This window comes from Clostridia bacterium (assembly GCA_017394805.1).
Classification (GTDB): domain Bacteria; phylum Bacillota; class Clostridia; order Christensenellales; family CAG-1252; genus RUG14300.
Genome location: JAFPXC010000027.1, coordinates 1 through 57,671, shown reverse-complemented (window position 1 = coordinate 57,671; position 57,671 = coordinate 1). Strand labels below are relative to the sequence as shown.

The 57,671-nt window shown below is 56.4% G+C and carries 53 protein-coding genes (1 of these 53 running past the window's edge); 45 read left to right on the top strand and 8 right to left on the bottom strand.

Going from position 1 to position 57,671, the window contains the following annotated elements; translation table 11 throughout:
- The 10 genes from II896_07105 to II896_07060 all read left to right on the top strand — a co-directional run.
- Positions 1-1,532 carry the final stretch of a hypothetical protein gene (locus tag II896_07105; GenBank protein ID MBQ4444404.1) on the top strand. It extends 2,020 nt beyond the left edge of the window, so 1,532 of the gene's 3,552 nt are visible here — the last part of the coding sequence; its start codon lies off the left edge, out of view; it ends in the stop codon at positions 1,530-1,532.
- 203 nt (positions 1,533-1,735) lie between these two features.
- Positions 1,736-3,049, top strand: coding sequence for a phosphoglycerate kinase (pgk, locus tag II896_07100; GenBank protein ID MBQ4444403.1), 1,314 nt, complete (start codon positions 1,736-1,738; stop codon positions 3,047-3,049).
- 361 nt (positions 3,050-3,410) lie between these two features.
- The gene (locus tag II896_07095; protein MBQ4444402.1) at positions 3,411-4,163 is read left to right on the top strand and encodes a triose-phosphate isomerase; all 753 of its coding nucleotides are present in this window, start codon (positions 3,411-3,413) and stop codon (positions 4,161-4,163) included.
- 70 nt (positions 4,164-4,233) lie between these two features.
- Positions 4,234-5,778, top strand: coding sequence for a 2,3-bisphosphoglycerate-independent phosphoglycerate mutase (locus II896_07090; GenBank protein MBQ4444401.1), 1,545 nt, complete (start codon positions 4,234-4,236; stop codon positions 5,776-5,778).
- A gap of 93 nt (positions 5,779-5,871) precedes the next feature.
- The gene (locus II896_07085; protein MBQ4444400.1) at positions 5,872-10,656 is read left to right on the top strand and encodes a metallophosphoesterase; all 4,785 of its coding nucleotides are present in this window, start codon (positions 5,872-5,874) and stop codon (positions 10,654-10,656) included.
- Positions 10,657-10,903: 247 nt separating this feature from the next.
- Entirely contained in the window at positions 10,904-13,597 is a 2,694-nt protein-coding gene (locus II896_07080) for a hypothetical protein (protein MBQ4444399.1), read from the top strand.
- A gap of 68 nt (positions 13,598-13,665) precedes the next feature.
- Positions 13,666-14,688, top strand: coding sequence for a hypothetical protein (locus tag II896_07075; protein MBQ4444398.1), 1,023 nt, complete (start codon positions 13,666-13,668; stop codon positions 14,686-14,688).
- 396 nt (positions 14,689-15,084) lie between these two features.
- Positions 15,085-16,824 (top strand): hypothetical protein, encoded by a 1,740-nt coding sequence (locus II896_07070; protein MBQ4444397.1) that lies wholly within the window; start codon positions 15,085-15,087, stop codon positions 16,822-16,824.
- A 90-nt stretch (positions 16,825-16,914) separates the two neighbouring features.
- Entirely contained in the window at positions 16,915-18,000 is a 1,086-nt protein-coding gene (locus tag II896_07065) for a mechanosensitive ion channel family protein (GenBank protein MBQ4444396.1), read from the top strand.
- A 69-nt stretch (positions 18,001-18,069) separates the two neighbouring features.
- On the top strand, positions 18,070-18,912 hold the full coding sequence (locus II896_07060; protein ID MBQ4444395.1) for an NAD(+)/NADH kinase: 843 nt from the start codon (positions 18,070-18,072) through the stop codon (positions 18,910-18,912).
- 127 nt (positions 18,913-19,039) lie between these two features.
- On the opposite strand, the gene II896_07055 is transcribed toward II896_07060, so the two are convergent.
- On the bottom strand, positions 19,040-20,887 hold the full coding sequence (locus tag II896_07055) for a hypothetical protein (protein ID MBQ4444394.1): 1,848 nt from the start codon (positions 20,885-20,887) through the stop codon (positions 19,040-19,042).
- Between the two features lie 102 nt (positions 20,888-20,989).
- Complete coding sequence (locus II896_07050) at positions 20,990-21,661, bottom strand: hypothetical protein (GenBank protein ID MBQ4444393.1); 672 nt, start codon at positions 21,659-21,661, stop codon at positions 20,990-20,992.
- A 193-nt stretch (positions 21,662-21,854) separates the two neighbouring features.
- Here II896_07050 and II896_07045 point away from each other — a divergent pair, with 193 nt between their 5' ends.
- The 9 genes from II896_07045 (at position 21,855) to II896_07005 (ending at position 29,394) form a co-directional block, all read left to right on the top strand.
- A complete protein-coding gene (locus II896_07045) occupies positions 21,855-22,100 on the top strand; it encodes a hypothetical protein (protein ID MBQ4444392.1) in 246 nt (81 codons plus the stop codon).
- Between the two features lie 85 nt (positions 22,101-22,185).
- Positions 22,186-22,833: an HAD family phosphatase gene (locus II896_07040; GenBank protein ID MBQ4444391.1), complete on the top strand. Its 648-nt coding sequence runs from the start codon at positions 22,186-22,188 to the stop codon at positions 22,831-22,833.
- Entirely contained in the window at positions 22,830-23,471 is a 642-nt protein-coding gene (locus tag II896_07035) for a hypothetical protein (protein ID MBQ4444390.1), read from the top strand. The genes II896_07040 and II896_07035 overlap by 4 nt, the downstream gene beginning before the upstream one ends.
- 12 nt (positions 23,472-23,483) lie before the next feature.
- A complete protein-coding gene (locus II896_07030) occupies positions 23,484-24,827 on the top strand; it encodes a nucleotide-binding protein (protein ID MBQ4444389.1) in 1,344 nt (447 codons plus the stop codon).
- A gap of 13 nt (positions 24,828-24,840) precedes the next feature.
- The gene (locus tag II896_07025) at positions 24,841-25,806 is read left to right on the top strand and encodes a hypothetical protein (GenBank protein MBQ4444388.1); all 966 of its coding nucleotides are present in this window, start codon (positions 24,841-24,843) and stop codon (positions 25,804-25,806) included.
- 188 nt (positions 25,807-25,994) lie between these two features.
- Entirely contained in the window at positions 25,995-27,167 is a 1,173-nt protein-coding gene (locus II896_07020) for a phosphopentomutase (GenBank protein ID MBQ4444387.1), read from the top strand.
- 5 nt (positions 27,168-27,172) lie between these two features.
- Positions 27,173-27,571, top strand: coding sequence for a cytidine deaminase (locus II896_07015; GenBank protein ID MBQ4444386.1), 399 nt, complete (start codon positions 27,173-27,175; stop codon positions 27,569-27,571).
- A gap of 2 nt (positions 27,572-27,573) precedes the next feature.
- Positions 27,574-28,875, top strand: a complete 1,302-nt coding sequence (locus II896_07010; GenBank protein MBQ4444385.1) for a thymidine phosphorylase — start codon at positions 27,574-27,576, stop codon at positions 28,873-28,875.
- Between the two features lie 63 nt (positions 28,876-28,938).
- The gene (locus tag II896_07005) at positions 28,939-29,394 is read left to right on the top strand and encodes a cytidine/deoxycytidylate deaminase family protein (GenBank protein MBQ4444384.1); all 456 of its coding nucleotides are present in this window, start codon (positions 28,939-28,941) and stop codon (positions 29,392-29,394) included.
- A 250-nt stretch (positions 29,395-29,644) separates the two neighbouring features.
- Here the strand turns inward: II896_07005 and II896_07000 are convergent, their stop codons facing one another.
- The 4 genes from II896_07000 to II896_06985 form a co-directional block, all read right to left on the bottom strand.
- Positions 29,645-29,797, bottom strand: coding sequence for a rubredoxin (locus II896_07000; protein ID MBQ4444383.1), 153 nt, complete (start codon positions 29,795-29,797; stop codon positions 29,645-29,647).
- 55 nt (positions 29,798-29,852) lie between these two features.
- Positions 29,853-31,646 (bottom strand): flavin reductase, encoded by a 1,794-nt coding sequence (locus II896_06995; GenBank protein ID MBQ4444382.1) that lies wholly within the window; start codon positions 31,644-31,646, stop codon positions 29,853-29,855.
- A gap of 187 nt (positions 31,647-31,833) precedes the next feature.
- Positions 31,834-32,793, bottom strand: a complete 960-nt coding sequence (locus II896_06990) for a mechanosensitive ion channel (protein ID MBQ4444381.1) — start codon at positions 32,791-32,793, stop codon at positions 31,834-31,836.
- Between the two features lie 19 nt (positions 32,794-32,812).
- Entirely contained in the window at positions 32,813-33,475 is a 663-nt protein-coding gene (locus II896_06985) for a nitroreductase (protein ID MBQ4444380.1), read from the bottom strand.
- A gap of 226 nt (positions 33,476-33,701) precedes the next feature.
- Between II896_06985 and II896_06980 the strand changes: the two genes are divergently transcribed.
- Together II896_06980 and II896_06975 are read left to right on the top strand one after the other, a co-directional pair.
- Complete coding sequence (locus tag II896_06980; protein ID MBQ4444379.1) at positions 33,702-34,481, top strand: hypothetical protein; 780 nt, start codon at positions 33,702-33,704, stop codon at positions 34,479-34,481.
- A 33-nt stretch (positions 34,482-34,514) separates the two neighbouring features.
- Positions 34,515-36,164: an acyl--CoA ligase gene (locus II896_06975; protein MBQ4444378.1), complete on the top strand. Its 1,650-nt coding sequence runs from the start codon at positions 34,515-34,517 to the stop codon at positions 36,162-36,164.
- 132 nt (positions 36,165-36,296) lie between these two features.
- On the opposite strand, the gene II896_06970 is transcribed toward II896_06975, so the two are convergent.
- On the bottom strand, positions 36,297-36,554 hold the full coding sequence (locus II896_06970) for a DUF3343 domain-containing protein (protein ID MBQ4444377.1): 258 nt from the start codon (positions 36,552-36,554) through the stop codon (positions 36,297-36,299).
- Between the two features lie 74 nt (positions 36,555-36,628).
- On the opposite strand from II896_06970, the gene II896_06965 reads away from it, so the two are divergent.
- The 24 genes from II896_06965 to scpB all read left to right on the top strand — a co-directional run bounded on the left by II896_06965 (position 36,629) and on the right by scpB (position 56,572).
- Positions 36,629-37,747, top strand: coding sequence for an aminotransferase class V-fold PLP-dependent enzyme (locus II896_06965; GenBank protein MBQ4444376.1), 1,119 nt, complete (start codon positions 36,629-36,631; stop codon positions 37,745-37,747).
- Between the two features lie 91 nt (positions 37,748-37,838).
- Positions 37,839-38,633 (top strand): hypothetical protein, encoded by a 795-nt coding sequence (locus tag II896_06960; protein ID MBQ4444375.1) that lies wholly within the window; start codon positions 37,839-37,841, stop codon positions 38,631-38,633.
- The gene (locus II896_06955) at positions 38,626-39,084 is read left to right on the top strand and encodes a stage III sporulation protein AB (protein MBQ4444374.1); all 459 of its coding nucleotides are present in this window, start codon (positions 38,626-38,628) and stop codon (positions 39,082-39,084) included. The genes II896_06960 and II896_06955 overlap by 8 nt, the downstream gene beginning before the upstream one ends.
- Before the next feature lies 1 nt (position 39,085).
- A complete protein-coding gene (locus II896_06950; GenBank protein MBQ4444373.1) occupies positions 39,086-39,283 on the top strand; it encodes a stage III sporulation protein AC in 198 nt (65 codons plus the stop codon).
- Position 39,284: 1 nt separating this feature from the next.
- Positions 39,285-39,668, top strand: a complete 384-nt coding sequence (locus II896_06945; GenBank protein ID MBQ4444372.1) for a hypothetical protein — start codon at positions 39,285-39,287, stop codon at positions 39,666-39,668.
- Positions 39,665-40,840: a stage III sporulation protein AE gene (locus tag II896_06940; GenBank protein ID MBQ4444371.1), complete on the top strand. Its 1,176-nt coding sequence runs from the start codon at positions 39,665-39,667 to the stop codon at positions 40,838-40,840. Before II896_06945 ends, II896_06940 begins: the two co-directional genes overlap by 4 nt.
- Position 40,841: 1 nt before the next feature.
- A complete protein-coding gene (locus II896_06935) occupies positions 40,842-41,267 on the top strand; it encodes a stage III sporulation protein AF (GenBank protein MBQ4444370.1) in 426 nt (141 codons plus the stop codon).
- Positions 41,251-41,688 (top strand): hypothetical protein, encoded by a 438-nt coding sequence (locus tag II896_06930; protein ID MBQ4444369.1) that lies wholly within the window; start codon positions 41,251-41,253, stop codon positions 41,686-41,688. The genes II896_06935 and II896_06930 overlap by 17 nt, the downstream gene beginning before the upstream one ends.
- Positions 41,689-41,893: 205 nt before the next feature.
- Positions 41,894-42,469, top strand: a complete 576-nt coding sequence (locus tag II896_06925) for a SpoIIIAH-like family protein (protein MBQ4444368.1) — start codon at positions 41,894-41,896, stop codon at positions 42,467-42,469.
- Between the two features lie 764 nt (positions 42,470-43,233).
- A complete protein-coding gene (locus II896_06920) occupies positions 43,234-43,563 on the top strand; it encodes an Asp23/Gls24 family envelope stress response protein (protein ID MBQ4444367.1) in 330 nt (109 codons plus the stop codon).
- Positions 43,564-43,574: 11 nt separating this feature from the next.
- The gene (gene nusB / locus II896_06915) at positions 43,575-43,988 is read left to right on the top strand and encodes a transcription antitermination factor NusB (protein MBQ4444366.1); all 414 of its coding nucleotides are present in this window, start codon (positions 43,575-43,577) and stop codon (positions 43,986-43,988) included.
- On the top strand, positions 43,988-45,190 hold the full coding sequence (gene xseA, locus II896_06910) for an exodeoxyribonuclease VII large subunit (GenBank protein MBQ4444365.1): 1,203 nt from the start codon (positions 43,988-43,990) through the stop codon (positions 45,188-45,190). Before nusB ends, xseA begins: the two co-directional genes overlap by 1 nt.
- A 58-nt stretch (positions 45,191-45,248) precedes the next feature.
- Complete coding sequence (gene xseB, locus II896_06905; protein MBQ4444364.1) at positions 45,249-45,473, top strand: exodeoxyribonuclease VII small subunit; 225 nt, start codon at positions 45,249-45,251, stop codon at positions 45,471-45,473.
- Between the two features lie 633 nt (positions 45,474-46,106).
- Positions 46,107-46,712, top strand: a complete 606-nt coding sequence (locus II896_06900) for a DUF21 domain-containing protein (GenBank protein ID MBQ4444363.1) — start codon at positions 46,107-46,109, stop codon at positions 46,710-46,712.
- Between the two features lie 56 nt (positions 46,713-46,768).
- Positions 46,769-47,491, top strand: coding sequence for a TlyA family RNA methyltransferase (locus II896_06895; protein MBQ4444362.1), 723 nt, complete (start codon positions 46,769-46,771; stop codon positions 47,489-47,491).
- Positions 47,492-47,585: 94 nt separating this feature from the next.
- Positions 47,586-48,356: an NAD(+)/NADH kinase gene (locus tag II896_06890; protein MBQ4444361.1), complete on the top strand. Its 771-nt coding sequence runs from the start codon at positions 47,586-47,588 to the stop codon at positions 48,354-48,356.
- Between the two features lie 33 nt (positions 48,357-48,389).
- Positions 48,390-48,842 (top strand): arginine repressor, encoded by a 453-nt coding sequence (gene argR, locus II896_06885; GenBank protein ID MBQ4444360.1) that lies wholly within the window; start codon positions 48,390-48,392, stop codon positions 48,840-48,842.
- Positions 48,843-48,848: 6 nt separating this feature from the next.
- A complete protein-coding gene (gene recN / locus II896_06880) occupies positions 48,849-50,534 on the top strand; it encodes a DNA repair protein RecN (protein MBQ4444359.1) in 1,686 nt (561 codons plus the stop codon).
- A gap of 138 nt (positions 50,535-50,672) precedes the next feature.
- Positions 50,673-51,683, top strand: a complete 1,011-nt coding sequence (locus II896_06875; protein ID MBQ4444358.1) for a PDZ domain-containing protein — start codon at positions 50,673-50,675, stop codon at positions 51,681-51,683.
- Between the two features lie 270 nt (positions 51,684-51,953).
- Positions 51,954-52,547: a hypothetical protein gene (locus tag II896_06870; GenBank protein ID MBQ4444357.1), complete on the top strand. Its 594-nt coding sequence runs from the start codon at positions 51,954-51,956 to the stop codon at positions 52,545-52,547.
- Between the two features lie 73 nt (positions 52,548-52,620).
- Positions 52,621-53,796: a D-alanyl-D-alanine carboxypeptidase gene (locus II896_06865; GenBank protein MBQ4444356.1), complete on the top strand. Its 1,176-nt coding sequence runs from the start codon at positions 52,621-52,623 to the stop codon at positions 53,794-53,796.
- A 284-nt stretch (positions 53,797-54,080) separates the two neighbouring features.
- The gene (locus II896_06860; GenBank protein ID MBQ4444355.1) at positions 54,081-54,800 is read left to right on the top strand and encodes a site-2 protease family protein; all 720 of its coding nucleotides are present in this window, start codon (positions 54,081-54,083) and stop codon (positions 54,798-54,800) included.
- On the top strand, positions 54,800-55,660 hold the full coding sequence (locus tag II896_06855; GenBank protein ID MBQ4444354.1) for a segregation/condensation protein A: 861 nt from the start codon (positions 54,800-54,802) through the stop codon (positions 55,658-55,660). The genes II896_06860 and II896_06855 overlap by 1 nt, the downstream gene beginning before the upstream one ends.
- A gap of 9 nt (positions 55,661-55,669) precedes the next feature.
- Positions 55,670-56,572, top strand: a complete 903-nt coding sequence (gene scpB, locus II896_06850; GenBank protein MBQ4444353.1) for an SMC-Scp complex subunit ScpB — start codon at positions 55,670-55,672, stop codon at positions 56,570-56,572.
- Positions 56,573-56,671: 99 nt separating this feature from the next.
- Here scpB and II896_06845 read toward each other — a convergent pair whose 3' ends face one another.
- Positions 56,672-57,268, bottom strand: a complete 597-nt coding sequence (locus II896_06845) for a hypothetical protein (GenBank protein MBQ4444352.1) — start codon at positions 57,266-57,268, stop codon at positions 56,672-56,674.
- Positions 57,269-57,671 lie beyond the last annotated feature (403 nt).

The following is a 57,671-nucleotide window of genomic DNA, read 5'->3' as shown; positions in this document are numbered from 1 at the left end:
GGTTGATAACTGGTAATCATGCGACTTGCCAGCCATCGCCTCAAATGCAACCCTTATATGTAGGCGTGTCCGTAGGAAGTGTCGGCCCTGCGATTGTTAATCTGAGGATTGAGCACGTGGAGGACTCTTTGCAATGGACGGTAGATGGCGAAATCGTATCTTCGATTGTTTCGCTGGGTCGTAATGATTCTTATCAAATAGGCGTTGTGTTAAATGGCATTTATAGCGATTTATACGCTATTATTATGGATAATATTATCACAGGTCTATTAATCGACGGCACAACGCTAAGGATATCGGACTCGATTCCTTTGGATTCGACCGTATATGAAATTACGGCCAAACCGAGTGCGATGACATCGTTTGACCCAAAGTTCCGCTTCCGTTTGAAAGAAGATGATAAACTGTTGCTGTCGTCCTATAATAACGGCTCCGGTTGCGGCTTTAACATTCAGTTGAATAAAACGGGTATTAGTTGGTTGACCTATAATTTTTATAACGAGAATAACAGCGTTATTTCCAATGGTACGGTTGTAACGACAGAGGGTATAAATCAATATACGATAGCAGTTACAACGGGCGGGACATCGCGTTTTGTGAGATTGGGAATAAACCAAACATCTCGAAATGGGGACAATCGAACATTTTTGGGTTCCGTTTCCGTCGATTCTTGGTTCGGTGGCGGTACAGGCACGGCGAGTGACCCCAATCTTATCACATACCCTTGGCAATTCAACAATATTTATCGAGCGACTTCTCAGTGTTTTAAGCAAACGAGCAACTTGAATTTCTCGAATATAGGTACTAGGCGCGGCGTAAGTTTTTATGGGACGTATAATGCTTTTTCGCATTCGATTACGGGTATTAATATGTCTATAACCTATTCGAACGAAGCTTTTATAGGCGGTATGTTTGACCGCAACTACGGAACCATTACCGGATTGACGCAGTTCTCCGCAACTATCAGCGTTGTCTCCGCGACGAATGCGACCGTAGATGTCGGTGGGATCGTGGGGTATAATGTAAATGGTGCGTCCATAACCGGTCTTTGCGCATTTTGTACCGTATCGAGCGACAGCAAGGTCAGTTCGTCACATATCGGCGGATTGGTGGGCTATAATTGCGGAACCATGTGGGTTCCGTTGCAGGATAATATAACCGTACAAGGATATTGCAATATCGGTGGTGTAGCCGGACGTAATGTCGGCACTATCAATACGGCAATGATGGCTTGCGAGATTCATTATTCTCGAGTTTCTTCTGCGGCTAATTGTAGTGTGGGCGGCATCGCCGGTAAAAACACGGGCACGATAAACGTGGATTTTCTGTATAGTGATATCGATATATTGATCGATAACATCAGCGGTAATAAAACCAATCGTCCTCGCGTGGGATTGCTTGTTGGGGAGAATAATTCCGGCACCGTAACGGTTGCGGGTGATACGCCTTTCGGATCGATCGATGCCGACGATTTGATCCCCGTATGTCAGACGTATATCAATTTCAATGGAAATATCGGTTATGATCACTAGACGGGTCATTCCGTTTTGATATGGCGCGAGCGGTTTCACTCGCGTCTTTTTTCCCTTTGATGCCCGCGTATAAATACGTGCGATACGCGCTATAAAAGATAATGAAAATATATTATAAATATATATCTTTACAAACGCCCGCGAATGTGATATAATACTTGCGAAAATTATTATATGGGGCGTTTCGCTCCAAAGGAGTATTTATGAACAAACTCACAGTAAAAGACGTAGACGTCAAAGGTAAACGCTGTTTGGTGCGCGTGGATTTCAACGTGCCTATGAAAGACGGCGTCATCACGGATGAGAACCGTATCAACGGCGCTTTGCCCACCATCGAGTATTTGATCGGTCAGGGTGCCAAGGTCATTCTTTGCTCGCACATGGGCAAGCCTCACAACGTCCTCAACGACAAGATCAAGCTCAACAAGAAAGAGCAAAAGGCCGTGGACGCGCTGCCCCAAGAGGAGCAAGAGGCCGCCAAAGCCGAGTTCATCGAGAAGGCCAAGAAGGACAAGCAAAAGTTCTCTCTCCGTCCCGTCGCCGTGCGCCTTTCGGAGAAGTTGGGCAAGCCCGTCACGTTCGCCGAGGACGTGGTCGGCCCCTCCGCCGACGCGGCCGTTGCCGCTATGAAAGACGGCGACGTCGTTTTGCTGGAGAACACCCGTTTCGAAGCGGGCGAGGAGAAGCGTGACGAGGCCCTTTGCAAGAAGTTGGCTTCCTACTGCGACGTGTACGTCAACGACGCGTTCGGCACGGCGCACCGTTCGCACGCCACCACCGCGGCCATCGTCGAGTACGGTTTCGTCAAGACGGCCGTGTGCGGCTTCCTCATCGAGAAAGAGTTGTCCGTCATGGCGGCGACGTTGGAAAATCCCGTCCGTCCCTTCGTGGCGGTTTTGGGCGGCGCCAAGATTGCCGACAAACTCAACGTCATCAGCAATTTGTTGGAGAAATGCGACAGCCTCATCATCGGCGGCGGCATGGCCTACACCTTCCTCAAGGCGCAGGGCTTGGACGTCGGCAAGAGCATGGTAGACGACGAGAAGATCGGCTACTGCTTGGATATGATCGAAAAGGCCAAGAAGTTGGGCAAGAAACTCTACCTGCCCGTGGACACCGTGGTCGCCAAGGAGTTCCCCAACCCCATCGACGCCCCCATCGAGGTCAAGACCGTAGATTCCACCGCCATTCCTTCGGATATGGAAGGCTTGGATATCGGCGAGAAGACGCGCAAGATCTACGCCGACGTCATCAAGAGCGCCAAGTCCGTCGTGTGGAACGGTCCTATGGGCGTGTTTGAGAATCCCACCTTGGCCGCCGGCACCAAAGCCGTGGCGCAAGCCATGGCCGACACCGACGCCATCACCATCATCGGCGGCGGCGATTCCGCGGCAGCCGTGGCGCAGATGGGCTTCGCCGACAAGATGACGCACATTTCTACGGGCGGCGGCGCGTCGTTGGAGCTGTTCGAAGGCAAAGTCCTTCCCGGCATTGCGTGCTTGAACGACAAAAAATAGAGCGATATAGCACGTTTCCGCTCGTTCGGGCATACCGTGTACGCCGAGTACACTGGGTATACCCTCATTCGTTAGAAAACGCGCTCTCTCATCTCTATTTTTATCATTCGAGCGCGCAATGAGCGTGCACGAAATAGAGGTGAACGGGTAAGCCCATTCGCTCACTACGATTCTTCGCATTCAAATCAAGCGATTGAGTGCGAAATGGCAGAAAACGCGCTCTCTCATCTCTATTTTTATCATTCAACCACGCAATGTGGTGCGGGATAGGGATGAGAAGTAGGGTGGTACGGCGTGCCCCGCGACGGGGCGGCCGTGTTCGCCCGTCCATCCAAAAACAAACTCAAAAGGAGATTTTATTATGGCAAGAAAACCCATTATCGCAGGCAACTGGAAAATGAACAACAACATCGCCCAAACCAAGGCTCTCATCACCGATTTGATTCCCTTGGTGGCGGACGCCAAGTGCGACGTCGTCATCTGCACCCCATACACCTCGTTGGCCACGGCCGTCGAAATGTGCAAAGGCACCAACATCAAGGTCGGTTCCGAGAACGTGCATTGGGCCGAGAAGGGCGCCTTCACGGGTGAGATCAGCGCCAACATGCTGGTGGAGTTGGGCGTCGAATACGCCATCGTCGGCCACAGCGAGCGCCGCACCTACTTCGGCGAGACGGACAAGACCGTCAACCAACGCGTCAAAGCCGCTTTGGCCGCAGGTCTCAAAGTCATTCTCTGCGTAGGCGAAACGTTGGAAGAGCGCGAGGCGGGCATCACGGCCGAGGTCGTGCGCCGTCAGACCAAGATCGCCTTCACCGACATTGCCAAAGAGGAGTTGGAGAACGTAGTCATCGCCTACGAGCCCGTGTGGGCCATCGGCACCGGCAAGACCGCCACCGCCCAAGACGCCAACGACACCATCAAGATCATTCGTGACTGCATGGCCGAGTTGTACTGCCCCAAGTGCGCCGAGAACCTCGTGCGCATCCAATACGGCGGCAGCATGAACGCCAAGAACGCGTCCGAATTGATGGCCATGCCCGAGATCGACGGCGGCCTCATCGGCGGCGCTTCCCTCAAGGCCGAGGACTTCAACAAGGTTGTTCACTTCTGATTGAGCATTCGACACGGCAACGGGCAAAAGGCGAAAACTCGTCTTTTGCCTTTGTCATTACAATAGGACTATGAGAAAAAGCGACAAGTTTTACAGTATCATCATTATGGACGGTTTCGGCATTGCGCCCCCTTCCGCGGGCAATGCCATTCTCAACGCGGGCACCCCGTACGTGGACTACCTCCGCGCGACCTATCCCAACACCAAGTTGGGTGCTTCGGGCCTTTCGGTCGGTCTTCCCGACGGGCAGATGGGCAATAGCGAGGTCGGCCACCTCAACATGGGCGCGGGCCGCATCATCTATCAAGACCTTACCCGCATCACCAAGAGCATCGAGGACGGCGACTTCTTCACCAACGAGGCTTTGGTCGGCGCGATGAAGTACGCCTTGGAGAAGGGCAAGCGCCTGCACCTCTACGGCCTGCTGTCGGACGGCGGCGTACACAGCCACAACACCCACCTCTATGCGCTTCTCCGCATGGCCAAGCAATTCGGTTTGAAGGACGTCTTCGTCCATTGCTTTATGGACGGGCGCGACGTGTCCCCCACCTCGGGCTTGGGCTTCATCAAGGACTTGGAGCGCGAGATAGAGGCCATCGGCGTAGGCAAGATTGCCACCGTATGCGGCCGCTTCTACGCCATGGACCGTGATTTCGCCTGGGACCGCAACGAAAAGGCCTACAATATGCTCACCAAGGGCGAGGGCTTGCGGTTCCGTTCGGCCGAGGAAGCCATGCAAGACAGTTATGACCGCGGCGTCACGGACGAGTTCGTGCTGCCTTCCGTCGTAGTGGACGCCGAGGGTCAACCCGTCGGCAGTATCCAAAAAGAGGATGCCATCATCTTCTTCAACTTCCGTCCCGACCGCGCGCGCCAAATCACCCGCGCCTTCATCTTCCCCGTGTTCGACAGCTTCCCCCGCGACGAGTATCTCAATCCCTACTACGTTTGCTTCAAGCAGTACGACGAGAAGTTCACGGGCGTGGACATTGCGTTCAAGCCGCAGGAGTATGTCAACACCTTCGGCGAGTACGTTTCCAAGATGGGCTACACCCAACTGCGCATCGCCGAAACGCAAAAGTACGCGCACGTCACCTTCTTCTTCAACGGCGGCGTGGAAGCGCCCAACCCCAACGAGGACCGCGTGCTTATCCCCAGCCCCGACGTGGCCACTTTCGATATGAAACCCGAAATGAGCGCCTACGAAGTGGCGGCCAAGGCCTGCGAACTCATCAAGGGCGGCAAGTACGACCTTATGGTCCTCAACTTCGCCAACTGCGATATGGTCGGCCATACGGGCATCATTCCCGCGGCCGAGAAAGCCGTCAAGGCCGTTGACGAGTGCGTCAAGCAAGTGGTGGAGACGGTTTTGTCCATCGGCGGCACGGTCTTACTCACCGCCGATCACGGCAACGCCGAGAAGATGATCGCCGACGACGGCACGCCCCATACGGCGCACACCACCAATTTGGTGCCCCTTATCCTCATCGACGACGCTTATAAGAACGTCACCTTGCACGAGGGCATTTTGGCCGACATCGTGCCCACCTTATTCGAGGTAATGCATCTCGAACAGCCCAAAGAAATGACGGGCAAGTCCCTCATCAATCATTAACGACGGATAGGTCCCCGAGGCGCTTTATGCGCCTCGGGTGCTTGCCGTACCCAACCGAAACGAAACAGAGTATATCACTCAAAAGGAGTAGTTATGAAGAAATCCTACGCTATAGTCATAGCCGTCGTGCTCGTTCTGGCCGTTTTGCTGACGGTCGGCGCCAGTCTTACCGCGCTTGCCGAGCCTTCTCAGCCCGTGGAGACCACGCACCGCATCGCGCACGTCTCGGATATCCACATTATGATAGACGAGTACTGCAATATCTATTCGCCCGACTACCAAAAGGCGGGCAACACCAGTTACAAGGTGCTCGAGCAGACCGCGGCCACGACGGAGGCCGTGTTCAACGAGATGATCGCGAATGCGGGCGGCATACCCGAGATGGTGTTCATCACGGGCGACCTCACCTCCAACGGCGAGTTGGCCAACCACTTGGGCGTGGCCAACCTGCTTGCCGAGATCACCCAACGCGCACGTGCCATCGAGGGCAACGAAGGCTTCCAGATCTTCGTCATTCCCGGCAACCACGACATAGACAACCAAAACGCCAAGTGTTACACGCCCACGTTGGACGACGAGACCTGGAACGCGTTGGTTGCCGAAGGCAACGCCGACAAAATGCGTGACTATCTTTCGCAATATCCCGCCCGTAGCGTGCAGACCACCACGATGCTCGAGTTTATGAGCATCTACAGCGATTTCGGCTATTGCAACTGCGCGGGGCGCAAAGAAGGGCATCACGAGGGCGGTTGCAAGATGGCGGAGGGCGTTTCTTTGGAATATTTCTACGAGAGCGACTATTGGTACGTCCCCAATACCACGCGGTCCAATCGTCCCGTGGACTTGGGCGACGCCGCCGTGGTGCTCACGCCTTCCTATACCTATCGGTATGAATACGAAGTCACGCCCGCGGGCGCTCTCACCGAGACCACGCCCACCGAGGACGAGATAGCGGGCTACAAAGTGGACAAAGATATGGAGTTTTACGCCCGCGCGTCCCGTCACGGCGCTTGCTCCTATATCGCCCGCGTGAACGGCGTCACCGTTTTGGGCATCGACGCCAACTCCCACAAGTGGACGGACGTCAAGAAAGACAAGTTGGCGGTCAAGACCTCGTTGGGTTGGGATGAGACCACGGGCGGCTACATGACCGAGGCGCAACTCAATTGGATGATCGAGTCCGTCCGCGAGGACGTTGCCGATCGCCGCTTGGTTCTCACGTTGGCGCACGAAAACGTGTTGCCCCACTTCGACACCGAGGACGAGGTCATTTCCCTCTTCACCTACGACAATTGGGAAGACGTCTACACCAACATGGCCGACAACGGTATGCGGTACGTCTTCACGGGTCACCAACACACCAACGATATCGAATCCGAAATTTCTCAGATGGGCAGCGTGTTCTACGACCTCGAAACGGGCTCTACCACCTGTATGGGCGCGGGCTGGCGCGAACTCAAGTTCACCCAAACCGCCTATGCGGACGGCGCCTACGCCGAGGATTGCTGGTCTACCATGCACTATCTGCACTACAATACCGAGGTGGACGGCCAAAAGGCCTTCGCCTATCGCCGCTACGAGATCACGGGCGGCAGTACGGACGGCGCGTATAGCCTGAATACCGTCTATCAGGGCAAAAACGGCGTCAACGATCACGAGGGCGAGTACCAGGATATGACGGACTATATGTCCCAATCCCTCCAAAAGATGATTTCCAATATGGCCGGCAACGTGGTCAACGAGCAGTTGATGGATACCATCGGCGGCTTGGTGGGCAAGTTGGAGGGCGGTAGTCTTGATTACCTCTATCCCTTAGCCAACAAGGTCGTCACCGACTTGGGCAACCTCAATCTGTACGAGTTCGTGGCGGACGCGGATGGCGGTTTCCATCTTTCCGCCGAGCCCAAAGCGGGCTACCATCTCACGCAATATGCCATTGACTTGGTGGACTACTTCCTCGGCAAGGACTACAGCTTCGGCAAGAAGTTGGGCGTCTATCTGGACGAAGTCCTCTTGGAAGTGTACGGCAACCACCTCATCGGCGGACAATTCCACACCGAGGCGGAGATTACCGCCAAATTGCAGGCGCTTCTGGACGTTTTGGAAGACGGCCAATTCCTGCGCTACTTCGAGGATTTGCTCTATCGCGGCGTCTTGCCCGAGTTGGAACTCATTCTCAACGCCCCCATCTATTGGGGCGACAGCATCAACTATCGTCATCTCGACCAATCTTCTACCGTCACGCCCGAGATGGTGGCGGACGGCAAGGGCTTCGACGTTTCGGCCCAAGCGGGCGCCGTGTTCTCGCGCAACGACTTTATCATCGGCGCCATCAAGGGACTTATCGAGCCCCAAAAGGCCAATAAATATCGCGCCGCCACGCCCGGTATGGACGTCAGCAGTTTGATGAAATTCGTGCGCAGTCTGCCCACGATCCTCGACCCCATTCTCCATCCCACCGAGGACGGTGACGACACGCTCATGATTCTTATCGACGCCGTAGCCGAGGATTTCGACATCGGCAAATATCTCCACTATATAGACAAAGCCGTGGGCTATATCGTCAAGTTGGACGGCACCAACACCTTGGCCGAGGTGCTCAAAGAGGAACTCTTGGACAAATACGTCACCGACGCTTTCTGCAAGAACCTCGGCGCATACGGCGCGTATATCATTCGTTCGGTCATGGTGGACGACAGCGTGGATGGGGTGGAGCGCACCGCGGCGGAGGGTTGGTTCCCCTACGAGGTCACGCCCGACTTCCACGTGACGTTGACCTACGCGGGTGACAAATCGGCTCTGTTCCGCGACGGGGTGGAGCACACCTACTATTGCGACAAGGACGGCAAGGATACCGTCGCCGTCAAGGCCACCAAAGCCAACGGCCTCTTGCCCGGCAAGATCACGTTGGGCAACGTCGTGGACGCTTCGGGCAATCTCGACCTCACCAAGAAGGAGATCCGTTGGTTCACCCAACGCGACGTGGACTATTCGACGCCCGCCGCCACCTGCAAGCAATACGAGTGGTCAGAGGAAGGCGCTTCGGCCGCCACGCAGTTCTACAGCGAGTTGGAGTTGGCCGACAACGCCCAATTCACCTCTTCCACCACGCGGCTCTACAAAGGTGCCAACGTGTGGATCGAGTATCCCACCATCGACCTCGGCATCATCTACCTCAATATCACCTACGCCTATCGTCAATACAACGATTTCGACGTGGTTTTGGACGGGCTCACGGCGGGCAAGACCTACTACTACCGCTTGCGCGCGGTGGACGTGGACGGCGAGGGCAAGACCGCCAAGACCTACGATTGGACGGATACCTACAGTTTCACGCAGCCCCAGGCCACCGGTGGCGTCAGCGTTATGGCGATGGCCGACATTCAGGGTAGTGTAGAAGGCAACTACGTTGCCTCTTTGCCCAATATGAAAGAGGCGCTTTCGAATGGCAACCCCGCCTTTATCGTCAACTGCGGCGACAACGTGGACACGGGCAAGAATATCGCCCAATGGCAATGGCTTTTGGACGATCAGGACGTCGTATGGGCGCAAAACGTCTTCGCGGGCGTTGCGGGCAATCACGAGGAGAAGGACTACGCCATTTCTTCCGTCGTCGCCACGCCCGATGCCGCCGCTGTGGAGGCCAGCGGTTTCTACTATTCCTACAACTATCAAAACGTGCACTTCGTCCTTCTCAACACCAACGACAACAAGTCGGACGGCACGTTGGCCGACGCGCAGTACGCTTGGTTGGAGGCCGACCTCACGGCGGCCAATGCCAACAGCGCCGTCGAGTTCATCGTGGTCGCCTTGCACAAAGGCCCATACACGGCGGGCAGTCACGCCTTCGACGCGGACGTCATCGCCATGCGCCGTCAACTGTCCCCCTTGTTCGCCCAAAAGAAGGTTGACCTTGTTTTACAAGGTCACGACCACACCTATTCGGTCAGCGAGTATATCGGCGCTACGGCGGACGACAGCGGCAAGTATCTTCCCGTCGCGGTCTCCTACGACGCCACGGGTGCGGCCATCGATCCCGACGGCGTCCTGTACGTCAACTTGGGCACGATGGGCGACAAGTATTACAACTATATCTATTCGCCCTTGGTCACGTTGAAGGACCGCACCGCGGACGCCAATCTCAAAGTCACCTTGGCCGACTACTTGACGCAGGCGGGCAATCTCGAATTGTCCCCCGTGCGCAACGGCAAGACGGTTTTGCCCGAGACGCCCGTCTACGCATACCTCAACGTCAAGGCGGGACGGCTTTCTCTCACCACCTACACGGTCATCAACGGCAATAGTTACGTGGTGGACGACATCGCCATCACCAAGAGTCCCGTCAAGGCGTCTGCCGACTTGTCCGTCTTGGGTGCCAAAGTCAAAGCGGCCGATCTGGATACCTTAGCGACCGTCAGAGTGTCCGTCACCACCACCGAGGGCGTGGAGTTCTTCGCGGGGTACCGTTTGGCCGACGTCTTGGCCAAGGCGGGCAAAGCGCAGACCTCTTTCCGCTACAACGGCACCGACTATTCGACTGCGGACGCCTACGTCGTCGTCGCCAAGTCCAACGCGGCGGGCGGTGACGTCACGGCTATGGAGCCCACCGTCATGATCTGCAATCAAGGCAGCGCCTTGTTCGTCGCCGCATCCGAGTTGTCGTCGGGCTTGCCCACCTGGGCCATCGCCGTCATCGCGGTTGCCTCGGCCGTCGTCCTTGCCTTGGTCGTCGTGTTGGTATTGCTCGTTCTCAAACGCAAAAAAGCCCCCACAGCGCCCGCCCCGACGGTAGCCGAAGGCGAAAACGCCCCCTCGGCGAATGATGAGCCTGCGCCCAAGGCGGATGCCGAGGACGCGTCCAATCCCGACGAGGAGTAGTTTTCGACTCGCGTCGATCGCACGATCTATACACAAATTGCCGCACTTACCCTATGACGTAGTGCGGCTTTTTGTACCAGGCCGCCCGTGCGCCTTTATCGCTCGCCCCCGCGATCCCCGCCTTGCGCGCCGCCTTTTTCGCGCGCTTTGGCGAGCGTAGCGTATTGTATTGACAAATATCCTTATACTGACTATAATATAAATGTGTCTTATCGACACGCCAATTCAAAAATAAGGAGGAACGAATATGAAAAAGATAGTGATTGCTCTGATAGCCGCTATGCTCGTAGTCGTGCTGGCGTTCTCTATGTTCGCCTGCAAGGACAAGAATAGTCAAAACAACGGCGACCAAGGCAACAATGCGGCCGAAGACAATGGCGGCAACGGTACCAACGATCAAGGCGGTCAAGGTAGCGCCGGCACCGTCAGCGGCAAAGTCGGCGACGAGCATTATGCCGCGCCTCAGGCGAGCAATATCACCACCGCCGAGGTGGAGGAAGTATTGCTTCCCTTCATCAACAAAATCGCTACGCTCGGCGACCGCGTAGACGAAGACAGTTCTCTTAGCGCCGAAGAGGACGGCGAAATATTCGCCATCATCGCCGAGGCGCTCCGTCAAAGCGGCGTCGACAAGGATTTCCTTGCTCGCTATATGACGGTGGTCGACAGTTTGTGGGACGGTGGCATCAACGTCGCCATCGAACGAATCAAATCCGGTGAGGCGCTTTGGACGGTGCTTTCCGACGTATTGAGCGAGGCCAATATCCAAGCGGGTATGACCGTTCTCGCCAATTTGCTCAAAGAGGTGGATGCCAACAAGGCCATCGCCGTCACCACCGTTGTGTTTGACCTCATCGACATCGACATCTATTCGAGCTATAACTACGACTTTGCCAAGGTGGATGCGCGTCTTGCCGAGTTGGGCATCAACCGCGCCGATTTGCGCAGTGCGACCTTCGCAATGATTGACGATTGTCTCCTTTCGGACGATGGCTACTACTTGGCTACCGTCGTGATGCAAATGCTCAAGAATGTCGCCGATTATTCCGCCGCCGAGATGTCCACCATGGCCAAGACTTTGCTCAAAGTGCTCGAGGTTGGCATCGACAACGGTTTCAAGAGCATTCTCACGAGTGACAAGATTTCCTATCGCGAGATGGTTTCCATCGTCAACACCACGGGCAAGATGCTCGGCAGTATGCTGAGCGCCATCGGCAACGAGGCCGAGTTCGGCAAGGCCGTCAAAGGCATTCTCACCGCGGTCGGCGTTGATATCGGTTCGTTTGACGTGTTGCTCGGTCACACCGAACTTCTGCGCGCGGTTACCAACTTGATGTCCGCGGTCACCGTCAACGACGTTACCAATATCTATTCCTACTTCGATGATTGGAACAAGAACAAAGACAAAGATACCGACGGTGTCAAATTCGTCACTTTCGTGGCGGCTGCCGTCAATTTCGTCAAAGGCGAATACGCCAAGTTGTCCGATTCTGCCAAAGCCGACTTGTCATTGGCATTGGGCAATGCCGACCTTTACAAGACGGTCGACGAGTTGTTACCCCTTATCCCCGCGAACGTAGATGCCATTACGGCGTCCGAAGCGAAGGTCATCGGTGACAAACTCACCGCCATCAAGGGTATGGTCAAGCTGCCTTTCGGCGAGGAAGAGGAAGAGGAGCAACCCGCCGCCAACGGGTACGTCTTGTCCGGTGAAGTGCCTTTCGTCGTTGCCGACGCCTCCATCACTGCGGAGCGGTTCGCCGCGTTGCTTTCTTCGCTCGGGTTCTCGTGGCGTGCCGACGGCAACGGTGGCAAACTCCCTCGGGCCGCCATCGACGAGGTGCCGTTCACCCTGTCCTTCGACAACGGTGCGGACGGCAAGACCTACGCCGTTCTGAGTGGCGAGGGCATCGCTCCCAACACCAAAATTGCCGTGGTCTCTCGGGTAGACGGCGTCATTTCCGCCGGTGGCCTCTACAATGCGATAAGAGTTGCCAAGGGTAGCACGGCCGACGCGGTGCAGGAGAATGTCAAGAACCGCTTGTATTCCTATCGCGTGTACGACAGAGCCACCCATCAAAGCTTCCGCTTCGAGTGCCGCGATGTCGCCGTTGCGGTTGCCAACGTGGACTTCACCAAAGTGGGCGACACCATCGGCACCGTGGCCATTACCACGCCTTACGGCGTCGTCAACACGGTTGCTCGTTTCGTGGTGTACGACAGCGAGAGTCCCGCCATCGAGAGCATCAGCGTCAATCTCGGCAATTGGCACGTAGCGCTCAATTCCACCGTCGCAGACGCCGAAATCAATCTCGACGTATATTATGACAATGGCCGCAACGCGAGGGTCTACGAAGGCTTCGAGGTCGCGTCCTTCGATACGTCCAAGGTGGGCAACGGCAACATGAAGGTGTCCTATCAAGGGTTCACCGACAGCGCGCACTACTACGTCTACGATCCCGCCAATCTCCGCGAGGTCGGCATCGATGTCAGCACCAACGTGTACAGTTTGGAAGTCGGCACGCAATGGAAGCCCGAGTATATCTCCGTCTATCTCATCAAGGACGACGGCAGTCGCACCGGGATAAATGACTATACCGTCAGCGGTTTCGATTCTTCGAGCGAAGGGTATCGCAGCGTCAAAGTCACGTACAAGACCTTCTCCGACAGCGTGTACTTCCGTTTCATGGATTATTCCAACGCAGTCATAGAGAGCATTTACGCCGGTTGCAATAACAGCACGATTTCTGTCGGCGATACTATCGAATCTTTGCAACTGTACGTGTGGGTATACTACGACGGCAACTATTCTTCTCGCAAGATCACCGAAGGCTTCTCCGTCGAGGGCTTCGATTCGTCCACGACGGGCTTTAAGTACGTTACCGTCACCTACAAAGGCTATACCGATTCGGTGTACTATCGCGTTGAATCGGACGAATAATATCGTTATCGACGCAACCAAAACGGGCGGCACTCCATTGGGGTGCCGCCCATTATGATACTCAGGCTATGCTATCCCACTCCCGCAATCCCTCTATCCGTTTGGCGCAACTCCTTCTCGGTTGGTTTTGCGTGTTGTTGTACGCCTTCGTCGGGGTATACAACCTGCCCGCCTACGCGGACAGCAAGGCGCTCGCGGTGGGTACCGCGCTCAGCGAAGCGGGCGTTTCGGCCGCACGGTTAGACGCCGTTTTGGACGCGGTTTTTGCCGTGGACGACTTGCGCTCGGGCGAGGGCGACAACAAAGAAGCGGTTTCGTCCATCTATCGCGCGGTCAGTTGGCTCGCCGAGTTAGATAGCGACAGTACGGCTTCGGTCGGCATCGCGTGGCAGTATCCCCGCGACGCGTTCAAATCCCCTTTGTCCGTGTTGCGGTACGCGTCCCTTCGGGACAAGATACGCCGTCTTACCTATAGAGTTGACGGCACTACGATCAAGGCTACGCTTTCCCCCGACGAGTGGCGGAGTAGCGCCGTGTCCCTTCGCCGCCTTGCTCAAAACGCGGCGGGGCTTTCGCAAGAGGAGTTTTCGCGCTTTATCTTCGCCGTGCGCAAGATAGCCACGGCCACGGACGTTTTCCAAGAGGTTTCTTTGCTCGAAATGCGCCGCGTGTGGGAGGGCTTGTACGCGCTTACCGCCGAGGTGAACGTTTCGGGGCTGTACGCGATGGATTTTTTGGTCGAGGACGGCTTTTGTACGGCCGTCGGCGCCGATTTGGCCTACGTCGTGCGGGCGTTCCGTTCGCTGTCCTACGAGCGCGTGATCGAGGCGATGATGCAGTTGCCCGATAAGGCCCGCGCCGCCTACGCGCTCGTTCAATACGTTTTCGCCGAGCAACGGTCGGACATGACCGTTCTATGTCGGTTGTTGTACGCGTTAGAGGTGTACGGGCTTATCCCCCGCACGTTTTCCGTCAACGATTTTCGTGACGAAGTGTCCTTCCTCGCCACCTGTCCCAACGCGCCTACCGAGGACGAATGGCGGCAATTAACCCCCCACGTACAGGCTCTTTTAGCACTATTCACCCAATAATCGACGTGCCAAAACGCCCAAGCCAAAACGCCCAAACCCAAGCCGCAACGCGTTCCCTTTTCCGCGCTCGTTGGAAATAACGGTATAGTAAAGCCCCGCCGTTTTTCGGCGGGGCCTTACCAAAACCAAAAGAGAATCAATTTCACGAACGGTTTTCGTTCAAAGGAGGCGAACGCTTGTCCGACGAAGGAGGATATCGACAAGCGGTTTTGTGAAATTCGATTCACATACTTACTTTACCACAAACCGAACCCGTTGTCAACAAAATTATGAACAAAAGTTCACATTTTTTCAAAAATATAGTTTTCAAATTAAACGGATTATGTCAAGCACTTGAATATAGCGTGTAAATAGAGTATAATTGAAATATACTTATTACTCAAAAGGGGGAGTTTCGTGAGCGAATACAATGATATAAAAATCGTCAACGGCAGTCGCTCGCGCAACGAGTACCGCCCCAATTCCGTCACTACGGGCGTCAACCCGTCGCTCACGACCACGCCTTTGGTCGAGCCCAATACGCCCAAGCGCGACGTGCCGCACGTTGCCAAGAAGAAGCAACGGCGCGTAGCCATCACCGCCAAGGTGCTGTCGGCCGTCGTAGCGGTCGCGGGCGCTTCTATGGTAGTCGTGGCGGTCGCGGACGAGTTGGATATTCTCAATCCCCTTCCCATCGTACAGCGCATTTTCACCGAAAGCAACGCCCAGGCCGAATTATTCGAGGACGTGGGTAGCATTTCTTATACTATCCATATCGTAGATTACACGCCCACGGGCACCCTTACCTTGGCCGTTCTCGATACCGACGGTCAGCGCGTGTGGGAGATTCCCTTTGCCCAATCGTCCGAGGACGGGACGACCGCGCACGGCGTGGTCACGGATTTGGGCAGCGGCCGGGCGTACACTTTCTGTCTCTACGAGGACGATCGCTTGCTCTGGACGCGCGCTTTCCGGACGCAGCAGGCCACGCAGCCCGCGCCGAGCTATATCGTGGAAAATGCCGATGCCGCGTTGGATTCCACCCAGTCGGCGGTGATGTTCTCCATCGGTTTGCCCGACTACGTCGTCTTCAGCGGTCTCAAAGCGCGGCTCAGCGCAGGGGATTTCAGCAGTGAGTTGATGCTCGAGGCCGAGACGGAAGAGAATACCGTCTACGTGCACGGCGAGTTTACGGATTTGTCGTCCGAGACCAAGTACGCGTTCGAGTTGTACGACGGGGACAGGCTCGTCTACGTCAACGATATTTGGACGAAAGCGCCCGATTCGGGTGGTCTCCTCGCCAACGCCCAGGTCAGTTTCGCCACCACCGAGATAGAGGTGATGTTCTCCGTCGGCTTACCCGACTACACGGTCGAGACCGACCTCGTGGCCAGGCTCAGCGACGTCACGGGGGCGGACGCGCGCGAGGAGAAGTTGGAGCCGCAGTTGGACGGAGCCACTACCGTTGCTTCCGGTCACTTCGCCGACCTTACGCCCGCCACCAAATACCTGTTCGAGTTGTACGACGGCGAGCGCCTTCTCTGCCAAGAGGAAGTTCTCACCAAAGAGCCAAGCTATCTCTTGGACGACGCCGAGATCGGCTTCGAGTATTCGGACAGCGTACTGTACTACTACGTCACGCTCACCGACTATACGATCGTGGACGCCATTCAGGTCGCCGTCGGTACCACCGAGGACGACAAGATATACTCGACTCCCACGCCCGAGACAGAGGATAACTATATCCACGCGGACGGCGAGATAGAGGGCTTGACGGACGGCGTCACCTACACCTTATACTTGTACGACGGCAACAGGCTCTTGGCTCAGAGGACTTTCACGATGGGCTACTACGACGTGAATCTCGACGGTGCCACGGTCGAATTATTCCCCGGTACGGACGGCTTGACCTATCACTTCGTCTTACCGTCCGACTACACGGTCAATGAAAGCTTGCGCGTAGAGGTGTCTTCTCTCGCGGGCACGCAGTCGGCTGAGGTCGAGCCCACCGTGACCGAGGACGGCGTCGAGGGCGAGGGCGAGATAGAGGGCTTGTCGCCTTCTACCGAGTACGACTTCGCTTTGTACGACGGCGACGAGATCCTGTGGTCGGAGCAGTTCACCACGGGTGACGACGGTAGCGGCACGGGCGGCTGATAGTCGACGATATAGGCAATATGGGCGGCGAAAGCCCCCTACGTATATAGGCAAATTAAACCAAAATGACAAACTCAAACGAGGTGGAGTATGAAAAAACGTCAACGTAACGAAAAAGAGAAAGCAGTAGACCAATCGGTGCCCACGGGCAGAGCCACCACGCGCAAGCCCCTCAACGTGCCCGCTTTGGTCGCATTGTGCGTTTTGCTCGCGGCGACCATCGTCATCTTCGTGTTCGCCGAGCAGATATTCGGGGCGAGTAGCGTCTTTAAGCAGGACGTCAGCACGCACGCGGTCGCCAACGCGATCTTCCATTGGATCCCGTCGGTGTTGCGCACGATTCAAATCGTCGCCATCGCCTGGCTTCTCATTTGGGGCTTGCGTGTGCTTTTGGGCATTTTCCTCACCCGCAACAATCGCAGCGCGACCATCGTCAAGCTTACCAACAACTTCCTCAAATACCTCATCGCCATCGTTTCCGTGTTCTTGGTGCTGTCGGCCTGGGGCGTCAACACGACCACGTTGCTTGCCTCCGCCGGTATCCTCAGTCTTATCATCGGTCTCGGTGCGCAGAGTATGATCAGCGACATCTTGGCGGGCATCTTCATCGTGTTCGAGGACGAGTTCCGCGTGGGCGACATCGTCATCATCGACGGCTGGCGCGGCACGGTGGACGAGATAGGCATTCGCGCCACCAAGATCATCGATTGGCAGGGCAACGTCAAAATCGTCAACAACAGCGAGATTTCCACCATCATCAACCAATCCAAGGAGATGTCAGTCACCACTTGCGTCATTTCCATCGGCTACAACGAGTCCATTCCCAAGGTTGAGTTGGTCATCAAGAACAACCTCGAGCGCATTCGCAACGCCATTCCCGAGATCGTGGAAGGTCCCTTCTACAAAGGCGTGGACAAACTCAGCGCGTCCAGCGTGGATCTGCTCATGGTCGCCACGGTCAAAGAGGCCGACTATTTCATCGTCCAACGCGCGTTGAACCGCGAGATGAAACTGATCTTCGACGAGAACAACATTGCCATTCCCTTCCCGCAGGTCACGGTCAGTTACGCCGAGGAGGGCGACACGTCCTTTACCGCCCGCGAGGCCAAGCAAGCGGTGCAATTCGCCGTCGAGCAGCGCGAAGCGTCCAAGAAGCTGGAAGATACCAATTCTTGACGTTTTCGTTCTTCGGTCATCAAAAGTGGGGCTACGTACCCCACTTTTGCGTTAATACCCCCCCATTGTATGCAACCGAGTGCCATCGTCATCATCAACGAATATAGCGGCGGCTATACGCAAGCGGTACGCCAAAAGATAGCGGCCGCCCTTTCTGCCTACCTCGTCACCTACGTCGACATAGACGACGACGTGGCCCGTAGCGTCCGCGACGCCGACTTGCTGGTCGTGGCCGGGGGCGACGGCACGTTGAGTTCGGTCTTCAATAAGTTGGGCGCCGTGCGTCCCCCCGTGCTCTACGTTCCCTGCGGCACCCTCAACGAACGCGCCAAGGCGCGCAAGCGGTTTGCGGGGCACGAGGGATTGGTGCTCGGCCAAGCGGCCGACCGCCTGTTCGCCTACGTCTTGGCGGCCGGCACGTTTACGCCCATCGGCTACGTCGCGGACGTGCGTGCCAAAAAACGTTTCGGCCGACTTGCCTATTTCGCCGAGGTGCTCCGCGAGTACCGCGTGCACGCCATTCCCGCCGTACTGTCGGCGGACGGCGTGGAGTACGCGGGCGACTATACCTTGATTATGGTCGTCAAGTGCGACCGCTGTTTCGGCTTTCGCTTCAATCGTATGTATGTGCCCGAGTCTTTGGGTGGGCATCTTTTGCTCGTCAAATCCCCGCGTAGCAAGGGGTTGTCGGGCAAAATTCGCATTTTCTTTCCATTTTTCCGCGCCTTTTTCTTGGGGTTTCGGCACGAATACCATTCGTCCTACGTGGACTTTATCTCGTTCGATTCGCTCACGATTTCCCTTTCTTCGCCCGTCGATTTCGACGTAGACGGCGAAAAGGTCACGCTTTCGGGCGCAGTCGCCGTCTCTTTCACGCCCTATTCCGCCCCCTTTACCGTACTTGACGAATAAAACGCGAACGTCCGCGCACAAAAAACGTGATACTTCGGGCGCAAAAGAGTAATGCGATACTTCGGGCGCACGTAGAATACAAAAAAAAGAGAGCGCACCGCTCTCTTTTTTGAAATGTATCGCTATATCAGTAGTTGATGAAGATAAATTTGTCCTTTTCGGTCAACGTAATGGGGGTGCGCTCGTCCTGATGCTCGGTCAAAAATACAAATGCGTCCTCGTGCACATAGCCCAACAGCATATATTGTTTGTCGAAGCTCACGTAGAAGCGTTGCACCAATTCCGCCTTGCTCGCGAAGTGCATCTCGCCCATATCCGCCACCATTTCGTCCACCTTTTTGATGAAGATATCGAAGTATTCCCCGCCGTCTTCGGTATCCACGCTCAGCAGCCCGTCGTAGAAGGCCTTGGCGTCTTGGTTGAGGGCGAGTTGCGTCAAAATCAAACTCATCATACGGTTGCTGATGATGGCGTTCTTGATCTGGAAGTCGCGGATGCTGTTGTAGTTTTTGGAGTCAAGCAGTTCGGTCACGAAGGACAACTCCTCGCGGTTGCGGTTTTGGAACGCCGTCTGCAACGCAATCAAGGTCACGAACACGTTGGCGTCGTAGCTGTCCGCGGACACCGTATCGTCCGACAGAATGAGCACTTTCTTTCGTCCCTCGGTCTTGCGGATATCTTCGATGAGCCGTTCGGTCTCGTTCTTTCCGTAATGCAGCACCTTGAAGTTGGAGCGATATCCCACCGCGGCCAATTCGAGATTTTCCTTGATAAACCGCGCCTTTTTGTTTTCGCCGACGATGAAGATGGTGCAATGAATATCCAAAGATACGTTTTTGATCCCGAATTTCTTCACCTTGCCGAGGTCGACGGGCGCGTTGCGCTTGTGCGCCAACGCAGGCGCGTCTTCCGCCAGCACGAACAGGCGGTTAAATTTGATGACCGGGATAGCGTCGTCGTGCGTCGCCAAATAGTCGTCCACCTCGTCCTCGCCGTACGAGTAAAATTCGCACCCCTCGAAGGACAGCAAGGCCGTATACAGATCGGCCATTTCGGGCTCTATCATGGTCTGTGCGATGATTTGCCCTATCTTGCGGTTGAAGGACACGGGGATAATGGACTTATCCTTGAGGTTGGCCAAGGTGCCCGCCAAGGTCTCCATCTTCTCCTTGGTCTCGGCGCTATCCGTTTCGATGACGATATTGCAGTTCTTTGCGATATCGAAATTGCTCAACGCCAGCATGATCTTGAGGGCCATCAAGTCGTTGTTTTCGATATTGTCGTCGTCGCCGTCTTCCATATCCTCGCGCGACATAATGACGATATTCGCGGCGTTTTCGATAGAGATATCGCTCAAATCACCGTGCAAAAGGGGATTGCCCACCTTGACGATGAGTTTCAGTTTCCGCTTTTTCTCCCCCTCTTTTTGATAGGCGGACAAGAGCGAATCCACTTCGCCCGTCACGTAGTCCTTGTCCTTATCCGACATCACGATGACGCTCTCGCGGAAGCCTTTCAGCATCAAGTTGTAGAGAATATCGGGCACTTTGCTGTTCCAATTCAGTATGACGAATTGTTTTTCCAAATGGATCTTGCCCTTCGCGTTGCCCTTCTTGTCGATATAGGCTTTGACGGCGGCGGTCAAGGTCGCGATGACGGCGCCCGAGAAGAGCACCAACTCGGCGGCTATCACCACCACGCTTATCAACACCACGCCCAAGTGCTCGTCGATGAGGTCCAGCATCTTGGTGATGGTATTGGCAGTCAGCATACAGGACAAGAAGTGCGCCACCGCCTTGAAAAAGTTGTTGTGGAAATAGTCGGCGTCGATCGACATACCCAATATCGAGGCTATGACGATCACCAACAGGCTGATGATCAAGAAGTCTACGATGATAATGAGCAGGGGCTTTTGATAGGTCTTGATCGTTCGTTTTGCCTTGATTTTCAACAATAGCGATTTAAGTTTTTTCATTCGTCTCTCCCCTTCGTTGGCGAAGTGAGGATTTTCGGCGCGTCACTCGCATCGTGCGCGTACAAAAAGGCGGCGATATCGCTATCACCGCCCGATTTCGGTTTATTCTTCGTCGGCGTTGGCTTCCACCGCGATATCTTCTTGCTCGGCTTCGTCGGTCTCTTCTTGCGCGGGCGCTTCCTCTTCCGCTTCGTTCGTTTCCGTTACTGCCTGCTTGCCTACGGTACCGCTTCCCATCAAGAGGTCAAGCGCCACGAAGGCCAGACCGAAGGGGAAGAACAAATAGTTGTAGAACGCGCCGAAGTAAGAGGTCCAGTCCGCGTCGAACTTGGCGTAGGCCGCGATCCACATCACCCAGGCCAAGAAGAAGAACACCAACGCCCCCGCCAAGATGCAGAAGCCGATTTGCAGCATCTTGCTCTTCTTTGTGATGAAGAAGAGGACTGCCATCACGATGACGGCCAAGAGGGCGCACCCCGCGATGAAGTCGAACAGCGAGGCGGTAATGACGATACCGTTGGTGCCCGACGTGATCCAATCGGCGCGGCCGATGCGGTTGAAGAGCGTGCTGATGATCCAGTAGCCGAACACGGGCGCGAAAGCGTATTTGACCAAGTCGTGCTTTTTCAACGCGATGAGCAGGGGAATGATGCCCACCATGGCCAGATCCACCACCAGCAATATCAAACTGCCGATCACGGGCATAAAGCCGCCGCCGATACCCGCCGCGTCGAGGACCAATACGAAGGCCGTCGCCGCGAACAACAAAATCATTCCGATTAGTTTTGCTTTGCTTGCAACACCGCGAACCAAATTATCCATAATTAAACCTCTCTTGTATTATATCCCTATTGTATTTTGCGATATGTACGATAGTCAAGTATTTCCCCCAAAAATAAGGCGTTAATTCTCCAAAATCACAACAAAAAACGCTATTACGCGCTTCAAAGCCCGCAATAGCGTTCGGTTGGTTGCGCGTCACAGCCGCACGCGCACGACGGGCAGAACGCCCACGTCCGCGCGCACCGCGTCCACCGTCTCCGTTCCTTCTTTCCGCATCGCCATTTCGGTAGGCGGCGACAGCGACACTTTGGCGGCCATCACGGGCGGCATCGCCGAGGCCTATTACGGCGTACCCGACGACCTCGCCGCCCAAGCCCTCGCCTATTTGGACGACTATCTTCTCGCCGTCTACCGCGCCGTCACCGTTTGAGCGCAAAAGAGCGTCGTGCAAAGATATTGACAACGCGGGCGGTATTTTGTATAATCACAAGTAGGACGGCAAGGAGACGAAAGCAGTGAAAATCAATGCGGCTATTTTTGATATGGACGGCGTTATTTTCGATACCGAGCGTTTGTGGCGGGACGCTTTCGTTTTGTCGACTCGTCGATTCAATCTTCCTTTGACCGAGGCGGATCGGCAGTTGATGTGCGGCAAAACGGAACCCGTCATTCGTGCCGAACTCCGTCGGGCGTTTCCGTCTCTTGACGCCGATGCCTATCGCGATTCCATGATTGACTACGTTCGTGCCGAAATAGCCGTCGGTCGATTCTCGCTGAAAGAGGGTTTTTTGTCCTTGATGGATACGCTTCGTTCGCGCGGCATACGAACGGCGCTTGCCACCTCGTCTCATCGCGATCGCGCCTATTCGCTATTTGAAAAGAAAGGGTTGAGTTTAGACTACTTTTTCCCCGTTACCGTATTCAGCGAAGAGGTGGGCGACAAGTCCAAGCCCAATCCCTATATGTTTTGTCTTGCTGCCGAAAAGTTGGGTTTGACGCCGACATCGTGTTGCGTCGTAGAGGATTCCATCAACGGAATTGTGGCTGCCACGCGTGGTGGTTTTATGCCTATTATGGCGGTAGACTTGATAGAACCGGACGCCTTTTGCAACGCAAATGCGCGTGTCGTTCGCAATCTCGAGGAGGTGAAACGTTTGTTATGAAAGAACGCATCGATATAAGCACTTGGTCGAGGCGTAGCCAATACGACAATTTTATTCGGTATACGCATCCGGTTTTTTCCGTTGTTGCGCGCTTGGACGTCACGGGGTTGGTGCACTATTGCAAAAAGAACGGACGCCATTTTTTCTCCGAGTTTTTATACGTAGCGAGTCATGCCGCCAATGAAATCGAGGAATTTCGTACGCGCATAGATGAAGGAGAAGTCATTCGGTGGGATTATGTACACCCGAGCTATATCGTCATTCGTGAGGACGACAGCATCGTCACCTGCCTTACCGAATATGTGCCGGACTGTGAACGGTTTTACGAGCAGTCGCGCTTGGATATCGAGGCGGCTAAAATCAAAGCAAACGAGGTATTCAATCCGAAGATACGAACGGATTGTCTATATGTATCTTGTTTGCCTTGGGTTGACCTTACTTCGTTTACCAATCCGTACAATTTCGCCGACGCGGCGCAGACCTCTATCCCGCGTATCGTGTGGACGAAATACGTGAAGGAGGGCGACCGATTCAAAATGTCCTTTTCCGTGTCGGCGCATCACGCGTTTGCCGACGGCGTACACGCGGCAAAGTTGATTAACGATGTGCAAAGCCTATTGAAAGAGTATGAGAAATAAGGGGAATTACCAATGAAAGATCGAGTGTTCATCGCCTGGAGCGGATCCAACGAAGAGGCCAAAAAAGTCAAAAGAATACTGGAGACGCAGTACAACTACGTATGTTGCATCGGTGGCAATGCGGACAATTCGTCCAAGTTTTCTTCGGTCGGCGATACGGTTATTCAACAAATCAAGACTTGCAACCAAGCCATCGTTATTTTTCAGAATCGCGCGGATGGTGCCGTCAGCAACAACTTGTTTTTCGAGTTGGGCTACGTCTTATCCATGTACGGTACCAGGAAGATTCATTGCGTCAAACGCAGCGATGAGGACGTTGTTTTGCCGTCCGACTTTGACAATTCCTTCGTTCAGCCCATTTCCGACACGGAAAAACCGTTTGCCGAGGGCATCGTCGATTATTTTATGAGTCGGCAAAAGATGTCGGTCAACGAGAACAAGATGTTTCTTATTAACAACCGTTATTTGCTTCACGACAAGATAGAGTCTCATTATTCGGAAGCGGGCTCCAAATGCTCGGACTACGAATTGGCGCAATACGTTCTCTTTTATATGCAGGCCGCGCATATGTTCGGCGACGAAAAGAAAGTCTACAACGAAATGCATGAGTTCAAACAGCGGCACAACTACGAGTTTTCCGGCGAGCTGGCCTTGGCCGTCAATATTTGTCTATCCTTCTTCAATATGGTCATCCATATTAAGTTGGAGAAGGACACGTCCGAAGTATATATCGACCGCAACATCTTTTGGTCATTCAAAAGCGAGTACGAACACTACATTATCGCGGCGGTGGACGACGATATAGGCATTTTCGACGAATGGGCCAACGTGTTCATCTACGAGCATCTTACGTTCGCGTATATGTTGTATGCCAACAATAACGAAAACAACGAAATGATGCGAAAAATGTTGCATTCCAAGTCCAAAGAATACGCCTACAAGACCATTGAGGCTATTGAGATTCTATGCCAACGTTCCCCGTGCCGCGAGAACAACGACGAGATAGGACTTATATCCCTCGTGCGCGCCTACGTTTACCGCAATTTGTTTTTGTCCAAAAAGATTTTGGAAGAAGACGATGCGGGGGAGTGGTTGCGCAAGACGTTGGACGTGCGTGCCTCTCTTAAAAATAATTTCACCCGCGGTACCGTAGATACGCAATTATACAACAACTTTTGTATGGAATACTATTTATCCTTGGTCAACTACCTTGACAATAAGCACGATATAGATCCCTTCGAAAAGTTGATGTATCGTAGCGAGATGTTGGAATACGTCCAATCCGTACAGGAAGAAAACAACTCCAACGCCTACATTCAACAAATTGCCATGTGGTGCAATCGTGCGGAAAATTGACGCCTTAAGCATTATGATTTTCAACGGCAAACGCAACTCCAATTCCAACGAACCGCCCGCGCCCTACGAGGCGCCCATCAACGTGCGCCAAATCGCCAACTTGCCCTACGGCAAGGGGGGCGCTATGGCCGACTATTTCGAGCCCATGGCTCTTACCCGTTCGGACGATGCGCCCGACAAAAGCGCGTTGTGTTTGGCCGTCGTTTTCTACGACGACCCCTACGAGGGCACGCGTGCGGACGTCGTGCCGCTTGCCATGGAGTTGGCTCGCAGGGGGATGGCGGTATACGCGTTGGGGCTATCCCACGCCGCCGCGACGGACGAGCCGTTTTTCACCGAGCAACTCAACGGCGTCTTCGAGTTTTTGGCCGACTTGGCCGCGGACAAACACCGCCTCGATTTGCGCTGTCGCCGCTACGGCGCGTCCCAAGGCAACCGCGTCGTGTTCGTGGGTTGCGGCACGGGTGCCACGTTGGCTTCTCTTTGTATGCGTATGCACTACAACGCCCGTCTTCGGGAGTATTTCGCCGCGCGTTGCCCCGCTGTGCGCGCCTATTTCGGTATGGGCGCCACCCCCACCGTGGACTTCCAAAACCTCATACGTATAGGGGGTTTCGTGTCCGTTTTCGGCAATCTGCGCCCTCTTTCCGAGGCCAATATCCACGTCTACGACGGGTGGTTCGGTCGCGGTTTCGAGTGCACGAAGTTGGCTTCTTTGTTGGACGCCGCCCGTTGGGTGGACGCCGATTATCCGCCCATGGTCCTTCTCACTTCTTCCGCCGATCCCAATAGGGAAGGGACGCTTTCCTTCCGTGACGCCTTACCCCGCGAGGTGTGTTGTCGGCTGTTGGACCTTCCCTCGGCGGACGAAGAAGGCCACGTTTTGGAGCGGCTGTTCAACGTGCGCTATCCGTTGTGGGAGAAGAGTCGTTCAATCAACTCCCAACTCGTCTCCATTTGCAAGGAATGGGGCGATTAAGGAGGATATGCGCGTCCTCGTCCGAGCGCGTACTCTTCGCTCGCCGCTTCCGTTGGTCGTGGCTTCACCTTTCGTTCGTCGGTTCGCTCGACCGACCCTTTTTCGTCAAATACCACTATTGACAGCGTCCCTTTCGTCCTATATAATAAAAATGAGGATTACGCGATATCATCGCGTAAAGGGAGTTTATGAAAAATCGCATTTTTATCATCGTCATAGATAGTTTCGGCGTAGGGGCCATGCCCGACGCGTCCCGTTGGGGCGACGAGGGCAGCAATACGCTGTTGGGCGCTTCCCGCGGCGCGGGTTTTGCCGTGCCCACTATGCGGTCGATGGGACTATGGAACGTGGACGGATTGCCTTCGGGGCTTGGCGTGTCTTCCCCCGTGGCGGCCTACGGCCGTATGGCCGAGCGGAGCCAAGGCAAGGACACCACGGTCGGGCATTGGGAGATAGCGGGCGTGGTCAGTCCCCGTCCTTTCCCCACCTATCCCGAGGGGTTTCCCCCCGAGGTCATACGGGCCTTCGAGCAGGCCATCGGTCGCAAAGTCTTGTGCAATCGGCCCTACAGCGGCACTCAAGTCATCGCCGACTACGGCCGCGAGCACGTCGCCACGGGCTCGCCCATCGTCTACACCAGTGCGGACAGCGTTTTCCAGATCGCCGCGCACGAGGACGTCATTCCCGTCGAAGCGTTGTACGATATGTGCCGCAAGGCGCGCGCCATACTCACGGGGCCGCACGGCGTCGGCCGCGTCATCGCGCGTCCCTTCACGGGCGAATGGCCCTACGTGCGCACGGCCAATCGCCACGATTTCAGTCTGGTACCCCCGCCCACTATGCTCAATTTGCTGAGCGATGCGGGCTATGACGTGCTGTCCATCGGCAAGATCGTGGATATCTTCGCCGAAAGCGGCGTCACGCGCTACCGCCGCACTCGGTCCAACACCGAGGGGCTTGCCTTCACGCTCGAGGCCGAGGCCGAGGACTTCCGCGGTCTTTGCTTCGTCAATTTGGTGGATACCGATATGGTGTACGGCCATCGCCGCGACGTGGACGGCTACGCCGCCGCCCTTACCGAGATAGACCGCACCTTGGCCGTTTTCCTTGCGCGTATGCGCTCGGACGACCTGCTCATCGTCACCGCCGATCACGGTTGCGATCCCTCGTTCCGCGGCACCGACCATACGCGCGAGTACGTGCCTTTGCTGGTGTACGGCGCGGGCGTCGTACCGCAAAACCTCCATACGTTACCCACTTTTGCGGACGTTTCGGCCACCGTGCTGGACAATTTCGGGCTTCCCGCCCTCGAGGGGGAGAGCCTTATCGCGAGATTATTTTCCCAAGGAGACGGACGATGAACACTATGGACTATCAAACGCTGCTTGTCAAGGCCGAAGAGGCCCGTGCCAACGCCTACTGCCCCTATTCCCACTTTGCGGTAGGCGCGGCCTTACTTGCCCAAAACGGGCGTATCTATACGGGTTGCAACGTCGAGAACGCGTCCTACGGCGCCACCCTATGCGCCGAACGCGTCGCCATTGCCAAGGCCGTGTCCGAGGGCACGCACGCCTTTTCCGCGCTTGCCGTCGTAGGCGCCGAGGCGGGTGCGGCGGGTGACTATTGCCCCCCGTGCGGTATATGCCGTCAGGTACTCGCCGAGTTTTGCCCGCCCGCCATGCCCGTCGTGCTTCGACGGGGGGACGAAGTCGTCGTTCTTACGCTATCCGACCTCTTGCCCCACGCGTTCACCTTGGAGGACTGATTATGCAAATGTACGATATTATCAAAAAGAAACGCGACGGCGCCGCGCTCACCAAAGAGGAGATTGACTTCTTCGTCTCGGGCTACACGACGGGCGCCGTTCCCGACTACCAGATGGCGGCACTTCTCATGGCCGTCTACTATCGCGGCATGACCGCCGAGGAGACGGCGGCTTTGACGTTCGCCATACGCGATTCGGGCGACGTGGTCGACCTCTCCGATATCGAGGGCCCCGTCGTGGACAAGCACAGTTCGGGCGGCGTGGGGGACAAGACCACGTTGGTGGTCGCGCCCATCGTCGCGGCTTGCGGTGTCAAAGTGGCCAAGATGAGCGGCCGTGGCCTCGGTCACACGGGCGGCACCATCGACAAGTTGGAGTCCATCGCGGGCTTCCGTACCACCATCGACCGCCGTCGCTTCGCCGCCATTGTCAACGACGTGGGGCTCGCCGTCATCGGCCAAAGCGGCAACCTCGCGCCCGCCGACAAGAAAATATATGCGTTGCGCGACGTCACCGCCACCGTAGACAGCCTTCCCCTCATCGTCAGCAGCATTATGGGCAAAAAGTTAGCCTCGGGCGCATCCGCCATCGTCTTGGACGTCAAGGCCGGCTCGGGCGCGTTTATGAAGACCACGGACGAGGCCACCGACTTGGCGCGGCAGATGGTCACGGTGGGCAAGATGGCAGGCAAAAAGGTCGTCGCCCTTATCACGGATATGGATAAGCCTCTGGGGCGCGCCATCGGCAACAGCCTCGAGGTAGAGGAGGCCGTCCGCACTTTAGACGGCGACGGCCCGCGCGATTTGATCGAATTGTGCCTTTCGCTTGCCGCCAATATGCTCTATCTGGCGGGCAAAGGCGATTTATCTCAATGCCACGCGTTGGCCGCCGAAGCCCTTTCTTCGGGCGCGGCCAAGGCCAAATTCGTCGCCATGGTAGCGGCGCAGGGGGGTGACGTGGGGTACCTTGACGGTACCAAGCCCTTCCCCGAGGCCGCCTATAATACCGTGGTCACCGCCCCCCATGGCGGCTATATCGCCCGAGTAGACGCCGAAGCCTACGGCCTTGCCGCCAAGGTTTTGGGCGCGGGGCGTTCGGTCAAGGATGAGCCCATCGACCTTGCTGCGGGCATTCTCTTGGACGCCAAGACGGGCGACTACGTTTCGGCGGGCGCCCCCATCGCCCACCTCTACACCGACAAGCCGTCCTCGCTTGCCGAGGCGGCGGCCATCATTCAAGCCGCCACCGTCATCGCCCCCGACGCGCCCACCTCCACCTCGGTCGTGCTGGCCCGCGTGGAATGATTGGGGCTTGCCATTGTGCTCGAAACGTGCTAAACTGATAGAAAGAATAAGGAGAATAATACTATGGACAAATGGGATAAACGATTTATGGATCTCACCTTCGCCGTGGCCGAGTGGTCGTCCTGCTTCAAGAGCAACCGTCAGGTCGGCGCCATCATCACCCGCGACAAGCGCATTCTCACCACGGGCTACAACGGCGCCCCCTCGGGGCTTCGTAGTTGCAAAGAAAAGGGCGAATGTATGCGCGAGCGGTTGGGCATCGCCTCGGGCACGCGCCACGAGTTGTGCTACGCCGTTCACGCCGAGCAGAACGCCATCATTCAGGCCGCCAAGCAGGGCATAGCCCTCGAGGGCGCCACCCTCTATTGCACCCACCAACCCTGCAGCATCTGTTGCAAAATGATCATCAACAGCGGCATCAAGCGCGTGGTCTACAAAGAGGGCTATCCCGACGAGTTCAGTATGGGCCTGTTCGCCGAAGCCGGCTTGATCGTAGACAAGTTTGACGAACTCCAATAACACGTTCTCGTCCCCGCCGACAGGCGTCTCTCTATCCCCACCGCAACTCGCGCTTTGCGCGAACTACACGCAAGGCTGTGCCTTGTACTTCACTGCGAAGCAACTTCACTTTCGCCACAGGCGAAAACTTCACCGTGCATCCCTTTGTCGGATGCACCTCTCGCCATCCCCAACGAAAAAAGGCACCCCCTCGGGTGCCTTTTTCGTTTGATTTTCCGCTACGCCCCTTGGGAGCATAGCGCAGTTTCGACTATTCCTCTTGGAATTCGTCTTTGCCGAGACCGCACCAAGGGCAGGTGAAGTCGGCGGGCAGATCCTCGAACTTGGTGCCGGGGGCAATGCCCAATTCGGCGTCGCCCAAGTCCTCGTCGTATTCCCATCCGCAAGCGCATACATATTTCATAGTTTCTTTCTCCTTTTCGTTTTATTTCAAGCGGTTTCCGCCTTGATTACTATGGTTATTTTATCGGCTCGAAGTCGGCCACGCCGTGTTTGCACAGGGGGCACACGAAGTCCTCGGGCAATTCCTCGCCCTCGTATACGTACCCGCAAACCGTACACACGTACCCCTTCTTTCCGTCCACTTGGGGTTTGGGCTTGACGTTCGATTGGTAGTAGGTATAGGTCATGGTTTCCACGTTGGACAGCACGCGTGCCTCGGTCACCTCGCAGATGAACATGCCGTGCGTATCGAGGTCGACGTATTGCTCTACCTTGAGGCTCATCATCGCGTTGATGTACTTGGGCAGGAAGACGAGGCCGTTATCGCTTCTCAGCACCTCTTTCCCCGCGAACTTATCCACGTTTCTCCCGCTCACGAAGCCGAAGTCCTCGAAGACCGAGAAGGGCGCCTCTTGCGACAGGCAGTTGACGTTCATCTTGCCCGTTTGCTTGATGACGTGGTGCGAGTAATTCTGCTTGTTGATGCACACGGCCACGCGGTTGGGCGTATTGGTCACTTGCGTCACGGTATTGACGATGAGGCCGTTGTCCTTTTTGCCGTCGTTGCTGGTCACCACGTACAGTCCGTATCCGATCTTGAAGAGGGCGGTGAGGTCGTTCTTATTGGCGGTTTCGTCGGCCTGCGCCATATAGTCCTGGCACAATTCCTTGGCCAAAGCGTCCATTTGCGCCTTGTTGTCCTCGGTCATCGCCGACTTGATCTTCACCACGGGCTCGGCGAAGTGCACGTTTTTGCACCCCTCCAACATACCGCGCATCACCTTGGCGGCCAAAGGCGCCCACGAGCCGTTCTCGATGAAGGCCACCGTGCGGTTTTGGTAGTTGCGCTCCACGAGCTGCTCGATAAACGTGCGCATAAAGGGGAAAATATCCGCGTTATAGGTCGTGGTGGCCAGCACCAATCTGCCGTAGCGGAAGGCGTCCTCCACGGCCTCGGCCATATCCTCGCGCGCCAAATCGCACACCACCACTTTGGGGCAGCCGTCCGCTTTCAGCTTTTCGGCGAGATATTCCACTGCCTTCTTGGTGTGGCCGTACACCGAGGTATAGGCGATCATAATGCCTTGGCTTTCCACCCCGTACGAAGACCAGGTGTCGTACAGGCCGAGGTAGTAGCCGAGATTCTCTTTGAGCACGGGACCGTGCAGGGGGCAAATGATGGAGATATCCAAGTTGGCGGCCTTTTTGAGGAGCGCCTGCACCTGTCCGCCGTACTTACCCACGATGCCGAAGTAGTAGCGTCTTGCCTCGCACGCCCAATCTTCCTCCACGTCCAAGGCGCCGAACTTGCCGAATCCGTCGGCCGAGAAGAGCACCTTATCCGTGCTGTCGTAGGTCACCGTCACTTCGGGCCAATGCACCATAGGCGCCGCGACAAAGTGGAGCACGTGCTTGCCGAGGTCGAGGGTATCGCCCTCTTTCACCACGATACGGCGGTCGGCGAAATCCTTGCCGAAGAAGTTTTGCATCATCTGGAAGGCCTTATCCGAGGACACGACTTTGGCTTGGGGATAGGTCGTCAGGAAGTTGACGATATTGGCCGAGTGGTCGGGTTCCATGTGTTGCACCACGAGGTAGTCGGGTTTTCTGCCCGCCAACGCCTCGCCGAGGTTGTCCAGCCACTCGTGCGTAAAGTGCCGGTCCACGGTGTCCATCACGGCGATTTTGCCGTCCAATATGACGTAACTGTTGTACGCCATACCGTTGGGCACGTCGTATTGTCCCTCAAAGAGGTCGATTTTGTGGTCGTTGACGCCCACATATAAGATGTCGTTGGTAACTTTTTGCATACTGTTCTCCTTTATATGGATTATATTCGATACGCCTCTCGGCGCACGTTATAATTTCGATGCCGTTAGGCGTCTATATCTACCACAATTCGCGTAGGCGAACTTCGCGCAAGGCTACGTTGAACTTCACTGCGTAGCATCCCACTTCGCCATAGGCGAAACTTCACCGCACGGCGCTCTCGACGGGCTAATCGTTTCTCGTATGCACGTCCACTTGGGGGTAGGCGATCGCCACGTTGCCCTGTTGCAATAGGAGCATTACTTCCCGCGTCAAATCGCGCTGCGCTTGGAAGCGCTCGCCCTCGTGGCAATGCGCCACCACCTTCACCAGGTAGCCGTTGTCGCCCATTTCCTCTATGCCCACGTATTGCGGGTCGTCCGTGATGGACGGGATGCGGCTCTTGACGCTCGTCAAGCCTACGTTCAGCACTTTTTCGGTCGTTTCCACGGGCGTCGCGTAGTCCACGTAGGTGGTCACCACGGCCAAAGTCTCGTTCTTGGACATATTCACAAATTCGGTAATGATCGAGTTGGTAAACACTTTGATATTGCCGTTGCCGGCTTCCAAAACGGTGGAACGTATCCCTATTTCTTTGACCGTGCCCCGCCAGTCGTTAATGGTCACGATATCGCCCACCGCGATATTCCCCTCGAACACCATGAAGACGCCCGCTATTACGTCGCCGATGAGTTTTTGCGCGCCGAAGCCGATGACGAGGGCCAAGACGCCCACGCCGCCCAGCACGCCCGCGATGTACTCTTTGCCGAACCATACGACGAGGATGATGATGACGGCGATGATGGCGATGACGTACTTCACGAAGCTGTGTATCATGCGCTCTATGGTAATGGCGCGCGCGCTACCGCGCAGCAGCACCACCAATATAAGGTCGAGCGCCTTGCTCAAAAACACGCCTGCCGCCACGACCGCCACGGACATGATGATTTTGGCTTGCCACGTCAGCGTGCCTTCCTCCAAGGGGATCCACTCGTTCAAAAAGCAGAATATCGCCACCACGACGATGCCCGCCGCGACGAGTAGCATCACGATATTTTTCGGCGTAAAATACTTGCGGAATCGCGTTTTGGTATCTTCGAAGATCTCTTTTGCTTCCTGCACCAATTTCGGGTCTTGTTTTTTCTCCATATCCACTCCTGTTCGTTGCTTACGCCCATTCGAAATTCTCTTTGCCCGCGCCCCACTCGAAATGGAGTTTGACGATGCCGAGGTCTATTTTACTGCACGGACCCCACTTGCTCACGGCCTTCACTTTGCCGTCTTCGGTGAGCGTTATCCAAAACTGCTGTTGATTGATGGCGGTAGGTGCCGTCAAGGCGGCGCGGACGCCGTTCATATACCACGTGGTGGCGTTTTTCGGTACGTCCGCCACTTTTTCGACGGGTTTCGAGCGGTGGGGCACGCCCTCGGTTTCGCCGTATCCCAAGGCGATGACGACGTACAGCGTTTCGTCTTTCTCCACGTTCACCGTCACTTTGCCTTTTTTATAGGTCAGGGCCACCCAGCAGGTATTCAGCCCGAGCGATTGCGATAGAAGCACCAGCCGTTCGCCGTAATACCCCACGGCTTCCTCTTTGCCTTTTTCACCCACTATGGCGAAATAGTTTTTGCACCCGCGGAATGCGCCGTAGTGCGCTTTCCCCGCTTGAAAAGCCTCCGGTTCTTCGGTGAAGAGTTGTATCCGCAGCCCGCTTTCGCGGTTGCATTGCTCGATCTCCGCTTGGAGTCGCCGCACTTTTTCCTCTTCGATGGCCGTATTTTTATAGGCGCGCACGCTATGCCGCGCGTTCATCAATTCCCACTCGTTCATAATTCACCTTCGGACGGCGTATTCGTCTTTCGTCCGTCCGCGTTATTAATTATAAAATAGTATTGTCTATTTGTCAAGGCATATTTTGTCCCTCTCGGTCGTATCGTGCGCCGTGCCGTTCGCGGTTTCCTCGGTCGCGCGGTCGGTTCTGCGCGCGGTGCAAAAAGCGCAAAACCATTGACTTTACATACCTCTAAGAGTATAATAGCCCATATAGGAGGCGCGTATGTTCGGTAATAATGCCTATTGGTGGGGCGGCCTGTTGGTCTTTCTGCTGTTCATCATACTCAACGTAGTCATCTTTCTTCTGCGCGACAAGCCCAAAGCGTCGTATACGATCGCTTGGTGCATCGCCTGTTTCCTCATTACATACAAAATCGGCGAATACGTCTATTGGCAGGTCGTCGGGCAGCACTACAAGTTCCCCTTGGAGTTCTCGGCGCTCAGTTATTTCCTCTATGGCATTGCCGTCACTTTCCGCCTCAAAAAGGTGCAGGAGTTCCCCATATGGGCGGCCTTTATGGCGGGCACGATGTATTCCGTGTCCTTTTGGGTGTCGCCCGACAGCCATATCGTCAATATGGACACCCCGTTTTTGTTCGTTATGGCGCTTACCAATCACCACTTGCTCTATTTCGGCTCCATGCTGATGATCGCCAACGTTGCGCGCCTCAACGGTCGCCATTGGTGGCAGATGGTGGTGGGCGGATTGACCTGCGTGGCCTATTCGTGGCTCATCTACCTGTTTACCGACTACGCCAACCAAGTGGACAAACCCCTCATCGTGCAGATGACGGACGGCGAAATCATGAATTGGTTGGGGATCGAGAATCTCACCGCGTTGCACTACGCGTTGTACGCGGTCGCCGCGGCGCTTCTCGTCGCGGGCACGATGACCTTGATGTTCCTTCTCAACCGTTGGCAATCCCGCCGTCGGGAAAAGAAGGGCTTACCCGCGGACTATTTCCCCGACAAGTGGCTCACCCGCTACGTGGATTGGGAATAAAAATACGAAAACATCTATCGAAAGAGGTGCTATATGCCTATTACCGAATTATTGGAAAACAATGCACGACAATATCCGCAGGATATTGCTTTGGTCGAGATCAATCCCGACGCCGCCGCCCCGCGCGAGCGCGTCACCTGGAAAGAGTACAACTTGGTGGAGCGCAACCCCGCCGACCACTACCGCCGCACCCTCACTTGGCAGGCGTTCGACGAGAAGGCCAACCGCGTGGCCAATATGCTTTTGGCGGACGGCTACGTCAAGGGTAGCCGCGTGGGCGTGTTGCTCATGAACGGCATCGAGTGGCTCCCCATCTACTTCGGCATTCTCAAGATGGGCGCTTTGGCCGTCCCCCTCAACTTCCGCTACACCGCGGACGAGATCAAGTATTGCGTGGAATTGGCCGACATCGACGCTTTGTTCTTCGGCCCCGAGTTCATCGGCCGTATGGAGCAGATCTGCGACGAATTGCCCCGTGTGCGTAATCTTTTCTTCGTGGGCGACAACTGCCCCACGTTTGCGGACGACTATCTCACCATCGTCGCCAATTTCCCCGTTGACAAACCCGACGTCACCCTCACCGAAGAGGACGACGCGGCCATCTATTTCAGTTCGGGCACCACGGGCTTCCCCAAGGCCATTCTGCACGCCCACCTCGCCTTGTCCCATTCGGCCAAGGTAGAGCAGGCGCACCACGGTCAAACGCGCGACGACGTCTTCCTTTGCATTCCGCCCCTCTATCATACGGGTGCCAAAATGCACTGGTTCGGCTCCTTGTTGTCCGCTTCGCGCGCGGTTCTTCTGCGCGGCACTTCGCCCAAGACCATTTTGTCCGCGGTCAGCGACGAGCGTTGCACCATCGTGTGGCTTCTCGTGCCGTGGGTGCAGGACATTTTGGACGCGGTGGATCGCGGCGACTTGCGTTTGGCGGACTACCACCTCGACCAATGGCGGCTTATGCACATCGGCGCCCAACCCGTGCCCCCCAGCCTTATCAAGCGTTGGCACGCCTTGTTCCCCCACCACCAATACGACACCAACTACGGCCTTAGCGAGTCCATCGGCCCCGGCTGCGTACACTTGGGCGTGGAGAATATGCACAAGGTCGGCGCCATCGGCGTGGCGGGCTACGGCTGGCAGGTGCGCATCGTAGACACCGCGCACCATGACGTTCGGCAGGGCGAAGTGGGCGAGTTGGCGGTCTTCGGCCCCGGCGTGATGAAGTGCTACTACAAGGATCCCGCCGCCACCAAGGAAGTGTTGGAGGACGGTTGGCTCTACACGGGCGATATGGCGATGCAGGACGCGGACGGGTTCATCTATTTGGTGGACCGCAAAAAGGACGTCATTATTTCGGGCGGCGAGAATCTCTATCCCGTCCAGATCGAGGATTTCATTCGCGCCCACAAGGACGTCAAGGACGTGGCGGTCATCGGCCTTCCCGACAAGCGGCAGGGCGAGATAGCCGCCGCCATCATTGAACTCAAAGAGGGCGCTTCTTGCACCGAGGCGGACATCAACGAGTTCTGTTTGGGACTTCCCCGCTACAAGCGTCCCCGCCGTATCATCTTCGCCAAAGTGCCCCGCAATCCCACGGGCAAAATCGAAAAGCCCTTGTTGCGCAAGACCTACTGCGGCGAATCAGTGGTCGCCATGCAGAACGAGATCAAGGCCAAGAAATAACGTTCGCCTTACCGTTCATACGGTATGCAAAAAGCCGTTTTCCCTATGGAGAAACGGCTTTTTCTTCGCGCAAGGGGGCTACCCTCGGGCATATCGTCGGGGTCCCGAAGACACGCTTCGGCACCCCGTTTTTCACTCGTATATTTTCGTGATCGTGCGCCCCATTATGGTCTGCGTCACCAAATACGTGCCGACGTAGGTGGGCAATTTGGTCACGCCGCGCCCCACGTACCATTTGTCTTTGGTACCTATCCGTATGGATATGCCGCAGCTTGCGCCCAATTCTCGCGGCGTGTTGACGACGCTTGCCGCTATGCGCCTCGACATACAGTAGTCGTACAACCGCATCGCGCCGTCCCGCGAGGAAAACACAAACAAAACGTATTGCATACACCCTCCTTTTCCTTTGTAACGATTGAAGGCGGCCTTCAATATACTATATGAGGATAAAAGGTAGAAAGTGTATGATTTATTTGGATAATGCCGCCACTTCTCGTTACGTTCCCGTCGAGGTCATGCGCGCGTTCGTTCAGGCCGTCAACCGCAAGGCCAACGCCTCTCGCGGCGCCCATACCGACAGCGTATGGCTTGGCTTGCAGATATATCGCGTGCGCGAGGAGATCCGCCGCTTCGTGGACAATCCCGCCGCCGAGGTGGTGTTCACCAAGAATTGCACCGAGGCGCTCAACTTGGCCATTCGCTCTGTCCCCGCGGGGGCGCACGTCGTCACCACGGTCACCGAGCACAACTCGGTGCTTCGTCCCTTGCACGAAATGCAGCGCAAGGGGCTTATTACCCTCAGCCTCGCTTCGCCCGCCTCGCCCGCGGTGGGGGTTACGCGCCGCGACGTGGAGCGGCATATACGCGCCGACACGCGGCTCGTCGTTCTCAATCACGTCAGCAACGTCACGGGGATAGCCAACGACGTTTCGGGCGTGGGCGAACTGTGCGCCGAACGCGCCGTTCCCTACTTGGTGGATGCCGCGCAGAGTGTCGGGCATTTCCCTTTGTCCATGCGCCGCATAGGTTGCGATATGCTCGCCGCGCCCGCGCACAAGGGCTTGCACGGCTTGCAGGGCGTGGGCTTTTTGGTCTTCAACAAGACCGTTCGCGTCAATCCGCTTTTATACGGGGGCACGGGCACGGACAGCGTCAACGTCTACCAGCCCATGTCCTATCCCGAGGGCTTGGAAGCGGGCACCTTGGACGGTGCGGGCGTTTGCGCGTTGGGCGCGGGACTCCGCTGGACGGCGGCGCACCTTTCCCGCGTCGAGGACAAAGAAACGCGCTTCGTCGCGCGTTTGGCGGAGAATCTCCGTTCCCTCGAGGGGTTGCGCGTGTATTCGGGCGTATCGGGCGTGGTCTCTATCTACCGCAAGGGGCTTTCCTCGGCCTATCTCGCCGACAAGTTGTCCGAGGCGGGGGTGGCCACCCGCGCGGGATTGCATTGCGCTCCGCTGTTGCACCGCTTCTTGGGCACGCGTTCGGAGGGCATGGTACGCTTCAGCGCGGGCTACGTCAACCGCCTGCACGAGGCCGATCGTGTCGCAGACCTCGTCGCCTATTGTCTTCGGCACGATTGACCGCGCTTTGCCGCGTGGCTTCTTCTACGCGCAATTTGTCGTAACGTAGCGTTTTCCTCATATTATCTTTCACGGCGGCATACCTCTTAGCGTGAAAAAGTTGCTCGGAGAATTGTATGACGTCGTCTTTGCCTACCAAGACGTATGCGAAATTCGTTTGGCGGTGGATTGCCCCGTCAAGGTGGTCACGCGCGGCCGTACGCATTCGACGGACGTCGTTTGCACGAGGGCGCACCTCGACCGCTGTCTTTCGGTGGCTTCGGACTATTCGGTCTACACCGTGGTTTCCCGTTTGGTGGACGGCTACCTTCCCTATACGGGGGGCGTGCGCATAGGCGTCGCGGGGCGGTATGGGGTGCAAGCCCACGCCTTGCACGCCTTGCAGAGCGTTTCGGGGTTGGTCATTCGCCTGCCCCACGCGGTAGAGGGGTGCAGTCGCGCCTTGCCCCTTTCGCGGGTGATGGGCAGTAGCGTGCTCGTCGTCTCTCCTCCCTTTTGCGGCAAGACCACCTTCGTCCGCGACTTGGCGGCGCGGCTTAGCCACCTCGTCAACGTGGTGGTTTTGGACGAGCGCGAGGAGATTTCTCTGGGCGGCGTTCGCCCCGTCGGCGAGGCGTTCACCTTGTCGGGCGCGCCCAAGGACCTATTGTATCGCGGGGTATTGCGCGCCCTCAACCCCGCCTACGTCGTCACGGACGAGTTGGACTTGCCCCGCGACCTCGAGGTCGTCCGCTATCTTGCGGCGGGCGGGGTTTCGGTGGTCGCCACCGTGCACGGCGACCGCACGCGCTTTGCGGACGCCGCCTTGTCCGCTGTTTTCCCCGTGCGCGTATTGCTGTCTTCCGCCCCCTCGGTGGGGCACGTAGAGGAGATCGCCTATGCTTAATCTTCTGTTGGGCGGCGTGGTATGCGTTTGTTGCGTGTGCATAGGGTGGACGATGCGCGTGCGGTATCGAAAAAGGGTGGACGTTATGGGGGATTTGCAGACGCTATTGGTATTTATAGAGGAGCAGATACGCTACGATATGGCGCCTCTTCCCCGCATTTTCGAGCGCTTCGCCTCGGCGCACCCCCGCTCGGCGGTTGCTGCGGCGCTTCTCACCTATCCCGAGGTGGGCGAGGTCGCCTTGCCGCGCGGACAATGGGCGGAAATACGCGAGCTGTTGCTTTCCTTGGGGCGCTCGGATATGACGGGACAAGCCGCCCGTCTTGCCTTCGTCAAAGAACGCGTCCGCCTTTTGGACGAGGACGCACGCCGCGAGTACGCCGCGAAAGGACGCTTGTACGCCAAACTGTGGTGCGTCTTGGGCGTAGGGTTGATGATATGGATGGTGTAGTATGGATTTGACGGTACTATTTCGCTTGACGACTTTGGGCGTGCTCACGTCCCTCGTCAACTTGTTGCTCAAAAAGAGCGATCGGGACGACATCGCCACCTTGGTCAATCTGGCGGCGCTCGTCTTGGCGTTGCTCACCGTCCTCGACATGGTGGCGGGGCTGTTCGACAACATTCGTTCCCTGTTCGAATTGTATTAGTATGGAAGTCTTGCGCGTGGTAGGCGTAGGTATGGTGGGCGTTTTGCTTTCCCTCCTACTCAAAAAGGACAAGCCCGAGTGGCACCTTCTCGTCTTGGTGGTCACGGGCGTGGTGGTGCTCACCATCGTCCTTTCTTCCATGACCTCGGTCGTCAACGCGTTCGGCGCGTTGCTTTCGGCGGGCGGTGTAGACGACGCCTTGTTTTCGGGCGTGCTCAAAATAGTGGGCGTAGGCTACCTTACCGAGTACGCGGCCTCGGTCGCGGGCGACGCGGGCGTGCAGTCGGTGGGCGACAAGATACAGTTGGCGGGCAAGATCGCGGTCTTTCTCATGGGGCTGCCCATCGTCACCGCCTTGGTGCGCACCATCTCTTTGCTGCTATGAAACGCCTTGTCTTCCTTTTGTCTATCACGGTTTTTCTTTCCGTCGCGTTGGCGTTCGTCCCCCGCGCCACCGCCGCCGCCGACTCGGCTTCCCGCGCCGAGGAAGAGTTGGAAGAGTACGTCGATCGCAATCTCGACGCCTTGGACGTCGCGGAGTTCGAGACCTTTTGTCGGGGCTTGGCGGGGGGCGACGTCTCGGTGCGCGAGACGATGGCCGCCCTCATCAAGGGCGAACTCTCCCTCACCCCGCGCGAGTTGCTGTCCTTGGTGTGGTCGGCGTTCACCTCTTCCTTTACGCGCGTTTTGCCATCCTTGGCCATCATCGTGCTCATCTCGCTGTTGTTCAATCTTTTGATGGGGCTCACCCAAAACTTTCTCAGGCGCCAGACCACCGACGTGGTTTATTTCGTCTGTTACGGCGCGGTGTTGCTCACGGTCGTCACCATCGTCGTGAACGTGGTGACTTCCGTCCGCAAAACGGTCACCTCTTTGGTATCGGTGATGAATCTCGTCACGCCGCCCCTCACCACCCTTATGACGGCTTTGGGCGCCTCTTCGACGTCCGCTTTGTTCCGTCCGCAGTTGGCGTTTTGTTGCACGTTGGTGGGGGACGTCATAGCCAATATCGTACTTCCCCTATTCATTGCCTCGGTGGTGTTTTCCGTCGTCGGCAATCTTTCGGACAGCGTGCGGCTGGACAAATTGCAGTCGGCCACGCGCTATATCGTTGGCGTGGTTCTGGGCGTCGTCTTCGGCCTGTTCACCACCTATCTCACGGTGGCGGGCATTGCCGGCAGTATGGCCGACACCATGTCCGTCCGCGCCGCGCGCTACGTCATCGGCTCCTACCTGCCCCTTTTGGGCGGCTACATTTCGCAGGGCTTCGACTTGGTCACGGCTTCCCTCAACCTCATCAAAAACGCCTTGGGCGTGTACGCCGTCCTCACCGTGCTCACGGTGGTCTTGGGCCCCTTGCTCGAACTCACCGCGCTGGTCGTCGGCCTCAAACTCACGGCGGGGCTCATCGAGCCCATCGGCGACCGCCGCATGGCGTCCTTCGTCTCCTCTGTGGGCGAATGTATGCGCTCCCTTCTCGCCGCCGTCGCGGGCGTGGGTTTCACCTTCATCGTCACTTTGTTGTTGGTGATGTGTTCGGTGACCATGGTGTTGTAGTATGGGTTGGCTGTTGGGTGTGGTCGGCGTAGTCCTGTTGGGCGTTTTGGCGGACGTACTCCTTCCTCGGGGGCAAATGAGCAAGTACGTCAAGGGCATTTTCGCCGTCCTTCTTCTTTTCGTCATCATCACCCCCGTCGCGCGCTTTTTTCGACAGGATATCCGCCTTACCGACCTCATCAATTTCGACGCGGGCAGTTATGAACGGGACGAGTCCTACATAGATTTTATTGAACTCGAACGCAGGCAGCAATCCCTCTCGACCATTCGTGCCCGCTATGCCGCCGTGTACGACCTTACGGTGGACGAGGAGAGGGGCGTGGTGACGGTGTACGTTCGGGGCGATGCGCCCGACGGCTTGGGCGAATACGTGTGCATCGTGATGTCGGTCGAACCCGAGGAGGTGGTCATTGTTGAAAGCGGATAGTTGCAGAGGGCTTTGGGAGCGCCTGCGCGCAAGCGCCTTGTGGGCCAAACTCCGTTCCCCCGGCGGCCCCGTCCTCGTTGCCCTCACGGTCGCTTTGGTCGCGGTGATGATCTATATGGCGTGCAACCTGCATTCGTGCGGGGCCTCGACTTCGGGCACCATCGCTTCCTCGGGTGGCAGCCTGTGGCGCACCTCGGGCACCACGTCGAACGACGACCTCTCGGCCATTCTCTCGCGCATAGAGGGCGCGGGCAGTACGGACGTCTTGGTCACCTACGACCGTTCGGGCGCTCTGGTGGGCGTCATCGTAGTCAGCGAGGGCGCGGGGGATAGCGGGGTGTCCGTTCGCCTTATGCGCGCCGTCCAAACGGCCACGGGCGCCGACTTGGACCAAATCCAGATTTTCACCAAAGACAAATAGCCGCGCGTTCGCTCTATGCAGACCGAATCCGCCAACGAAAAACCGCCCCCGCGAGTAGGGCGGCATAAAACAAAAAAAGAAATCGATCTCACAATTCGTGACATTTCCCACCTCAAACAAAGTTTGCAGGGACATCGATTTCAATAGCAGTATACACCGCCCCACCGGGCGTTGTCAACGAAAATACAATATCTTGGAGGTAGATATGAAAGGCAACGACAAACAAAAAACCATCAAACAAAAAGACGTCAACGCGGCGGAGCCCAAAGACAGCAAGAAGCGCACCCGCTCGGGCAACGGCAAAAAGATCTTCGTCATCGTGGCGATGGTCGTCCTTCTCGTGGTAGCGGCCTATCTCAACGTGCTTCTCTCCCAGCGCGCCGCCGCCAAGAACAACAACGTGCAGGCCCGTCAGGATTCCGAGGTCACCACGGCCACCGTGTTTTCCGCGATGAAGTCCGATCGTGACGCCGTCCGTCAGCAGACCTACAGCTATTTGGATTCCATCATTCGTTCGGACGCCTCGTCCGCCGACGCCAAAGCCGCCGCCGAGGAGAAGAAACTCACCCTTTTGGAGTACAGCGGCGAGGAAGTCGTCTTGGAAAACCTCATCAAAGCCCGCGGGTTCTCTGACGTGTGCGTCACGATGTCCGCCAACAACGTCAACGTCTTGGTGCAGGATTCCGACCTCACCGCCGCCGAAGTCGCGCAGATCCTCTACGTAGTCACGGAGGAGACGGGGCGGGAGGCGACCGACGTCATCATCGTCCCCAAATCCTAAGGCGAAGGGGCGAAATTGAGCGATTGAGCGGGTCATCCGCTCTTTCGCTCAAACCATGTACGCTCAGTACGTTGGGTTTTCGCTCTTTCGTTTGGATGCCCACTCACTCATCTCAATTTCATTCCCTTCGCCTTAGGATTTTGCCAAACCTTATCCCGCCGCAGGCGGATTTCTCCCGAGTCATAGCCTTGGATTTCTCCCGTCGTAGACGGATTTCTCCTTGCCGCAGGCAAGATTTCTCCCGAATGCTTTGCATTCGGATAGCACCCCTTTTCTCATCTTAATTCCCCTCTCTTATCGTCAAGATTGTGTATAATTCACAACGGCAAAGGCCGTTATCCCCGAAGGGTACGTTACCCTAAAGGGCACCGTCATTCCGAGGCACTCGAGGGATCCCCTAAGTGACGGCAAGCCGTCATCCTGAGCTTGTCGAAGGATCCCCTAAGCCGAGCCATCTATCCCCCTTCGCCTTGCCGACACCCATCAATTTTAACACAACGCAACGAAATTGCAATTAACGCCGCAACAAGCGGCAATTCACGGCGGCATGGCCGCCAATCCACGCATTTTATTCCCCACCGCAACTCGCGCTTTGCGCGAACTTCACTCAAGGCTGTGCCTTGAACTCCACTCGCAACGCGAACTTCACTTTTGCTCTGCGAAAACTTCACTATTTACTTATATCAAATAATATTTGCCATTCTACCAAACTTGTGTTACAATATATATTGCCGAGGTGTCAGCCCTCGGCCAAAGGAGTACGTATGGCGAAAAACGAAGAACGGTATGAGGACATTATCGCTTCCATCGTGGTATCCACGGTCTCGCAGATAGAGGGCGTGGCCGATTTGTCGTTGGACAGCGGCGCCACGTTTTCGGGCAAGTTGTTCCGCTCCACGTCCAACAGCGTGCAGGTCACGCTGGTCGGCGCGGGCGAAGTCGTCGTGGATATCTGCATCAAGGCCTACTACGGCACCCGTGTGCCCGAGCTTGCCTACGCCATTCAGTCCGCCGTACAGGAGAAGGTGAAAAACAGCACGCCCTACAGGGTTCGCAACGTCAACGTCCACGTGGTCGGCGTGGTTTTCAGATAAGAGAGGCACAAATGGACAAAGAAGAGGTGGCGAGCCGTCGTCAGGCGCGCGAATTCATATTTACGTTGATATTCGAGTATTCTTTCCGCAGGGAGGTCAATCAGCAGTCCTACGCCATGTGCGAGGCCGTGCTGTCCGAGCCTGCGCAGTATTATTTCAAAGAGACTTTGTGGAGCGTCGTGGAGCACTACGACGAGATGGTCGCTCTTTTGATGACCAAGGTCAAGGGCTATTCTTCGCCCGACCGTCTCAATCGCACCGACCTCGCCGCCATGGTCTACGCGGCCTACGAGCTCACCTACCGCCAGGATATTCCCGCCGCCGTGGTCATCAAGGAGACCGTGGAGCTGGCCAAGAAATTCGGCGGGGAGAAGAGCGGCTCTTTCGTCAACGGGGTTTTGGGCGCCCTTGCCAAGGACAGATGATGGACGCGCCCTCTATTTCGGTTTCCCAACTCAACGGCTACATTCGCAAGGTGGTGTCCGCCGAGGGCGCCTTGCGCAATATTTGCGTATTCGGCGAGGTGTCTTCCTTCAAGTACACGGGCCCCAACGCCTATTTCACCTTGAAGGACAAGGACGCCGCCATTCAATGCTGTTGCTTCAATGGGCGCAAGACCTACAACCCCACCAAAGAGGGCGAGTCCGTCCTTTGCACGGGCTCGGTGGACTACTACGTCAAGGGCGGCAGACTTTCCTTTATCGTCAACACCATTCAGCCGGTAGGCGCGGGGCGACTGCACCTTCTTTTGGAGCAACTCAAAGCCAAGCTCACCGAGGAGGGGCTTTTCTCGCCCGCGCACAAGAAACCCATTCCGCCTTTCGCGCGCCGCGTGTGCGTCGTCACCAGCAAGACGGGCGCGGTCATTCGTGACATCGTGCGCACCGTCCGGCTCACCAACGACGTCATCGACATCGACGTTTTCGACGTGCGCGTGCAGGGCGACGCGGCCGCCGCCGAGATGTGCCGTGCGCTCGCTTTGGTGGATACGTTGGGGTACGATTGCGTCATTTTGGCGCGTGGCGGCGGCTCGTTCGAGGACCTCATGCCATTCAACGACGAGCAACTTGCGCGCGTCATCTACGCTATGCGCACGCCCATCATTTCGGCCGTCGGGCACGAGACCGATTTTAGCATCTCGGACTTCGTGGCGGATTCCCGCGCGGCCACGCCCACCGCGGCGGCGCAGATGATCGCCTACGACGTTTCGGCCATCAAGGCGCAGGTGGTGCGCGATTTGGAGCGCTCGTACAATCGTCTTTTGGGTATGCAGCGCGACAACGAGAATCGCGTTCGCCACGCTGCCATCTCTCTTTCGGACAAGGCGATGTTGCGCCTTACGGGGGCGGAGCACGCCTTGCAGCGCCAGATACAGCGCCTTTCCCTTGCCGCCGACAACGCCCTTGCCTCGCGTGAGCGCGCCGTGGATAAGTTGACGGACACGTTGTCCGCCCGCAATCCCGCGCGCCTTCTCAAGAGCGGGTATTCCCGCCTTCTCAAGGACGGCCGCAACGCCGACTACGACGACGTAGGGGTGGGCGACGCCGTGGACGTGGTGTCAGCCAAAGGCGTTTTGACTTGCGAGGTCAAAGCCAAACGCGATACGGTGCTCGTCACCGAGGAATAGCCAATTTTTCGCGGTCACGTTGGCCGCCGATCGTTCCCCTCGTGGGACAAGGAGCAATATGGAATTTGAAAAGTTATTGAGCGAATTACAACAAGTCGTGGACAAGTTGGACGACCCCGCCACGGGGCTTGACGAGGGCATTGCCCTTTTCAACCGCGGCATCGAGTTGTCCAAGCAATGTATGCGTTTGCTCGCCGAGAGCAAGGGCAAAGTGAGCCTTCTCAAGAAGGAATTGGACGCAGTCACGTCCGAGGCGTTCGACGTGGACGCCGACAACAACTGATATATCCGCTTCGGCGAGTATATACAAGATAATACAATGGCGCAGTATCCTAGTCAGGACTCGATGCAAAGAGGGCGGGGTTAAAATATCGCCGAAGGGCACATCGATGAAGTTTCTTGTGTTGGCCTGTTATGCCCAATAGCGGGTTGATGCTGGGAGTTAAGATTAGTGGGCGAGCAACAATGGCATGTCGCACCCGACCCACTTTTCGCGGAGACCTGTTGCGGTGGGCGTAAAACCACCTACTGGACAGGATTAAACCTGCAATGTGGCTAATTGCTATGTGCAGCGTAGCCTGCCTTGAGTGATACGGGTGAATGGAGAACGACGGTACCGACTAGGCATAGTCCAACCCGATTGCTTCTGAAACCCCTATTGCAAAAGAGGCTAAGTGCTTCGAGGACTGTTAAGGAAAGCTTCTAGGCTGAGCGTTCGGGATTATAGTGTACGCTAAGTGGCGATTCGGTGCCAATAGGGACGCGAGGGTAAAGGGAAACCGCTCATTCGGCGACGGTGAGTCCTCGGTCGGGAAATCCTACCGAACCTAAGGTGCAAGGTTTACCGAGCGCGATGCCATTGTATTATTATTTTGAATTGACGAACGCGCATAGTTTGCCGTCGTTCGGGTTATATATGGAAGAACGAGAAGCAACCCCCAAAACCGACAAGGGCGACAAGCCCGACAAGTCCAAAAAGCATCGGCACAGCGCCAAGGCGTATGTGTGGCCTCTGCAGGCCACGCTCATTTCCCTCGTCTTGGGGTTGGTGGTGGCGTTCGGCGCCGAGGTCGCCCTCAGCGACGCGGCCATCGCCGTTGCGGTCGTTCTCATCGTGGTGCTCATTCTCTTGGGCGTCTTGTTCGACATGATGGGCTTGGCGGTCGCCAGTTGCGATCCCGTGCCCCTTCGCAGTATGGCCGCCCGCAAGGTCAAGGGCGCTCGGCACGCGTTGACGCTTTGCGACAATGCGCACAAGGTCAGTAGCGTTTTCAACGATATCGTGGGCGATTCCATCGGCGTCGTCACGGGCGTTTGCGGCGCGGCGTTGGCCGCCGAATTGGCGGGCGACTTGGACGGGTTCAAGCGCATCGCGGTCGCCGTAGCGGTATCCGCCGCCATCGCGGCTTTGACCATAGGCGGCAAGGCGGCCATGAAAGGCGTCGCCATTCGTCACAGCACCCGCATCGTTTTGCGCATCGGCAAGTTGATGGCGCTCTTCCGCAGCGAGAAACGCCGTTAGCGCGGATTCTACCCATACGTTATAGGCAAAATAGTACCATATCGAGCGAAAGGATTATGAGAATAGACGTGTATCTTGTCCAAAAGGGCTTGGCTCCCACCCGCACACGCGCCGCCAATATGATCAAATTGGGCGGCGTTTTCGTCAACGGTCGCAGGGTAGACAAGGCCTCTTACGACGTAGCCGACTCCGATGCGGTCACGGTCACGGACGTCATCGAGTACGCCTCTTTGGGCGGGCTCAAATTGGCCAAGGCGTTTTCCGAGTTTCATATTTCGCCTCGTGGCCGCGCGGTGGATATCGGCGCGTCCAACGGCGGCTTTACCCATTGTTTGCTGTTGCACGGCGCCCAAAAGGTCTACGCCGTGGACGTAGGGGAGTGCGCCTTGCCCGACTTTTTGTTGCAAGACGCCCGCGTCGTTTCCATGCCCAAGACCAACGCCCGCGCCCTCACCGCCGACAACGTCGAGGGGCCGGTGGACTTCGGCACGGTGGACGTCAGCTTCATTAGCGTCACCTATATTCTCCCCGTGCTGTACGACTTGCTCTTGGCGGGGGGCGAGGCCGTCGTCTTGGTCAAGCCGCAGTTCGAAGTCGGGCCTCGTTTTCTCACCAAGACGGGTGTCGTGCGCGACGCCAAGGCGCGGCTTGGGGCGCTCGAACGGGTGAAAAGCAGTGCGGTCGCTTTGGGTTTCACTGTGGTCGGCTCGTGCGAAGTTCCCCTCTTGTTCGAGGACAAAAACGTGGAGTATCTCCTGTATTTGCGCAAGCCCCTCTGACCTATCGAGCGGAATATACGCATATTTTGCAAATCACAAGAATATTTATGCAAAACGCTTGCTTGTCCTCTTTCAAATATACTATAATAACATTGTGAAATTTGCCGTTTGTCTCAATGAAGAAAAATCCGAAGCGCAAGCCGTTGCGCGTTCGTTGTGCGAGGTTCTCCGTCGGGAGGGCGTCGCTTTTTATACGGCGCGGCAGTCGCTCGAGGCGGACACGGACGTCGTGTGCGTGGTGGGCGGCGACGGCACCTTGTTTTCCTACGCGCATTTGGCCGTCGAGGCCTCTTTGCCGATATGGTTCATCAACGCGGGCTCGGTCGGCTTTTTGGCCGAGAGCACGGCGGATTTATCCGCCCGTGTGGCGCGTATCGAGGCGGGGGATTATCGTTTGGACAGCCGCGAGTTGCTGTCGGTGACGTGGGGCGATCGGTGTTATCTTGCCCTCAACGACGTGTGCCTCATGCGCGACACCAAGCACCTCCAGACCATCACCCTCACGGTTTCCACCGATGCCGAGACGGTCGCCGCCTATCGCGGTGACGGCGCGTTGGTGTGCACTGCGTTGGGGTCTACGGGCTACGCTTTGTCTGCGGGTGCGCCCATCATGGCGCCCTCCGCTCACGGCATGATGTTCACGCCCATATGCGCCCACAGCCTGTTGGCGAAGTCGGTGCTGTTCGGCGAGGCCGATCGCGTGCATTTGCGCTCGGCGGAGCCGTCCGTTCTCTTCGTGGACGGCGTATATACGGGGCTCGTGGAGGCCCGAGAGGTCGTAGTGGCGTTATCCGACGCCAAAGTGTCCTTCGTTCGCACCGAAGGGCAATCGTTTTTCGAGAAAGTAGGCGGCAAATTGCTTTGAATCCCGGCAGTTTCCCGTAAAAGAGAGGATATAATGGATCGCAACGAGAGGAAAAGAAAGATTATCGAAATCGTCAAAAACAACGCCATCGAGACCCAAGAGGAATTGGTGGCTATGCTCGAGACCATGGGGTACGCCGTTACCCAAGCCACCATATCGCGCGACATCAAAGAACTCAAATTGGTCAAAATCAACAAGGACGGGCGCTATCGCTACGCCGTCCCTTCGGACAACAGCAATTTCCAAGACGTCCAGAGCAGTATGCTCAATCTCTACCGAGAGACGGTCAAGGATATCAAAGTGTCCCTCAATATCATCGTCGTCCGCACCAAAGCGGGCAACGCCGGCTCGGTCGCGGCCATGCTGGATTCCCTTGCCCTTCCCAAGGTCATCGGGTCGGTCGGCGGCGACGACACGGTCTTGCTTGTGGCGGAGTCTGTTTCCGCCGCTCTCGAAATCGCGGAGAAATTGCACGAACTTTTCTAAGGCCGTATGCTGCTTTCCCTATCCATTCGCAACATAGCGCTCATTGAGGAGTGCACCCTCACTTTGGAGCGAGGGCTCAATATCTTGTCGGGCGAAACGGGCGCGGGCAAGTCTATCATCATAGACGCGTTGTCCTTCGTCTTGGGCAGTCGCGCCGACAAGTCCCTCATTCGCTACGGGGCGACCTCGGCCACGGTCGAGGCGGTGTTTACGGTGGACGCGTCCCTCTATCCGCTTATGGAAGAGATGGGGCTGGAAGGGGAAGATACCGTTGTCGTCAAGCGCACTATGACCGACAGCCGACAGGACGTCAAGGTCAACGGCGCCGCCTTCAGCCTCGCCATGTTGCGCCGTCTCACCGCTTCGTTGGTGGACATTCACGGCCAGCACGAGCACCAGAGCCTTCTCAGGACGGAGACGCATTTGGACGTATTGGACAGGTACGGCAATCTCCAAAAGGAACTTGCCGAGGTAGCCGAGGCGTACGACGCCTACCGCGCGGTCGCGAAAGACCTCGCCCGATTCGGTGACGAGGCCGAGCGTGCGCGCCGGTTGGACACCCTTGCGTTTCAAATAGAGGACATCACCAAGGTCAACCCCCAAGAGGGCGAGGAAGAGGAGCTTCTCGCCACCCGCGACAAAATGCGCAACGCCGAGAAGATCGTGGGCGGCGCGGCCGAGAGCCTTTCGCTGTTGGACGGCGACGAGGGCGTAGGCGCGTTGCAGGCTTTGTCTTTGGCGTTGTCGCGGCTCAATTCGGTCAGCCGTTACGACAAGGTTTTGGAAGATTGGGCGGATCGTTTGGACAGCGTCAAGATAGAGGTGGACGACGTCGCTTCGGGGCTGCGTGATTACGTGGAGAGTTTCGATTTCGACGCCCGCTACGCCGACCGAGTGGAGCGGCGTGTGGACGAGCTCAAACGGTTGAAGCGCAAGTACGGCGCCACCGTCGAGGAAGTTTTGGCGTCTTTGGCGCAATATCAGGCCGAGTACGACGCGCTTCTCAACGCGGAGGCCGAGATAGAAAAACTCACGCGGCGCAAGGATGAATGCACCCGTCTTTTGTACAACGCTTGCGTGCGCCTTTCGCACGCCAGGCAGCAGGCCGCTCGTCGTTTCGAGGCGGACATCACCGCCCAACTCAACGACTTGGCCATGAAAGGCACGCGCTTTTCGGTGTCTTTCGCTCCCTTGCCCGACGTGGACGATTTGGCCGACAAGGTCACCAAGAAAGGGCTCGATTCGGTGGAGTTTCTCATTTCGCCCAACGTGGGCGAGCCGCTCAAACCCTTGGCCAAGATCGCTTCGGGCGGCGAGATGAGCCGCTTTATGTTGGCGCTCAAGAATATCATCGCCCGTTTGGACAACGTGGACACCTTGGTTTTCGACGAGATCGACACGGGCATCAGCGGCGTGGTGGCGCACACCGTCGCCAAGAAGTTGTACAATATCAGCAGCACCAAGCAGGTCATCGCGGTCACTCACTTGCCCCAGCTCGCCTCGTTCGCCGACCACCACTACCTCATCGAGAAGTCCACCGTAGCGGACAAGACGCGCACCGATCTTGTTCTGTTGTCGGGCGAGAGTAGGGTAGCGGAAGTCGCTCGTCTTGCAGGGTCTACCACCCAGGCGGGGCTTCAGCACGCTTCGAGCCTCATCGCCGAGGCCGCCCGCTACAAGGACGAAGGGTAGTTTTTTCGCCGTGCGCTTTGGGTCGGCGCACATTTTCCCCCCCCAACGTACCCATCTTATCGGCGCCATCTATCGGTGGTTGCCGATTTTTCGTATAGTTTCCCCTCTTCTTGATACACTAAGCCGAAGAGGGTTTTTGTGAAAAGAAAGTTTTTTGTTTTCCTTGCGGTTATCGTTTTTCTCACGGCGTTTTTGCCTTTCGACGCGGCCTATGCCGAGCCGACGGAGGTCGAGGTCTATTTGGGCGGCACCCATCTTTCGGTGGATATGGTGACGGACGGCTTGGTCGTCGTCGGCTTTGCCGAAGTACCCACGGCTGCGGGTATGCTATCCCCCGCCAAGGCGGCGGGGCTTGCGGTAGGCGACGTTTTGTGGGCGATAGACGATGCCCCCGTCCGCACCCGCTACGACGTACAGCGCGCGCTGCTCGCCGCCGAGGGCGGCACGGTTTCGCTTTCGGTGGCGCGCGACGGGCAGTCGTTGACGCTTTTCGCCACGCCCGCCTACGTCGCCACGGACGGTTATCTCTTGGGCGTCTATCTCCGCGAGGGCGTCGAGGGCGTGGGCACGCTCACCTACGTTCGTGCGGGCGACCATACCTTCGCGGCGTTGGGGCACGGCGTCGAAGATCCCGATACGGGCGGCTTACCCGCGCCGTTTCGCGCCAAGGTCTACGCTTCGCGTATTACCGACGTAATCAAGGGCAAAGCGGGCGAGGCGGGCGAACTGCGCGGCGCGGTGGGTGAGGGCAGTCCCATCGGCACCGTCACCGCCAACACGCCGTTTGGTTTGTACGGTCACGCCGACGAGGCGATGTACGCGGGGCGGCCCAAGGTCAAAGTCGCTTCGCGCGGCGAGGTCAAAGAGGGCGACGCCGTCGTCGTGTGCGCCTTGCGTGACGAAGCGCCGCGCGGGTACGCCGTGCGCATCACGGCTGTCCGCCGACAGTCTTCCCCCGAGCCGAAGGGCATTTCTCTGCAGGTCACCGATCCCCGTTTGCTTGCCGCGACGGGCGGCATCGTGCAGGGCATGAGCGGCAGTCCCATCTTGCAGAACGGTCGCTTGGTGGGCGCGGTCACGCACGTTTTGGTGGACGATCCCACCTCGGGCTACGGCGTATATATCGACTTTATGCTCGCCGAAGGCTGATAATGGTGAAGTTTTGTCTATGCAAAGTGAAGTTGTACGCATTGCGTACAGTGAAGTTTTCGCTTCCGCGAAAGTTTTGGATTATTCTTAATTCTTTTGCTTTCTATTGGCAAATCTCATTCGCGCTTTGCGTGTCCACAACTCGCCGTAGGCGAACTTCACTCAAGGCTTTACCTTGAACTTCACTTGCGAACGCAAACTTCACTTCGCCATAGGCGAAACTTCACTTTTTCCCCGCATAACCTTCCCCTTCCGCGCATAGTATACGCTATGCGCGTTATCTTCTATTCTTTTCGCACGATATGGGCGGATTTCTCCCGCGCCTTTCGCCGCTCCCGCAAGATTTGGCTGTTGGCGCTCTCGTTCGTTTTGCTTGGCGTTGCCGTAGGCGTCGTCACGGCGCTATTGGTGGAGGAGCCCACGCCCACCTGCGTGCTCGGCAGCGTTTTGGCCCATACCTATCGCCCTTTCGCCGTCTTCGGCCGCTTGGTCGCCTGCCTTGCTTTGGGCGTGGTCGTCGTGTACGTTTCGGCGCGGTTTACCCGCCGTTTCCCGTTTTGGGCGTATCTCGCGTTCGTCGGCTACGTTTTGGGCCGAGTCCTCGCGTTCGCGGGGATGGCGGGCGCATTGGGCGTGGGCAGCGTCTTTTTGTGCGAATTTCCCTTCTGCCTTCTTTCCCTTGTCTTCGTCGTCGCTTACTATTGCGACCTGTGCGGCGTGGTGCTCTACACCCTCGATCCTCGTCGCAACCGCCCCTTCGTCCATTCCGCCCTTCGCTTCCTTTTGGTGGGCACGGTTTGCCTTTTTGCCCTCGTCGTAGTCGTGTGGGGGCTGTTTTCCCTCCTTGTCAACGTGGTCGTATAGGCGCGCTCGTGACGATTTTTCCCACCTACGTATAGCCCTTTTTCGCACCGCCATACTAAAATGGAGGTGATTTATGAAACGAATTTTGTATGCACTATGTATTTCCCTTATCGTCGCGCTGTTGGCGTCCTACGTCTTGGGGTGCACCCCCCGCACCACGGCTTCCGCCGAGACCACCGCGCTGGTATCGGGTGTCAAAGCGGCCTACCTTACGGATGCGGACGGCAAGGTGGAGATGTACGCCTACGAGGCCGACCGCCGCTATCCCATCGCCAGCATGGTCAAGATCATGACCGCGCTTCTCACGGTCGAGACCATAGACGAGGGCACGCTTGCCCTTGACGAGAAGGTCGTCGTCAGTCCCACCGCCATGGGCATGGGCGGCAGCCAAATGTTTCTCAACGCGGGCGACGAGTACACTGTGGACGACCTGCTCAAAGGCGTGGTCGTAGTCAGCGCCAACGACGCGTGCGTGGCGTTGGCCGAGCGTTTGGCGGGTTCGGAGGGCGCGTTCGTCGCCCGTATGAACGAGAAAGCGCTTGCGTTGGGTATGCGCAACACGCATTTCGCCAACTGTACGGGGCTTCCCCATCCCGAGGGGTATAGTTGCGCCAAGGATGTCGCCCGTATGCTTCGCGCCTTGGTATCGCACGAGGTCTACCACCGTTACAGCACCATTTGGTTGGAGGATTTCCACCATCCTGACGGCCGCACCACCACCTTCACCAACACCAACAAATTGGTGCGCTTCTATCAAGGTTGCGACGGTGGCAAGACGGGCTACACGTCCGAGGCGGGCTTCTGTTTGGCCGCCACCGCCAAAAAGGCGGATATGCGCGTCGTCAGCGTGATCATCGGTGCCGCGGACAGCAAAACGCGCTTTGCCGAGAGCAGCAAACTGTTGAATTACGCGTTTGCGTCCTATCGCTTCGCCCCCTTGGCCGCCGTCGGTGACGAAGTGGCCGTCGCCGAGGTCAGGTGCGGCAAGGCCAAGACGGTTGCGTTGGGCGTTCGCCGTCCCTTGGGCGTATTGGCTCGGGTAGGGGAGAAGCCCCGCGCCGAATTGCGGTTGGAGCCGACGTCCCTCAAAGCACCCGTTGCCGAGGGCGACGCGGTGGGCAAGGCCTACTTGGTGGTGGACGGCGTAGTCGCGGACGAAACCGACTTGGTCGCTTTGTCCACGGTGGACGAGGGCACCTACGGCGACGCCTTGCATTCCCTGTTGGACGGCTACGCCCTCAAGCGCTGACCGCGCTCGCTACGGGCGACTATCGGTGCCCGTCTGTTCGTACGGTTTCGCTCCCTTAGCCCGCGCGTCGCTCTGTCGAGTGCCCATGGCGAAGCGCGTAGTGTACGGCGTTTGCGCGCGCCCTTCGCTCGGCGCGTCGCACCGCTTGCGAACAGTATATTTTCCCAAGGTAAATTTTTACCTTGGGAAATTTTTATCGTTTTTCCCCGTCGAGCACGCGTTTAAGCAAATACTATGCGTTTTGCGGTTGACAATCCGCGCAGATATGTACTAATATAATAATTATGATATTCAGGATTATTCGCAACAATTACAACGGCGACTGGCGTATGCTTCTGGTCCAACTCCTGGCCTTTCTCGTGGCTTTGTACTTTGCCATCGTGTTGCACGAGGTCGCGCACGGTCTCGTCGCCAAGTGGAACGGGGACGACACGGCCAAATTGGCGGGCAGGCTCACGTTGGACCCCATCAAGCATATCGACATAACGGGCGCCGTTATGATGCTCGTCATCGGCATCGGTTGGGCGAAGCCCGTGCCCGTCAACCCCAACAACTTCAAGTCGTACAAGAAGGGTATGCTCACGGTCGCCACGGCGGGCGTCATCGCCAACCTCATCATGGCCGCCGTGTCCTTGGGTCTCTTGGCCGCCACCGCCGCCTTGTTCAAGGCCACGGTCAAGGCGGAGAATGCTTGGTACTACGTCTGTTACCTGTTCTTGTTTTGGTTTATGTACGGCGCGGTCCTCAATATCTCCCTCGCGGGCTTCAACCTCTTGCCCCTCTTTCCCTTGGACGGCTTCCGTGTGGTCGAGACCTTGACCAAGCCCAACAACCCCTACGTCCTATTTATGCGCCGCTACGGCATATTCATCTATATTTTGCTCATAGGGTTGGGCATCTTGGCGGACTTCACGGGTTGGCCTTGCGACGTATTGGGGATGTACATCGGCGTCATCCAATCGGGCGTCGTCAAATTGATTAATCTCATATTGGGAGCGATATAATGGAAGAATTGGATTTATTCGAAGGCAAAAAGGAGACCTATCAAATCCACGTCAACGAGTACAGTCTGCCGATGGACAAGCTCTTGGAGTTGATCAACAACGCCGAGATCCCCATTCGGGACGTGTTCGTCGGCGACGTCACCAATCAATACCTCGAGTACGTGCGCACGTTGGACGCGGTGGACTTCGACAAGGCCATCTATTTCGTCAGTTACGCCACGCGTATTTTGGACCTCAAGGTGCGTTCCCTTCTCCCGCAGACCGAGGAAGAATACATGGCGTTGGAAGAGGAGAAGCAGTCTTTCATCGACGAGTTGGAGATGCGCCGCATCTTCTTGGATGCTATGAATATGCTCCACGTCCGCGAGACGCTCAACGTATTCGGCATCGAGCCCGAGTACACCCACAAGGACTACAACGTGGTCATTGCGGACGAGGAGTTCAACATGGATGCCTTGCTGGACGCCTTCGCCCACATTATGCACCGCATCGGGGTGGACGCGCCCGAGACCAAGAAAAACACCAAGGTCATCGTCAAGGACCGCTTTACCGTGGTGGACAAGACCAAGGAGCTCATCGTCCTGCTCAAAGAGAAGCGCAGTCTTCACTTCGAGGAGTTGTTTACGGTCGCCGAGGGGGAGCCCGAATACACGATGGGCGAAAAGATCAACACGTTTTTGGCGCTTTTGGAACTATTGCGCCGTCAGTTCGCCACCGTCGAGCAAGAGGAAGAGTTCGGCGCCATCACCATAGGCATCCGCGAAGGCGCCGACCAAATCACGTATGAAGACATTGTAGGCGGCGAGGCGTACCTCTACGACGAGGACGAGTCCGCCAAGGCCAAGAAAGGCAACAAATAAGGAGAAGGTATGAATCCGTACACAGTATTGGTAGAAGGCATGATATTCGCGGCCGGCAAGAGCGGCGTGGAGCACAAGTTCGTTTTGGAGAAGATACCCGCGTTGGACAAGCGCGACCTGGACGAAATCATCGCCGAGTTACAGCGCAAATATCCCGACGACGGCACTTCGGGCGTCGTTCTCTACAACTTCGGCAAGGTGCTTTCCTTCGTCACGCACACGTCCATCGGCGAGCAGTTGGCGGACGCATTGAAACGCAAGAAGCAAAAGGAGTTGTCCACGGCCTTGCTGGAAGTGTTGGCCATCATCGCCTACCAACAGCCCATCACCAAGGCCGAGGTGGAGCAGATCCGCGAGAATCGCAACTGCGACTATGCCATCGGCGCGCTGTGCGAGGCCAACCTCATCGAGGTCAAGGGGCGCAAGGACACGTTGGGCCGGCCGAAACTCTACGGCACCACCCAAAACTTCTTGGAGCGCTTCGAGCTCAAGAGCCTGCGCAGCCTGCCCTCCAAAAAGGAGATCGAGGAGCGCATCAAGATCTTACATATCGAGGCCGAGCGCGAGGAAATGCTTTTCCGCGAGAAGGACGACGAGTTGGGCTCGGACGCCTACAACGAAACGCCCCTCGACACGGTCGCCCCGATTGACGCCGACAATGACGATTACGACGAGGACGAAGCCCCCGTGGGCGCGGGCGAGGACGGCGGCTACGACGACACCGACTACGACGAGGTCGCGGCGGACGAAGCGGAAGCCGATGATGCCGACGATATTGAGGACGCCGACTTTGCCGACGATACCGACGAGCCTTCAGACGAAGCCGATACCGACGAGGCGGAGATTGACGATACCGCCGACGCCTTCACCGACGACGAAGAGGTCTGGGACGACTCCACCGACGACGACTGATCCCACAGACAACTTGTTTCCGTCAGACAAAAAACCCTCGATTTTTCCATCGAGGGTTTCTTTTTTAATTATTCCATAACTCGCCATAGGCGAACTTCCTCATATCTCCTTGATTGGAAGATTATCAAAAAATATTGTATTGTTCTTTATTTTATAATAAATAGCAAAGCCGGCGTTGACGCCATAATGATTTAATTTAGCGAGTATGCAACCTTCTTTCCCTTGAATAAGCGATTTGGGCAATTCGACTTTTGTGGGTACAATCTCATCAATGGTTTCAATATACGGATAGTTTTCCGCCGTAAAGTCTTTAATTGTACAAAGAATCACAACATTCGGACTATCCTTTTTGAGATCAACCATGATTGTAGTTCCGGCTTGATTATCGGGCAAACTTTCTACACTTGTACATAGGATAGGTGTCGGGTTTGGGTCGGGCGTGTCGAGTGGATATAATTCCATTTGTTCTTTCGTTACGCGCGTTCCGTACCCCAAATCGATATAGATTGGTTCGCTCAATACATATTGTTTTTCATATCTGCATAGTAATACTATTGATATATTCGCTTTGTTTGTAGTGGAATCGGGAATGTCTCCTTCGATTCGACTTTCAGTTAGCGGTGAAAGTGTTTCTGCACAGGCACAAAGGATGAAGATAATAATCGATAACAATAATACAAGAATGATTCTTTTCATATCCACTTCAAAATATGAAAAATATACGTAACACTATATTACGCAAAACCATTTTGCGTTTGCTTATACTAAATGCATTAACAAAATTTCTTATGGCAATCATCTTTTCTCCCTTTACTGATATATGCTAATCGTATACTGCATTCCACAATTTTTTAATTATACAACCATACGAACGCCCATTCTTACGAATGGTATCTATACTGCGTATAGATTGGTCGCTGCGCTCCCCGCGTTCGATTGCAAGACGGCGCATCGTCCAGCCTCGCCCCATTGTTCGCCGCGAAGTAGAGTTGCGCCTAACGTGAATAGTACGTCATCCTGAGCCGAAGCAATAGGCTTCGTGTCGAAGGATCCCCTAAGTAGAGGTACAAAAACTTCTTCGCGGCTTCACCTTTTGGTC

Coding starts and splice junctions, on each gene's coding strand:
- II896_06950 (MBQ4444373.1), top strand. CDS start 39,086: ATGGATTTGACGGTACTATTTCGCTTGACGACTTTGGGCGTGCTCACG.
- II896_06970 (MBQ4444377.1), bottom strand. CDS start 36,554: ATGCAATACGTTTTGTTTGTGTTTTCCTCGCGGGACGGCGCGATGCGG.
- scpB (MBQ4444353.1), top strand. CDS start 55,670: ATGAATCCGTACACAGTATTGGTAGAAGGCATGATATTCGCGGCCGGC.
- II896_06935 (MBQ4444370.1), top strand. CDS start 40,842: ATGGGTTGGCTGTTGGGTGTGGTCGGCGTAGTCCTGTTGGGCGTTTTG.
- II896_07080 (MBQ4444399.1), top strand. CDS start 10,904: ATGAAAAAGATAGTGATTGCTCTGATAGCCGCTATGCTCGTAGTCGTG.
- II896_06845 (MBQ4444352.1), bottom strand. CDS start 57,268: ATGAAAAGAATCATTCTTGTATTATTGTTATCGATTATTATCTTCATC.
- II896_06900 (MBQ4444363.1), top strand. CDS start 46,107: ATGGAAGAACGAGAAGCAACCCCCAAAACCGACAAGGGCGACAAGCCC.
- II896_06975 (MBQ4444378.1), top strand. CDS start 34,515: ATGCCTATTACCGAATTATTGGAAAACAATGCACGACAATATCCGCAG.
- II896_07065 (MBQ4444396.1), top strand. CDS start 16,915: ATGAAAAAACGTCAACGTAACGAAAAAGAGAAAGCAGTAGACCAATCG.
- II896_06980 (MBQ4444379.1), top strand. CDS start 33,702: ATGTTCGGTAATAATGCCTATTGGTGGGGCGGCCTGTTGGTCTTTCTG.
- pgk (MBQ4444403.1), top strand. CDS start 1,736: ATGAACAAACTCACAGTAAAAGACGTAGACGTCAAAGGTAAACGCTGT.
- II896_07085 (MBQ4444400.1), top strand. CDS start 5,872: ATGAAGAAATCCTACGCTATAGTCATAGCCGTCGTGCTCGTTCTGGCC.
- II896_06995 (MBQ4444382.1), bottom strand. CDS start 31,646: ATGCAAAAAGTTACCAACGACATCTTATATGTGGGCGTCAACGACCAC.
- II896_07030 (MBQ4444389.1), top strand. CDS start 23,484: ATGAAAGATCGAGTGTTCATCGCCTGGAGCGGATCCAACGAAGAGGCC.
- II896_07020 (MBQ4444387.1), top strand. CDS start 25,995: ATGAAAAATCGCATTTTTATCATCGTCATAGATAGTTTCGGCGTAGGG.
- II896_07010 (MBQ4444385.1), top strand. CDS start 27,574: ATGCAAATGTACGATATTATCAAAAAGAAACGCGACGGCGCCGCGCTC.
- II896_06870 (MBQ4444357.1), top strand. CDS start 51,954: ATGCGCGTTATCTTCTATTCTTTTCGCACGATATGGGCGGATTTCTCC.
- II896_06895 (MBQ4444362.1), top strand. CDS start 46,769: ATGAGAATAGACGTGTATCTTGTCCAAAAGGGCTTGGCTCCCACCCGC.
- II896_06945 (MBQ4444372.1), top strand. CDS start 39,285: ATGGAAGTCTTGCGCGTGGTAGGCGTAGGTATGGTGGGCGTTTTGCTT.
- II896_07075 (MBQ4444398.1), top strand. CDS start 13,666: ATGCTATCCCACTCCCGCAATCCCTCTATCCGTTTGGCGCAACTCCTT.
- xseB (MBQ4444364.1), top strand. CDS start 45,249: ATGGAATTTGAAAAGTTATTGAGCGAATTACAACAAGTCGTGGACAAG.
- II896_06920 (MBQ4444367.1), top strand. CDS start 43,234: ATGGCGAAAAACGAAGAACGGTATGAGGACATTATCGCTTCCATCGTG.
- xseA (MBQ4444365.1), top strand. CDS start 43,988: ATGGACGCGCCCTCTATTTCGGTTTCCCAACTCAACGGCTACATTCGC.
- argR (MBQ4444360.1), top strand. CDS start 48,390: ATGGATCGCAACGAGAGGAAAAGAAAGATTATCGAAATCGTCAAAAAC.
- II896_07000 (MBQ4444383.1), bottom strand. CDS start 29,797: ATGAAATATGTATGCGCTTGCGGATGGGAATACGACGAGGACTTGGGC.
- II896_07035 (MBQ4444390.1), top strand. CDS start 22,830: ATGAAAGAACGCATCGATATAAGCACTTGGTCGAGGCGTAGCCAATAC.
- II896_06865 (MBQ4444356.1), top strand. CDS start 52,621: ATGAAACGAATTTTGTATGCACTATGTATTTCCCTTATCGTCGCGCTG.
- II896_07095 (MBQ4444402.1), top strand. CDS start 3,411: ATGGCAAGAAAACCCATTATCGCAGGCAACTGGAAAATGAACAACAAC.
- II896_06940 (MBQ4444371.1), top strand. CDS start 39,665: ATGAAACGCCTTGTCTTCCTTTTGTCTATCACGGTTTTTCTTTCCGTC.
- II896_06990 (MBQ4444381.1), bottom strand. CDS start 32,793: ATGGAGAAAAAACAAGACCCGAAATTGGTGCAGGAAGCAAAAGAGATC.
- II896_06925 (MBQ4444368.1), top strand. CDS start 41,894: ATGAAAGGCAACGACAAACAAAAAACCATCAAACAAAAAGACGTCAAC.
- II896_07050 (MBQ4444393.1), bottom strand. CDS start 21,661: ATGATTTTGTTGTTCGCGGCGACGGCCTTCGTATTGGTCCTCGACGCG.
- recN (MBQ4444359.1), top strand. CDS start 48,849: ATGCTGCTTTCCCTATCCATTCGCAACATAGCGCTCATTGAGGAGTGC.
- II896_06860 (MBQ4444355.1), top strand. CDS start 54,081: ATGATATTCAGGATTATTCGCAACAATTACAACGGCGACTGGCGTATG.
- II896_07060 (MBQ4444395.1), top strand. CDS start 18,070: ATGCAACCGAGTGCCATCGTCATCATCAACGAATATAGCGGCGGCTAT.
- II896_06855 (MBQ4444354.1), top strand. CDS start 54,800: ATGGAAGAATTGGATTTATTCGAAGGCAAAAAGGAGACCTATCAAATC.
- II896_06955 (MBQ4444374.1), top strand. CDS start 38,626: ATGCTTAATCTTCTGTTGGGCGGCGTGGTATGCGTTTGTTGCGTGTGC.
- II896_06985 (MBQ4444380.1), bottom strand. CDS start 33,475: ATGAACGAGTGGGAATTGATGAACGCGCGGCATAGCGTGCGCGCCTAT.
- II896_07090 (MBQ4444401.1), top strand. CDS start 4,234: ATGAGAAAAAGCGACAAGTTTTACAGTATCATCATTATGGACGGTTTC.
- II896_07015 (MBQ4444386.1), top strand. CDS start 27,173: ATGGACTATCAAACGCTGCTTGTCAAGGCCGAAGAGGCCCGTGCCAAC.
- II896_07025 (MBQ4444388.1), top strand. CDS start 24,841: ATGATTTTCAACGGCAAACGCAACTCCAATTCCAACGAACCGCCCGCG.
- II896_06965 (MBQ4444376.1), top strand. CDS start 36,629: ATGATTTATTTGGATAATGCCGCCACTTCTCGTTACGTTCCCGTCGAG.
- II896_07005 (MBQ4444384.1), top strand. CDS start 28,939: ATGGACAAATGGGATAAACGATTTATGGATCTCACCTTCGCCGTGGCC.
- II896_07055 (MBQ4444394.1), bottom strand. CDS start 20,887: ATGAAAAAACTTAAATCGCTATTGTTGAAAATCAAGGCAAAACGAACG.
- nusB (MBQ4444366.1), top strand. CDS start 43,575: ATGGACAAAGAAGAGGTGGCGAGCCGTCGTCAGGCGCGCGAATTCATA.